Source organism: Actinoallomurus sp. NPDC052308, from assembly GCF_040679195.1.
GTDB classification, from domain to species: Bacteria; Actinomycetota; Actinomycetes; order Streptosporangiales; family Streptosporangiaceae; genus Actinoallomurus; species Actinoallomurus liliacearum.
The window spans coordinates 56,241-111,383 of the sequence record NZ_JBFAUM010000002.1; the positions used below are offsets into that span (position 1 = coordinate 56,241).

General features: G+C 71.5%; 58 protein-coding genes (1 of these 58 cut by a window edge). 24 read left to right on the forward strand and 34 right to left on the reverse strand.

Features of this window, described 5'->3' with window-relative positions:
- The first annotated feature begins 24 nt into the window (after window positions 1-24).
- Window positions 25-429: a MerR family transcriptional regulator gene (locus AB0L00_RS06220; protein WP_364429156.1), complete on the forward strand. Its 405-nt coding sequence runs from the start codon at window positions 25-27 to the stop codon at window positions 427-429.
- Window positions 430-608: 179 nt separating this feature from the next.
- Here the strand turns inward: AB0L00_RS06220 and AB0L00_RS06225 are convergent, their stop codons facing one another.
- Window positions 609-1,565: a zinc-binding alcohol dehydrogenase family protein gene (locus tag AB0L00_RS06225; RefSeq protein ID WP_364429159.1), complete on the reverse strand. Its 957-nt coding sequence runs from the start codon at window positions 1,563-1,565 to the stop codon at window positions 609-611.
- A gap of 236 nt (window positions 1,566-1,801) precedes the next feature.
- On the opposite strand from AB0L00_RS06225, the gene AB0L00_RS06230 reads away from it, so the two are divergent.
- The gene (locus AB0L00_RS06230) at window positions 1,802-2,314 is read left to right on the forward strand and encodes a hypothetical protein (protein WP_364429161.1); all 513 of its coding nucleotides are present in this window, start codon (window positions 1,802-1,804) and stop codon (window positions 2,312-2,314) included.
- 177 nt (window positions 2,315-2,491) lie between these two features.
- Here the strand turns inward: AB0L00_RS06230 and AB0L00_RS06235 are convergent, their stop codons facing one another.
- The 3 genes from AB0L00_RS06235 to AB0L00_RS06245 all read right to left on the reverse strand — a co-directional run bounded on the left by AB0L00_RS06235 (window position 2,492) and on the right by AB0L00_RS06245 (window position 7,229).
- The gene (locus AB0L00_RS06235) at window positions 2,492-3,763 is read right to left on the reverse strand and encodes a family 16 glycosylhydrolase (protein ID WP_364429164.1); all 1,272 of its coding nucleotides are present in this window, start codon (window positions 3,761-3,763) and stop codon (window positions 2,492-2,494) included.
- A gap of 30 nt (window positions 3,764-3,793) precedes the next feature.
- Entirely contained in the window at window positions 3,794-5,683 is a 1,890-nt protein-coding gene (locus AB0L00_RS06240; RefSeq protein ID WP_364429167.1) for a ricin-type beta-trefoil lectin domain protein, read from the reverse strand.
- A gap of 208 nt (window positions 5,684-5,891) precedes the next feature.
- A complete protein-coding gene (locus AB0L00_RS06245) occupies window positions 5,892-7,229 on the reverse strand; it encodes a DUF2079 domain-containing protein (RefSeq protein WP_364429170.1) in 1,338 nt (445 codons plus the stop codon).
- A gap of 94 nt (window positions 7,230-7,323) precedes the next feature.
- Here AB0L00_RS06245 and AB0L00_RS06250 point away from each other — a divergent pair, with 94 nt between their 5' ends.
- From AB0L00_RS06250 to AB0L00_RS06265, 4 genes are all read left to right on the forward strand, one after another.
- Window positions 7,324-7,995, forward strand: a complete 672-nt coding sequence (locus tag AB0L00_RS06250; protein ID WP_364429172.1) for a response regulator transcription factor — start codon at window positions 7,324-7,326, stop codon at window positions 7,993-7,995.
- Window positions 7,988-9,340: a HAMP domain-containing sensor histidine kinase gene (locus AB0L00_RS06255; protein ID WP_364429175.1), complete on the forward strand. Its 1,353-nt coding sequence runs from the start codon at window positions 7,988-7,990 to the stop codon at window positions 9,338-9,340. The genes AB0L00_RS06250 and AB0L00_RS06255 overlap by 8 nt, the downstream gene beginning before the upstream one ends.
- 79 nt (window positions 9,341-9,419) lie before the next feature.
- Window positions 9,420-10,181: a DeoR/GlpR family DNA-binding transcription regulator gene (locus tag AB0L00_RS06260; RefSeq protein WP_345355883.1), complete on the forward strand. Its 762-nt coding sequence runs from the start codon at window positions 9,420-9,422 to the stop codon at window positions 10,179-10,181.
- Between the two features lie 173 nt (window positions 10,182-10,354).
- Window positions 10,355-11,071 carry a hypothetical protein gene (locus AB0L00_RS06265; protein WP_364429177.1) on the forward strand — a complete coding sequence of 239 codons (717 nt, stop codon included), beginning with the start codon at window positions 10,355-10,357 and terminating at the stop codon, window positions 11,069-11,071.
- 121 nt (window positions 11,072-11,192) lie between these two features.
- Here AB0L00_RS06265 and AB0L00_RS06270 read toward each other — a convergent pair whose 3' ends face one another.
- From AB0L00_RS06270 to pfkB, 11 genes are all read right to left on the reverse strand, one after another.
- The gene (locus AB0L00_RS06270) at window positions 11,193-12,557 is read right to left on the reverse strand and encodes a HAMP domain-containing sensor histidine kinase (RefSeq protein WP_364429180.1); all 1,365 of its coding nucleotides are present in this window, start codon (window positions 12,555-12,557) and stop codon (window positions 11,193-11,195) included.
- Window positions 12,554-13,231 carry a response regulator transcription factor gene (locus AB0L00_RS06275; protein WP_364429183.1) on the reverse strand — a complete coding sequence of 226 codons (678 nt, stop codon included), beginning with the start codon at window positions 13,229-13,231 and terminating at the stop codon, window positions 12,554-12,556. The genes AB0L00_RS06270 and AB0L00_RS06275 overlap by 4 nt, the downstream gene beginning before the upstream one ends.
- A 12-nt stretch (window positions 13,232-13,243) precedes the next feature.
- The gene (locus tag AB0L00_RS06280) at window positions 13,244-13,432 is read right to left on the reverse strand and encodes a hypothetical protein (protein WP_364429186.1); all 189 of its coding nucleotides are present in this window, start codon (window positions 13,430-13,432) and stop codon (window positions 13,244-13,246) included.
- Window positions 13,433-13,493: 61 nt separating this feature from the next.
- Window positions 13,494-14,246: a hypothetical protein gene (locus tag AB0L00_RS06285; protein ID WP_364429188.1), complete on the reverse strand. Its 753-nt coding sequence runs from the start codon at window positions 14,244-14,246 to the stop codon at window positions 13,494-13,496.
- 200 nt (window positions 14,247-14,446) lie between these two features.
- Entirely contained in the window at window positions 14,447-16,111 is a 1,665-nt protein-coding gene (ptsP, locus tag AB0L00_RS06290) for a phosphoenolpyruvate--protein phosphotransferase (protein ID WP_364429191.1), read from the reverse strand.
- Entirely contained in the window at window positions 16,104-16,388 is a 285-nt protein-coding gene (locus AB0L00_RS06295; protein ID WP_364403586.1) for an HPr family phosphocarrier protein, read from the reverse strand. Before AB0L00_RS06295 ends, ptsP begins: the two co-directional genes overlap by 8 nt.
- 13 nt (window positions 16,389-16,401) lie before the next feature.
- Window positions 16,402-17,436: a zinc-dependent dehydrogenase gene (locus AB0L00_RS06300; RefSeq protein ID WP_345353969.1), complete on the reverse strand. Its 1,035-nt coding sequence runs from the start codon at window positions 17,434-17,436 to the stop codon at window positions 16,402-16,404.
- Window positions 17,433-17,879: a PTS sugar transporter subunit IIA gene (locus AB0L00_RS06305; protein WP_364429194.1), complete on the reverse strand. Its 447-nt coding sequence runs from the start codon at window positions 17,877-17,879 to the stop codon at window positions 17,433-17,435. The genes AB0L00_RS06300 and AB0L00_RS06305 overlap by 4 nt, the downstream gene beginning before the upstream one ends.
- The gene (locus tag AB0L00_RS06310) at window positions 17,872-18,180 is read right to left on the reverse strand and encodes a PTS lactose transporter subunit IIB (protein ID WP_364429197.1); all 309 of its coding nucleotides are present in this window, start codon (window positions 18,178-18,180) and stop codon (window positions 17,872-17,874) included. Before AB0L00_RS06310 ends, AB0L00_RS06305 begins: the two co-directional genes overlap by 8 nt.
- Complete coding sequence (locus AB0L00_RS06315; protein WP_364429200.1) at window positions 18,177-19,352, reverse strand: PTS mannitol transporter subunit IICB; 1,176 nt, start codon at window positions 19,350-19,352, stop codon at window positions 18,177-18,179. Before AB0L00_RS06315 ends, AB0L00_RS06310 begins: the two co-directional genes overlap by 4 nt.
- 31 nt (window positions 19,353-19,383) lie before the next feature.
- A complete protein-coding gene (gene pfkB, locus AB0L00_RS06320) occupies window positions 19,384-20,334 on the reverse strand; it encodes a 1-phosphofructokinase (RefSeq protein ID WP_364429203.1) in 951 nt (316 codons plus the stop codon).
- 185 nt (window positions 20,335-20,519) lie between these two features.
- On the opposite strand from pfkB, the gene AB0L00_RS06325 reads away from it, so the two are divergent.
- Complete coding sequence (locus tag AB0L00_RS06325; protein WP_364429206.1) at window positions 20,520-20,789, forward strand: GYD domain-containing protein; 270 nt, start codon at window positions 20,520-20,522, stop codon at window positions 20,787-20,789.
- A gap of 75 nt (window positions 20,790-20,864) precedes the next feature.
- Here the strand turns inward: AB0L00_RS06325 and AB0L00_RS06330 are convergent, their stop codons facing one another.
- From AB0L00_RS06330 to AB0L00_RS06340, 3 genes are all read right to left on the reverse strand, one after another.
- Window positions 20,865-21,404 carry a barstar family protein gene (locus AB0L00_RS06330; protein ID WP_364429209.1) on the reverse strand — a complete coding sequence of 180 codons (540 nt, stop codon included), beginning with the start codon at window positions 21,402-21,404 and terminating at the stop codon, window positions 20,865-20,867.
- Between the two features lie 73 nt (window positions 21,405-21,477).
- Window positions 21,478-22,320 carry an NAD(+) diphosphatase gene (nudC, locus tag AB0L00_RS06335; RefSeq protein ID WP_364431552.1) on the reverse strand — a complete coding sequence of 281 codons (843 nt, stop codon included), beginning with the start codon at window positions 22,318-22,320 and terminating at the stop codon, window positions 21,478-21,480.
- Between the two features lie 72 nt (window positions 22,321-22,392).
- A complete protein-coding gene (locus tag AB0L00_RS06340) occupies window positions 22,393-23,772 on the reverse strand; it encodes a dipeptidase (RefSeq protein ID WP_345355889.1) in 1,380 nt (459 codons plus the stop codon).
- A gap of 45 nt (window positions 23,773-23,817) precedes the next feature.
- Between AB0L00_RS06340 and AB0L00_RS06345 the strand changes: the two genes are divergently transcribed.
- Window positions 23,818-24,096: a DUF4031 domain-containing protein gene (locus AB0L00_RS06345; RefSeq protein ID WP_345353976.1), complete on the forward strand. Its 279-nt coding sequence runs from the start codon at window positions 23,818-23,820 to the stop codon at window positions 24,094-24,096.
- A gap of 51 nt (window positions 24,097-24,147) precedes the next feature.
- Here AB0L00_RS06345 and AB0L00_RS06350 read toward each other — a convergent pair whose 3' ends face one another.
- The gene (locus AB0L00_RS06350) at window positions 24,148-24,846 is read right to left on the reverse strand and encodes a permease prefix domain 1-containing protein (RefSeq protein ID WP_364429212.1); all 699 of its coding nucleotides are present in this window, start codon (window positions 24,844-24,846) and stop codon (window positions 24,148-24,150) included.
- Window positions 24,843-25,181 (reverse strand): helix-turn-helix transcriptional regulator, encoded by a 339-nt coding sequence (locus AB0L00_RS06355; protein WP_364429215.1) that lies wholly within the window; start codon window positions 25,179-25,181, stop codon window positions 24,843-24,845. The genes AB0L00_RS06350 and AB0L00_RS06355 overlap by 4 nt, the downstream gene beginning before the upstream one ends.
- Before the next feature lie 176 nt (window positions 25,182-25,357).
- Here AB0L00_RS06355 and AB0L00_RS06360 point away from each other — a divergent pair, with 176 nt between their 5' ends.
- Window positions 25,358-25,765, forward strand: a complete 408-nt coding sequence (locus AB0L00_RS06360; RefSeq protein WP_364429218.1) for a DoxX family protein — start codon at window positions 25,358-25,360, stop codon at window positions 25,763-25,765.
- Between the two features lie 89 nt (window positions 25,766-25,854).
- On the opposite strand, the gene AB0L00_RS06365 is transcribed toward AB0L00_RS06360, so the two are convergent.
- Both AB0L00_RS06365 and AB0L00_RS06370 read right to left on the reverse strand, forming a co-directional pair.
- Window positions 25,855-26,451, reverse strand: coding sequence for a metal-dependent phosphohydrolase (locus AB0L00_RS06365; RefSeq protein ID WP_364429221.1), 597 nt, complete (start codon window positions 26,449-26,451; stop codon window positions 25,855-25,857).
- Complete coding sequence (locus AB0L00_RS06370; RefSeq protein WP_345353980.1) at window positions 26,451-27,230, reverse strand: ATP-binding cassette domain-containing protein; 780 nt, start codon at window positions 27,228-27,230, stop codon at window positions 26,451-26,453. Before AB0L00_RS06370 ends, AB0L00_RS06365 begins: the two co-directional genes overlap by 1 nt.
- 163 nt (window positions 27,231-27,393) lie before the next feature.
- On the opposite strand from AB0L00_RS06370, the gene AB0L00_RS06375 reads away from it, so the two are divergent.
- The 9 genes from AB0L00_RS06375 to AB0L00_RS06415 all read left to right on the forward strand — a co-directional run bounded on the left by AB0L00_RS06375 (window position 27,394) and on the right by AB0L00_RS06415 (window position 37,375).
- Window positions 27,394-28,512, forward strand: coding sequence for a siderophore biosynthesis protein (locus AB0L00_RS06375; RefSeq protein WP_364429224.1), 1,119 nt, complete (start codon window positions 27,394-27,396; stop codon window positions 28,510-28,512).
- Window positions 28,509-30,044, forward strand: coding sequence for an IucA/IucC family protein (locus AB0L00_RS06380; RefSeq protein ID WP_364429227.1), 1,536 nt, complete (start codon window positions 28,509-28,511; stop codon window positions 30,042-30,044). Before AB0L00_RS06375 ends, AB0L00_RS06380 begins: the two co-directional genes overlap by 4 nt.
- Window positions 30,041-31,651 carry an IucA/IucC family protein gene (locus tag AB0L00_RS06385; protein ID WP_364429230.1) on the forward strand — a complete coding sequence of 537 codons (1,611 nt, stop codon included), beginning with the start codon at window positions 30,041-30,043 and terminating at the stop codon, window positions 31,649-31,651. The genes AB0L00_RS06380 and AB0L00_RS06385 overlap by 4 nt, the downstream gene beginning before the upstream one ends.
- A 74-nt stretch (window positions 31,652-31,725) precedes the next feature.
- Entirely contained in the window at window positions 31,726-32,883 is a 1,158-nt protein-coding gene (locus tag AB0L00_RS06390; RefSeq protein WP_364429233.1) for a type III PLP-dependent enzyme, read from the forward strand.
- Window positions 32,884-33,026: 143 nt separating this feature from the next.
- Window positions 33,027-34,085 carry a glycosyltransferase gene (locus AB0L00_RS06395; RefSeq protein ID WP_364429236.1) on the forward strand — a complete coding sequence of 353 codons (1,059 nt, stop codon included), beginning with the start codon at window positions 33,027-33,029 and terminating at the stop codon, window positions 34,083-34,085.
- A gap of 46 nt (window positions 34,086-34,131) precedes the next feature.
- Entirely contained in the window at window positions 34,132-34,500 is a 369-nt protein-coding gene (locus AB0L00_RS06400; RefSeq protein WP_364429238.1) for a metalloregulator ArsR/SmtB family transcription factor, read from the forward strand.
- The gene (locus tag AB0L00_RS06405) at window positions 34,497-35,144 is read left to right on the forward strand and encodes an SRPBCC family protein (RefSeq protein WP_364429241.1); all 648 of its coding nucleotides are present in this window, start codon (window positions 34,497-34,499) and stop codon (window positions 35,142-35,144) included. The genes AB0L00_RS06400 and AB0L00_RS06405 overlap by 4 nt, the downstream gene beginning before the upstream one ends.
- The gene (locus AB0L00_RS06410) at window positions 35,141-35,833 is read left to right on the forward strand and encodes a class I SAM-dependent methyltransferase (RefSeq protein WP_364431555.1); all 693 of its coding nucleotides are present in this window, start codon (window positions 35,141-35,143) and stop codon (window positions 35,831-35,833) included. The genes AB0L00_RS06405 and AB0L00_RS06410 overlap by 4 nt, the downstream gene beginning before the upstream one ends.
- A gap of 192 nt (window positions 35,834-36,025) precedes the next feature.
- Window positions 36,026-37,375 (forward strand): glycoside hydrolase family 6 protein, encoded by a 1,350-nt coding sequence (locus tag AB0L00_RS06415; protein WP_364429244.1) that lies wholly within the window; start codon window positions 36,026-36,028, stop codon window positions 37,373-37,375.
- Window positions 37,376-37,626: 251 nt separating this feature from the next.
- On the opposite strand, the gene AB0L00_RS06420 is transcribed toward AB0L00_RS06415, so the two are convergent.
- The 3 genes from AB0L00_RS06420 to AB0L00_RS06430 form a co-directional block, all read right to left on the reverse strand.
- Window positions 37,627-38,085: a hypothetical protein gene (locus AB0L00_RS06420; protein WP_364429247.1), complete on the reverse strand. Its 459-nt coding sequence runs from the start codon at window positions 38,083-38,085 to the stop codon at window positions 37,627-37,629.
- Entirely contained in the window at window positions 38,066-38,536 is a 471-nt protein-coding gene (locus AB0L00_RS06425) for a type II toxin-antitoxin system antitoxin SocA domain-containing protein (protein WP_364429250.1), read from the reverse strand. Before AB0L00_RS06425 ends, AB0L00_RS06420 begins: the two co-directional genes overlap by 20 nt.
- 310 nt (window positions 38,537-38,846) lie before the next feature.
- On the reverse strand, window positions 38,847-39,344 hold the full coding sequence (locus tag AB0L00_RS06430; protein ID WP_345353992.1) for a MerR family transcriptional regulator: 498 nt from the start codon (window positions 39,342-39,344) through the stop codon (window positions 38,847-38,849).
- Window positions 39,345-39,368: 24 nt separating this feature from the next.
- On the opposite strand from AB0L00_RS06430, the gene AB0L00_RS06435 reads away from it, so the two are divergent.
- The gene (locus tag AB0L00_RS06435) at window positions 39,369-40,085 is read left to right on the forward strand and encodes an SDR family NAD(P)-dependent oxidoreductase (RefSeq protein WP_364429253.1); all 717 of its coding nucleotides are present in this window, start codon (window positions 39,369-39,371) and stop codon (window positions 40,083-40,085) included.
- 131 nt (window positions 40,086-40,216) lie between these two features.
- On the opposite strand, the gene AB0L00_RS06440 is transcribed toward AB0L00_RS06435, so the two are convergent.
- On the reverse strand, window positions 40,217-40,648 hold the full coding sequence (locus tag AB0L00_RS06440) for an ATP-binding protein (RefSeq protein WP_345353994.1): 432 nt from the start codon (window positions 40,646-40,648) through the stop codon (window positions 40,217-40,219).
- Window positions 40,649-40,725: 77 nt separating this feature from the next.
- On the reverse strand, window positions 40,726-40,992 hold the full coding sequence (locus AB0L00_RS06445) for a hypothetical protein (protein WP_345353995.1): 267 nt from the start codon (window positions 40,990-40,992) through the stop codon (window positions 40,726-40,728).
- Window positions 40,993-41,268: 276 nt separating this feature from the next.
- Between AB0L00_RS06445 and AB0L00_RS06450 the strand changes: the two genes are divergently transcribed.
- On the forward strand, window positions 41,269-42,156 hold the full coding sequence (locus AB0L00_RS06450) for a helix-turn-helix transcriptional regulator (protein WP_364429257.1): 888 nt from the start codon (window positions 41,269-41,271) through the stop codon (window positions 42,154-42,156).
- A 27-nt stretch (window positions 42,157-42,183) separates the two neighbouring features.
- On the forward strand, window positions 42,184-42,336 hold the full coding sequence (locus tag AB0L00_RS06455) for a DUF397 domain-containing protein (protein ID WP_364431557.1): 153 nt from the start codon (window positions 42,184-42,186) through the stop codon (window positions 42,334-42,336).
- A 212-nt stretch (window positions 42,337-42,548) separates the two neighbouring features.
- Here the strand turns inward: AB0L00_RS06455 and AB0L00_RS06460 are convergent, their stop codons facing one another.
- The 5 genes from AB0L00_RS06460 to AB0L00_RS06480 all read right to left on the reverse strand — a co-directional run bounded on the left by AB0L00_RS06460 (window position 42,549) and on the right by AB0L00_RS06480 (window position 46,167).
- Entirely contained in the window at window positions 42,549-43,430 is an 882-nt protein-coding gene (locus AB0L00_RS06460) for an SAM-dependent methyltransferase (protein WP_364429260.1), read from the reverse strand.
- Between the two features lie 178 nt (window positions 43,431-43,608).
- Entirely contained in the window at window positions 43,609-44,124 is a 516-nt protein-coding gene (locus AB0L00_RS06465) for an EF-hand domain-containing protein (RefSeq protein WP_364429263.1), read from the reverse strand.
- 148 nt (window positions 44,125-44,272) lie between these two features.
- A complete protein-coding gene (locus AB0L00_RS06470; protein WP_364429265.1) occupies window positions 44,273-45,058 on the reverse strand; it encodes a hypothetical protein in 786 nt (261 codons plus the stop codon).
- Window positions 44,997-45,479 (reverse strand): DUF3761 domain-containing protein, encoded by a 483-nt coding sequence (locus AB0L00_RS06475; protein ID WP_364429268.1) that lies wholly within the window; start codon window positions 45,477-45,479, stop codon window positions 44,997-44,999. Before AB0L00_RS06475 ends, AB0L00_RS06470 begins: the two co-directional genes overlap by 62 nt.
- Before the next feature lie 325 nt (window positions 45,480-45,804).
- Window positions 45,805-46,167, reverse strand: coding sequence for a MerR family transcriptional regulator (locus AB0L00_RS06480; RefSeq protein WP_345354001.1), 363 nt, complete (start codon window positions 46,165-46,167; stop codon window positions 45,805-45,807).
- 127 nt (window positions 46,168-46,294) lie between these two features.
- On the opposite strand from AB0L00_RS06480, the gene AB0L00_RS06485 reads away from it, so the two are divergent.
- The gene (locus AB0L00_RS06485) at window positions 46,295-47,275 is read left to right on the forward strand and encodes an aldo/keto reductase (protein ID WP_364429271.1); all 981 of its coding nucleotides are present in this window, start codon (window positions 46,295-46,297) and stop codon (window positions 47,273-47,275) included.
- A 121-nt stretch (window positions 47,276-47,396) separates the two neighbouring features.
- Window positions 47,397-48,191 carry a hypothetical protein gene (locus AB0L00_RS06490; protein ID WP_364429274.1) on the forward strand — a complete coding sequence of 265 codons (795 nt, stop codon included), beginning with the start codon at window positions 47,397-47,399 and terminating at the stop codon, window positions 48,189-48,191.
- A 208-nt stretch (window positions 48,192-48,399) separates the two neighbouring features.
- Here AB0L00_RS06490 and AB0L00_RS06495 read toward each other — a convergent pair whose 3' ends face one another.
- Window positions 48,400-51,759, reverse strand: a complete 3,360-nt coding sequence (locus AB0L00_RS06495) for an ATP-dependent DNA helicase (RefSeq protein WP_364429277.1) — start codon at window positions 51,757-51,759, stop codon at window positions 48,400-48,402.
- 25 nt (window positions 51,760-51,784) lie between these two features.
- Window positions 51,785-54,964 carry an ATP-dependent DNA helicase gene (locus AB0L00_RS06500; RefSeq protein ID WP_364429279.1) on the reverse strand — a complete coding sequence of 1,060 codons (3,180 nt, stop codon included), beginning with the start codon at window positions 54,962-54,964 and terminating at the stop codon, window positions 51,785-51,787.
- Between the two features lie 142 nt (window positions 54,965-55,106).
- Here AB0L00_RS06500 and AB0L00_RS06505 point away from each other — a divergent pair, with 142 nt between their 5' ends.
- Window positions 55,107-55,143 carry the beginning of a rhomboid-like protein gene (locus AB0L00_RS06505; protein WP_364429282.1) on the forward strand. The gene runs 737 nt beyond the window's last position, so only the first 37 of its 774 coding nucleotides appear in the window; the start codon lies at window positions 55,107-55,109; its stop codon lies off the right edge, out of view.

Below are 55,143 nucleotides of genomic sequence, written 5' to 3' on the forward strand. Positions count from 1 at the left end.
GGTCAAGACGGGAGGGCCCACGGCGTGCTCATCGGGGAGCTGGCCGCCCGGACGGAGACCAGCGAACGCCTGCTCCGCTACTACGAGCGGGTCGGGCTGCTGCGACCGGAGCGCGAGCCGAACGGGTACCGGGTGTACGACGACGGCGCCGTGGAGACGGTCGCGCGGGTGCGGGCGCTCCTGGCGGCGGGGCTGCCGACCCGCGTCATCCGGCAGGTCCTCCCCTGCACGAGCGCCGAGAGCACCGTCGCCCCGTGCCCCGGCGTGCTCGACGCGCTCCGGGCCCAACTGGACGCCCTCGACCGGCGGTCCGCGCAGATCGCCACCGCGCGAGAGCTGCTCCGGCGGACGATCGCGGCAGCCGAGACCTCGCTCGACGACCCGGACGGCGGAAGACTCGGAGAACGCCGGGATCCGGCGGAGACCTGAAGCTTTCGTCCTGCGTCGCCGGCGCGTTACACCGAGCGTTCGGCGCGGAGTGTTCGGCCCCGATCGGTGACCGCGCCGATCGCTCAGCGCGTCGGCCGGGCAGCGCGTCGGCCGGGCAGCGCGTCGGCCGGGCAGCGCGTCGGCCGGGCAGCGCGTCGGCCGGGCAGCGCGTCGAATGGTCAGCGGGCGGAGGACAGGCCGGTGATGACGACCTTTCCGATCGGGCGGTCCTCGACCAGATGGCGCAGCGCCTCGCCCACCGCCTCCAACGGGTAGATCGAGTCGATGACCGGGCTGATCCGTCCCGCCGTCAACAGGCCGGTGATCGTGGACCAGGCCGCCGTCGACTCGGCGGCCGACGCCGCGTGCAGGGAGAAGCCGTGCAGAGTGGTCCGGCGTTCGATGACCTCGTGCAGCGGAAGCCGGGTGCTGTGGCCCGCCGAGCAGCCGACCAGGACGAGGCGCCCGGCCACCGCCATGGCGGCCACGATCTGCGCGGTCACCGGTCCGCCGACACCGTCGACGGCCAGGTCGATGCCGGCCGGGAAGCCGTCGCCGAGCGCGTCCGGCAGCCGGTCGCGTTCGAAGTCGACGACCTCGATGCCCCGCGCCCACGGGGCGGCCCGGATGGCCTCCGCCTTGGCCGTGGTCCCGACCCCGCCCGCGACGGCGGCCGCGCCGAGGGCGCGCGCCAACTGGACGGTGGCGTTGCCCACGCTGCCCCCGATGCCCGGCGCGAACACGCACCGACCCGGCCGGAAGGCGCCCATGCGCAGGGCGAGCAGCCCGGTGAGGTAGGCGATGGGGACGGCGGCCGCGACCTCGTCGGAGACGCTGACCGGGATCTCGGCGAGGTTCCGGGCGGGTACGACGGCGAACTCGGCCATCGTGCCGTCCGCGGTGACGCCGCCGGGGCCGGCGAAGAACATCACCCGCGTGCCGACCCGCCAGTGCGCGGCGGGGTCGGCGACGACCACGCCGGCGCCCTCACCGCCCAGCGTGAGCGGGAGCAGCCCCACCTGGGACGGCCCGCTCGTCGCCAGGGAGTGGTCCAGCGGCGTCACGCCCGCCGCCGTGATCTGGACGAGCACCTCGCCGGGAACGGGGACCGGGACCTCCACCTGTTCGATCCGCACATCTGTCGTGTGCGCGGTGATCGGATAAGCGCGCGCCGCCTTCACGTGTGTCGTCCCCCCGAAGCTCCCCCATACCCGCCCCGGGCGGACGGCACGCCCCATGCCGACGCCGAGCACCTCCGATCCACGAGCCCCGGCAGAACGCAGGATGCGAACAGACGAGGGGTCTGGACGGTCTTGTCTGTGCCGTATGCGGCACGAGCAGACGCCGGAACCAAATCTTCAAGGAGTGCACCATGGAGCGTCACCTCATCTCAGACCTCGACGGCATTCGCCTGTTCCTGGTCCTGGGCCGCGACATCGACGTCATCGTCCACGCCGAAGAGGGCCGCACCACGCTCGACGCCCACATCAAGGCCACCGGCAGCGTCTTCGAGACCGCGGCCCGCAAGGCCGAGCTGGAGCCCGTGGTCGACGAGCTCGAACTGGCGCTGTACCCGACGGTGACCCGCTCCAGCGGGTCCCAGGGAGGCGTTCACGTGGGAGGGAACCTCACCGTCCGGGCCGACCGAGGCAGCATCGCCGCTCCGATCATCAACGGACCGGTTCGCCTCGGCGGTGGTCGAGTCACCGTCGGCGACCCGACCCCGGCTCCGGCCGAGGACCAGGGCCACCTGACGGTCACCATCAGGATCCCCCTCGACTTCCGAATCCATGTCAGCCTCGACAGCGGCGACATCACCACACACGGTGTGCCGGAGGGCAACGCCAAACTGCGCACCAAGGCCGGAACGGTGACCCCCGGCTGAGCGGAGGCTCACCGGAACGGCTCACCGGAGGAGCCCTGCCGGGTTCGGCCGGGCCCCTCCGTCGAACCCACCTGGTCCCGCGGCTCGCCGCGGGACCAGACTCGTTCTCGGGATGACGGCACGCCCCGTGCCGATGCCGGGCGCGCGACCTCGGGCACCGGCGCGGGAGCTCGGGGGTCAGCTCGGGAGCGTCCACTTCTGGTTGGCGCTGCCGGCGCAGTCCCAGATCTGCAGGCGCGTGCCGTTGGCCGAGCTCGGGCCGGTGGCGTCGAGGCAGCGCCCGGAGTTCGGGTTGACCAGCGACCCGTTCGCGCCGGCCTGCCACTTCTGCGCGCCCGTGCCGTTGCAGTCGTACAGCTGCACCTGCGTGCCGTTGGCCGTGCCGGCCGCGGTGACGTCCATGCACTTGCCGAGGGCGCGCAGGGTCCCGTCCGACCCGACCGTCCACTGCTGCGCCGACGTGCCGTTGCAGTCGTACAGCTGGACGGCCGTGCCGTTCGCGCTGTTGGCCCCGGCCACGTCCACGCACTTGCCGCCGTAGCCGGTGATCTGGCCGGTACGCCCGCCGGGCGAACCGGAGGTGGTGACGTGCACGTAGTCGACGACGAGCTGCTGCGGGAAGGTCGTGCTGCCGTCCGGGTCGCCGGGCCAGTAGCCGCCGACCGCGAGGTTGACGATCACGTAGAAGGGATGATCGAAGACCCAGCGGTTGCCGTTCAGGTCGGCCGGCGTGCGGGTCTCGTAGACGTTCCCGTCGACGGACCACTGGATCGAGTTCGGCGACCAGTCCACCGCGAAGGTGTGGAAGTCGTCGTAGAAGTGCGCTCCGCCCGGCAGGGTGTAGCCCGCGCCGATGCCGGCGGAGCCGGAGTAGCCCGGTCCGTGGATCGTGCCGTGCACGGTGCCCGGTTCGAAGCCGACGTTCTCCATGATGTCGATCTCGCCGCTGTTCGGCCAGCCGACGCTGCCGATGTCGTTGCCGAGCATCCAGAAGGCGGGCCACATGCCCTGGCCTCGCGGAATCTTCATCCGGCTCTCGAAGTGCCCGTACGCCTGGGTGAAGGTGGCCGAGGTGGACAGCCGGGCGGAGGTGTACTGGCAGGCCCCGTACCAGCAGTTGTAGTTGCCGGGGTTGTCCTTGCGGGCGGTGATCACCAGGTGTCCCTGGCCGTCGAGCGCGGCGTTGTGCGTGCCGCTGGTGTAGTACTCGCGCTCGTGGTTGTTGACGTTGTCGCCGGTCTCCGGGCGCCATTTGCTCGCGTCGACGGCCGCGCCGGCGGGTCCGTCGAAGTCGTCGGTAAAGGTGGCGGTGGCGGCCGCCGCGGCCGGCAGGATCGTGGCGTGGGTGCCGTTGCCGGCGACGACGGTCGCGGCGCCGCTCAGGCCGGCGAGCGCCAGGGCCGCCAGGAACAACCGGCCGGTCCTACGCCGGCGGGGTGACGTGGACATGGCTCTCCTCTCGAGTTGCGGGAAGGGGGGTCAGCTGGGAAGGGTCCACTGCTGGTTGGCGGCGCCGGTGCAGTCCCAGATCTGCAGCCGGGTGCCGTTGGCCGAGCTCGGGCCGGTGGCGTCCAGGCAGCGGCCCGACGCCGGGTTGACGAGGGACGAGCCCGTTCCCCGCGTCCACTGCTGGGCGCCGGTCCCGTTGCAGTCGTACAGCTGGACCTGGGTGCCGTTCGCGGTGCCCGCGGAGGTGAGGTCCATGCACTTGCCAAGGGCCCGGATCGTGCCGTCCGTTCCGACCGTCCACTGCTGCGCGGTGGTGCCGTTGCAGTCATAGAGCTGGACGGCGGTGCCGTTGGCGCTGCTCGCCCCGGCGACGTCGACGCACTTGCCGCCGTACCCGGTGATCTGGCCGGTGGCGGTGCCGCCGCCGCTCTGGGTGCCGTTCCAGGTGAAGGTCGCAGTGGTGTGGGCGGGCAGCGAGTAGACGAACGACTGACCGCCCCAGACGACCTTGACGGACTGGGTGCTGCCGCTGTCGTTGTAGGCGATCAGCGCCTTGGAACCGTCGGGGTTCTGCCAGGCGACGTTCGGGACGGCGGTGTTCGCGGTGGAGGCGATGCGGTAGGCCCCGGGCCGTACGAACTTGGTCAGGTGGCCCATGTCGTAGTACTCGATGGTGTAGTCGACCTGGCCGCTGCGGGAGTCGCCGTTGTGCACGGTGACCAGCCCGGTGCAGGTGCCGCAGCCGCCGTTGTGCGGGCCCATGTTCTGGTCGACGGCGAGGGACCACTTGACGACGCTCTTCCCCCAGTTGCGGGTGTAGTCGACGATGTTGTGCATGTCCTCCTTCTGCTGGTCGCCGATCCACGTGCCGCCGGAGTGCTCGGTGTCGTAGGCGTCCACGGTGGGGTACTTGCCGTGCACGGTGGTCTGCTCGGTCACGTCGCCGCCGTAGCCGTGCCAGGCGATCCCGCCGAAGAGGGAGTCGTTCCGGATGGTGGCGTCGTCGACGACGGGGGCGCCGTAGCCGTCGTAGGTGTCCCAGTTCCAGTCGAGGGCGAGCACCTTGGTGGTGAGGCCCGCCGCGTGCAGCGCGGGCAGCAGGTTCGTCTTGGTGAAGTAGTCCAGGCCGGAGCCGTTCCAGCTCATCGACGGGTAGCCGTTGCAGCAGGTGGGCTCGTTCTGCGCGGTGACGAGGTCGACGTGAGCGCCCTGCGCCTCGTACGCCTGGAGGTACTTCACGAAGTACTGGGCGTACGCGCCGTAGTACTGGGACTGCAGCCAGCCGGGGTTGTTGAAGTCGCCGTTGTCCTTCATCCAGGCGGGCGCGCTCCACGGGGTGCCCATGACCGTGAGCGCCGGGTTGAGCTGCTTCGCCTGCTTGGTGAGGGGCACGACGTCGGCGAGGTCGTGCGCGATGGAGAAGTGCGCGAGACTCGCGTCGGTCTGGCCGGCGGGCATGTCGTCGTACGAGTAGCTGTAGCGGGCGAGGTCGGACGCGCCCATGGGGTTGCGCAGGAAGCTCAGCCCGATCCCGGCGGACGGGTCGAAGAGCTTCTGCATGACCTGGGTACGGGTGGTGGAGCTGAGCGCGCCGCTGCTGTTCAGGAGCCAGGCGGCCGTGTCGGTGAACGACGCGCCGGCGCCGGTGAAGCGCTGGTACCTGGTGTTCTCGTCGACGGTGATGGTCTGGCCGGCGCCGCCACCGGCGCCCCCGAACGCGAGCGGCGTCTGCTGTTGCAGGCCGCGGGTGACGTGGCGGCCGGCGGAGTCGTCCGTGGTGGTGAGCCAGATGTTCACGGACTCCCCGGCGGCCCGGGCGGGGAGGGGGCCGACCACGAGGGCGGCGGCGAGGGCGATGAGCGCGCAGAGGGATGTGGTGAGGGACCGGTGCAGGCGCGCGGGGTCGACGCGGTGGAGCACGGTGCTTCCCTTCGGTCAGGAGCGGGTACGGCGGCCTCCCCCGAAGGCAGCTGACAGGAAAGCTTCCTTTCAGTCAAGCCGGACACTATCCCCCTTAAAACAAGGTGTCAATGAAGTCGTTTCGCCTGGACAGCCGGGCGAAGAGGGCGACAGGTCCGTTATAGCGGCCGCTCCCGCCTCCGATCCTTATGCGCGCCTTAACAGCTTCCTAAGACCGCCCGGCGGCAGGCGGGTGGCGACCGTAGACGGTCCGGCGGTAGATGGTGATGCCGGTGCCCCGGGCCACGCTCCTGTAGCCCAGTGAGGGCAGGTCCGCGATCATCGACTGCTCGTACGGCGCGCCGGTGGTCACGACCCATTCGGGGCGGAACCGCGGGGTGGGCTCGCTGAGGAAGCGGAACACCCGGCAGCGGCCGGTGAGCTGCGGCGCGACGCGGTTGGCGGCCGCCACGTCCGCTCCGTCGGGGATGGTCCTCAACAGTGCTTCAGCGGTCCTGACCTGCTCCGGCACCCGCCAAGAGGCGGGGTCGAGCAGACTCCAAAGTGGCTGCGGAACGGACATCGCGCCGAGGAGGGCCAGGATCGGTGCGACACGGGCGGCCCGCGGCAGGGCGACGCGGTCGCTCGCGCGCATCCGAGCCAGGCCGTCGGCGAAGGCGATGAACACTATGGGCATCAGCACGGCGTTGTAATGGAACCGGGTTCCCCACAGGTTCGGACTGGATGTCCAGAATCGCGCGAGCAAGGATGGAGCCGCGATCAGCACCAACGGCGAGCGCAGGGCGAAGAACAGAGTAGGCGCGATCAATGCCAGCACGGTCTCCTCCTTGGTCACCGGTACCGGCAAAGAGGAAATGGATCCTGCGGTCTTGCCGTACGGATAGGAATGGTGTGGGTTGAACGCCGGGATGATGATGACGACGGCGAGCGCGCCGACCTCGACCGCGACCGCGGCGACGAGCGCGCCGAGGCCACGGCGACCCCGCCAGAAGATGTACGCGCCGATCGCCGCGACGATGAACGCCTGGTCCTCCTTGACGAGCAAGAGCGGCAGCGCCCAGCCTGCGGCGGCGCGCCAACTGCGCCGGGCGAGCAGTTCCACGCTGCGCGCGAGCAGCGGCACCGCGAAGGCGATCTCGTGAAAGTCGAACACGACGGCCTGCTGAATCCCCCACGACAGGCCGTACGCCAGGCCGAGGCAGACACCCGCGCGGTGACCGCAGAACTCGATCGCGAGGCGCGTCACCGGCACCGCCGACAGCGCGAGCAGCGCCGCCTGGAGGACCAGCAATGTGACCGGGCTCGGAAATATCCGATAGAACGGCGCGGCGAAGACGATGACCGGATGGAAATGGTCGCCCAGCAGATTGAAACCGGGCCCTTTCAGATCGGCGATCGGCGGACGCAGATGGGCGTACGAGCGGACCGCCTGCTCGAAGATTCCGAGGTCATATCCGGTGCTCCGCATCTGACGATGACGGTTCACCGAAAGCGCGGAGTAAGCGGCGAAGAGCAGGCCGGCGAGCAGCCGTGGAGAGGATGACACGGCGGGCAGACTGGCCGACCACCGCTGAATGCCCGCTGAAGCAACCTGAAGCCGATTTCAGGAATGCCCGGCGCCATGTCGCCATAATGGCCCGATGCGGTTGTTGCTGGTGGAAGACGACGAACGACTTTCGACCACGCTGACCCATGGCCTGCGGGCCGAAGGGTATGCGGTCGACGTCGCCCATGACGGCCGGGAGGGGCTGAGCCTCGCGCTCACCCAGCCCTACACCGCGGTCGTCCTGGACATCATGCTGCCCGGACTCAACGGCTTCGCCGTATGCGAGCGGCTGCGCCGGAGCGGCAGCTCGGTGCCGATCCTCATGCTGACCGCGAAGAACGGCGAGTACGACGAGGCGGAGGCGCTCGACACCGGTGCCGATGACTACATCTGCAAGCCGTTCTCCTACGTCGTCCTCGTCGCTCGGCTGCGCGCGCTGCTGCGCCGCGGCGGCGCGACCCGCCCATCGGTCCTGACCGCCGGCGACCTGCGGCTCGACCTCGCCGCCCGCCGATGCCGTCACGGCGCGGCGGAGATACGGCTCACCGCGAAAGAGTTCGCGGTGCTGGAGTGCCTGGCGCGCCGGCCGGACGAAGTGGTCGCCAAAATCGACATCATCGATGAAGTCTGGGACCAGGCGTTCGACGGCGACGTGAACATCGTCGAGGTCTACATCCGCACCCTGCGCCGCAAGCTCCCGTCCGGACCGGCGACGATCCAGACCGTGCGCGGCGCCGGCTATCGGCTGGTGAGCACCCGTGGTTAGGCGGCTCACGTCGGTACGGGCACGCGCCGCACTGAGCGCGGCGCTCGCCGCCGCCGTCGTCTTCGGCGCCGGCGGCTGGGGGGTTCGCGACGTCGTCCGCGACCAGTGGATGACCGCGGCGCGGGAGAAGGCGACACGCGACGCCTTCTCGATGACCTCCACCTTCGACGCGGGGGCCATGCCGCACGGCACCAACTTCTCCTTCGCCGTCGTCCTCACCGATGGGCGGCGCGCCATGGTTTCCGGTCCCGTCTTCAGCGCCGACCTGGACAGGCCTCTGGCCGGGTTCCCGCCGAGGGTCGGGTGGGGCATCCACACGGTCCGGGGGAAGGGCCGGTTCGTCGTCGGCACCACCGACGTGCTGCCCGCCGACCAGATCAAGAGCCTGACCGGCAGCGGCGGCCTGCCGGCCCAGCGCCTGACGGTGTACGTGCTCGTTTCGCCGGCCGACGCCAAGACGGCCGTCGCCACGATCGATCGCCTGCTCGGCTGGGGCCTGCCGGTCGCCGTGCCGTTCGTCGGCCTGATCGCCTGGTACGTCACCGGCCGGGCCCTGCGGCCGGTGGAGGCCATCCGGGCGAAGATGGCCGACATCAGCGCCCACGCGCTCGATCAGCGGGTCCCCGTACCGGCCATCGACGACGAGATCACCCGCCTGGCGCGGACCACCAACGAGACCCTCGACCGGCTCGAACACGCCCACCACCGGCAGCGGCACTTCGTCGCCGACGCCTCTCACGAGCTGCGGACCCCGCTGGCGGGCCTCCGCAACTCGCTGGAGATCGCGCTGGCCTACCCGGAGCGCACGGATTGGCCCAGCACGGTCGCCACGGCGCTGGCCGACGTCGACCGCCTGCAGTGCCTGGCCGAGGATCTCCTCTTGCTCGCCTCACCCGCGCCGGCCGCGTCGACGGCGTCGGACCTCGCCGACATCGTCGAAGAGCAGGTGGCCGAACGTGCCCACACCGGCGACGGGCCCGCGTTCACCGCGCACACGACCCGTCCCGCCCTCGTACGCGAGAGCGAGACCCGGCTTGCCCGGATCGTGCGCAACCTGCTCGACAACGCCGCCCGGCACGCGCGTACGAAGGTGACGGCGACCGTCGCCCGCGCCGACGGCAGCGTCACGCTGACCGTCACCGACGACGGTCCGGGCGTTCTGCCCGAGGATCGCGAGCGGATCTTCGAGCGCTTCGTCCGCCTCGACGACGCCCGTACCCGCGCGGACGGCGGTGCCGGGCTCGGGCTCACCATCGTCCGCGATCTCGTCACCGGCCTGGGGGGCACCGTCCGCGTCACGGGCCGCTCCACCTTCGTCATCACACTCCCCGGCGCCGACACATGATCCGCCGCCGCGCGGCGGCACGGGTCCACTGCTCCTCGCCGCCTTGACGCTTTCCCTCGATGGCGGTACCACCGACCTCATGTACGCCGAGGAACGACAGCAGGAGATCCTCCGTCGCACCCGGGAGGCCGGGCGGGTCGACGTCATGACGCTCGCGGAGGACTTCGGCGTCACGATGGAGACGATCCGCCGGGACCTGACCGTCCTGGAGCGGGCCGGCGCGCTGCGCCGTGTGCACGGCGGGGCGATCCCCGTCGAGCGTCTCGGCTTCGAGCCCGCGCTCGCCGCCCGGGACGCGGTACTGACCGCCGAGAAGGAGCGCATCGCCAAGGCCGCCCTCGCCGAGCTGCCGGCCGACGGATCGATCATCATCGACGCGGGATCGACGACCGGGCGCCTCGTGCAGGTCCTGCCGAGCGACCGGGAGCTGACCGTCATCGTCAACTCCCCGCCCCTGGCGACCGTCCTCGCCACGCGGTCGAACCTCAGCGTGATCATGCTGGGCGGCCGGGTGCGCGGGCGCACCCTCGCCACGGTCGACGACTGGGCGATGCGGCCGCTCGACCGGCTGCGCGTCGACGTGGCGTTCATGGGGACGAACGGCTGTTCCGTGGAGGCCGGGCTGACCACCCCCGACCCGGCCGAGGCGGCGATGAAGGAGTCGATGATGAAGGCCGCGCGGCGCACCGTGGTCCTCGTCGACCACACGAAGGTCGGAAACGACTATCTCGCGCGGTTCGCCGCGCTGTCCGAGGTCAGCGTGCTGATCACGGACACGGGCCTGAACGCCGGGCTGGCCGCGGACCTCGCCGCGGAAGGTCCCGAGGTCGTACGCGTCTGACGCGGATGCCCTCGTGTCGAACCTTTCGGCCGCCGGCCGCGTACTAATCACTGCCTTGCGTCGGACGGCACCCCATTGACACCCCACATAAGAGCGAGTAAACAAAAGTAAGAGAAACTGGAAAGCCATCCAAACGGACTTCCAGGAGCGCCGACGCGGAAGCGGAGGCATCCATGACCCGAACTCGCCACCCCGGTCGTAGACGGCGCGCCAGGCCGCTCGGTGGGAAGCGGAAGTACGCCGCGATCTGGCTTCTCGTCACGACCGGCGCCGTCTTAGTCTCCTACTGCGGCATCCACGAGATCTACGTGGCGGGAGGCGAGAGCCACGAGGCGACCCCGGTCGTCTCCGTACCGTCGGCGCTCCCGGCGCCGTCCGTGACGAACACGGGCCCGGTCGCGGTCCAGGGCGGTTCGACGCCGGACCCGCCCGGAGAGTCGATGCGGGCCCGCCCCGCTCCACCGCCGAGTCCCCGGCCGGATCCCACCCCGACGCCGACACCGACCACGGCGGTCGAGATCACGTCTCCCGCGGATCAGGCCAAGGTCAACGGCCGGGCCGGGCTCCTGGTCCATGGGCGCAGCGGGAACCTGCGAGGGGACGTCCTGCGCATCTTCGTCTACGCCCCGGACGGGCGGTTCTATCTCACCGACGACGGGCCAATCCCGACCCGGAACGGAACCTGGAGCTCGTCGATCCAGCAGATCGGCGACGGCACCCGCGACATCGGCCGCTTCTTCAAGATCACCGCGGTCCGCGCGGACGCGACCTGCCAGGACACGATCCACGGACGGAGCCAGGACGTCAACGGCAACATCGCCTTCCTGGCGGTACCGCCCGGCTGCACGATCGCCGACACCGTCGACGTGCTCAAAACGGCGTGGAACTGACCGGCCGGAACATACGGGCCGCGGCTCACGACGGCAGGGGCTCGGCCGACGGCGGATGCTCGACGGACGGTGGACGTCCGGCCTACGACGACCCGGCCGGCGGCGGATGGTGAACGCCCGCCTACGGTGACCCGGTCGGCGGCGTGCGTTCCGCCGGGCGGCGGCGGGGCACTCTGCCCCGCCTGCGCTGTCTCGGCTGCGCGCCCGTCGTGCGCAGCCAGACGCCGACCCGCGCGCCGCCGAGGGCGGATCGGTCGATGCGCAGTTCGCCGCCGGTGGACGCCGCGAGCCGGCGCACGATGTCCAGGCCGAGCCCCGTGGAGCCGCCCCCGGAGCGGCCTCGTTGCAGCATGAGCCCGGGATCGGCGATCCCCGGTCCCGCGTCGGAGACCAGGACGCCGACCCGGTCGGGAGCGGTCCGCATCGTCACCGCGAACTCCGTGCCCTCGGGCGTGTGGTGGAACAGATTGCCCAGTACGGCGTCGAGGGCCGCCGCCAGCTCTCCCCGGCCGACCGGCACCGCCGCCGGGTGGTCGAGGGCGTCCAGCCGCCAGCGGCGCCGCTGGTCCTCGGCCAGCACCGACCAGAACGCGACCCGGTCGCGTACCACCTCGGTGGCGTCGCACATCGTGGTGGCGCGCTCCCCACCGGGACGCTGCGCGGTCTTGATCACGATGTCGATCTCCTGCTCCATGCGGGTCATCGCCAGGCGCGCCTTGCGCATCTCCGGCCCCTGCCCGAGCCGGTCGATGTGGAGCCGGAGCGCGGTCAGCGGCGTGCGCAGCCGGTGCGACAGGTCGGCCGCGAACTGGCGTTCGGCGGTGAGCCGCTGGGCGATCTGATCCGCCATGGCGTTGAAGGCGTACGCCGCCTCCACCAGCTCGGGCGGTCCTTCGGGAACGAGACGGACGGTCAGGTCGCCGGAGCCGAGCCGCGCCGCGGCGCGCGCGAGCCGCCGCGCGGAGCCGACCACCCTCCGGCCCAGCCGATCGGCCGCGAGGATCGAACACGCCACCAGGAACACCGCGACCAGGAACATGACGAGCCAGGCCGGTACGACCCCCGGCGGCAGCAGGCCGGCGTCGGCGTCCACCTCGACCACGGCCATGCCCGCGTCGCCGGCGGGTACCGGCTGCAGGACGACCGGCCCGCCCCCGGTGCTGGTCTCCAGCGCCCGCCCGCCGTCACGGACGCGCGCGATGACCGCCGGGGCCACCGCCGACGGATCCCCGATCCGGGCTCCCCCGGGCATCGTCACGCCGACGCGGTCCCGGCCCCCGACGGACGCGCTCGCGATCGCCCGGTCCACCGCCGCCGGATCGCCGGAGGCGGCCACGGCCGGGATCACCGCGCCGGCGCGGTGCTGGGCGCGGATGACCGCGCGGTCGGCGGCCGCGTCCCGTACGACCAGGGCAGACGGGATCAGGAAGGCCAGCGCGACCATCGAGGTCACCGCCAGGGCGACGAGCGCGAGGGACCGCCTCACGTCGGGTCCACGAGTTTGAAACCGACCCCCCGGACCGTGTGGAGATACCGCGGCGCGGCCGCGCTCTCGCCCAGCTTCCGCCGCAGCCAGGACAAGTGCACGTCGATGGTCTGGTCGTCGCCGTACGGCTGCTGCCAGACCTCGGATCGCAGGGCGGCGCGCGGGACGACCTCCCCGGCGCGGGAGGCGAGGAAGGCCAGCAGGTCGAACTCCCGCCGGGTCAGCTCGACGGTCCGCGCGTCGAGCCGCACCTCGCGCCGGACCATGTCGATGCGCAGCCCGCCGACCTCGATGACCGTGGCGTCGCCGCCGCCCCGAGCGCGCCGCAGCACGGCGCCGAGACGCGCCTGGAGCTGGTCGATGGTGAACGGCTTGACCACATAGTCGTCCGCCCCGGCGTTGAGCAGGCGCACGACCTCCTGGTCGTCGTCCCGGGCCGTCACCACGATGACCGGGACCTCGGATACCGCCCGCAGCATCTTGAGCAATTCGAAACCGTCGAGATCGGGCAGTCCGAGGTCCAGGAAAACGGCATCGGGGGGCCGGTCGGAGATGTCCCGCAGCGCCTCCCACGCGGCCCCGACGCTGCGCACCGAGTGACGGCGTTCTGTCAGATCGTGCACGAGGGCGGTACGGACGTCCGCGTCGTCTTCCACCACTAAGATCTTCGCCATATCGAGACTGTACTACCGGCCCTCTCGCAGATTTATGGCCGACGAATAATCGGGGATGGTCTGCGAGATCTCACATGCCTTGTTCCCGTGCGCCGCGGTCGTCGGCAAAGCGACGACGGCGGCGGTGAGCGTGGCGACGTTCGCGGCGGCGATGACGAACACCGCGACCAATCGCGACTTCCCGGCCATGCGAATGCTCATTTCCCTCTCCATCCGCGAGCGGAGCCGGGCGGCCGTCCCCGGCCGCCCGGCTCCTCACGGGTCACTGCGGCACGTTGCCCGCCTCGTCCTGCGTGACCACCAACTGCGCGAGGGACTTACGCTGCGGACCGCCCTCGCCCGGGCCCAGGCCGTTGTTGCCGCAGACCCGGTTCTTCTCCTCGTCGGTCATGGGACGCTCGCGGAACGCCACGTTGTGGCTGCCCGCGTCCTTGTCGTCGGTGACCGAGCCGCCGACGTACCACTCGTAGTGGGGGTCGCCGTCGTCGGAGGTCTTCACCCGGTCGCCGTAGTTGATCTGCCAGTGGCCGTTGACCTTCAGCATCTCGGTGGAGAGCTCCAGCCAGCCGACGTTGCCGGGCTGGATGTGGTGGGTGTCGCCGTTCCAGGTCCAGTGGCCCTTGTTCCAGACGTGGCCGTAGCTGGCCTCGACCCCGATCTCGATGGCCTCCCCCAGCTTGAACTTGGGGCCGCCGCTGATCCCGAAGCTGTTGGACTCCTCGACGGTGTCGGTGATCTGGTACTGGTGGTCCTGCGCCGCGTCGGTGCAGTTCCAGGCGTACTCATCGTTCGTCGGAACGTGGAAGTCCGACTGGAACGACTCCTGGCTCTCGGGGACGAAGACGCACCGGTCGGCCTTGTAGGGGACGGTCACGCCGGAGTCGGGGCAGGTGTCGAGCAGATCGCCCGTCACCGTGACCACCTTCGCGTTCGCCGGCCCGGCGGGAAGCAGCAGTCCGGCCCCGACCATCGCGGCTCCCGCGACGGCGGCCATTCCTGCGCGCACTCGGTTCATCGAATTCCTCCTCGACGATTTTCGCTGACACATCCTTTATAACCAGCGCGCGAGGAGATCGCTTTAGCTGCACCTTAAGACGCACATAATGCTATTTGAGGGACACACTTCCGGGCTGGAAATTTAAGCCGCCCTAATAAATGCCGGCCGGACACAAAAAGAATGCCCCCGCCGGCGGCGGGGGCATTCTTCCGGTCGGGTCAGGAGGACAGCACGGCGGCCCTGGCGGCGGCGGCGTCGTCGGCGTCGAGCACGCGACGGGCCAGTTCCTCGCACCGGGCGTGCTCGTACGCGGCGAGGCGGGCGCGCACGGCGGGCACGCTGCGCGCGCTCATCGACAGCTTCGTCACGCCCAGGCCCACCAGAACCGGCGCCAGGGCCGGGTCGGCGGCGGCCTCGCCGCACACCCCGACGGGTCTGCCGCTGCGCCGGCCCGCGTCCGCGCAGGCCGCGATGAGCCGCAGCAGCGCGGGTTGCCACGGGTCGAGCAGGTCGGCCATGGCGCCCGACTGCCGGTCGGCGGCGAGGGTGTACTGGCTGAGGTCGTTCGTCCCGATGCTGAGGAAGTCGGCGACCTGGAGGAGGCGCTCCGCCCGCAGCGCCGCGGCCGGCACCTCGACCATCACGCCCGCCGTGCGCAGGCCGTACGCCCGGGCCCGCTCGACGAACTCGGCCGCCTCCACGGGCGTCGAGACCATGGGCGCCATGACCCAGACGTCCGCGGTCGTCCGCTCGGCGGCCCGCGCGATGGCCTCGAGCTGGGTGTCGAGGATCTCGGGCTGGTCCCGGGCGACCCGCAGGCCGCGCACGCCGAGCGCCGGGTTCGGCTCTTCCGGGAGGCCGAGGAACGGCAGCGGCTTGTCGGCACCGGCGTCGAGCGTCCGTACGACGACGGTGCCCTCGGGGAAGTGGCCGAACGCCTCGGCGTACGCGGCGACCTGCTCGTCCAGGCCGGGCGCGTCCTTGCGGTCCAGGAAGAGGAACTCGGTGCGGAACAGTCCCACTCCGGCGACCCCGTCGAGGTCCACTCCCCGCAGGTCGGCCGCGGACCCGATGTTGACCATGAGGTCGACGGGGTGGCCGTCCGCGGTCCGTCCGGGACCGCGCCCGGCGGCGAGCCGGGTGCGCTCCTCGGCCGCCCGCGCGCGCACGTCCGCGGCCTCGTCCGCGCCGACGCCCGCGCGGACCTGACCGCTCGTGCCGTCGACGGCCACCTCCGTGCCGTCCGGCACGTCGAGGATCCCGGCGCAGCCCACCACGGCGGGCAGGCCCAGCGCACGCGCGAGGATCGCGGTGTGGCTGGTCGGTCCGCCGCGCTCGGTGACCAGGGCGAGGACGGTGCCCGTGTCGAGGCCGACCGTGTCGGCGGGCGCCAGGTCGTCCGCGACCAGGACGAACGGATGCCCGGGAGACGGCAGGCCCGGCATCGGCCGGCCGAGCGCCACGGCGATCGCCCGGTGCGCGATGTCGTCCAGGTCAGCCGCGCGTTCGCCGAGGTACCCGCCGAGGGCGGCGAGCAGCTCGCGATGCCGGTCGAACGTGGACCGCAGGGCGTGCGCGGCGTCCTCCCCGCTCCGTATCCGCTCCGCGACCCCCTCGCGCAGCGTGGGGTCGGCGGCGATCATCGCCTGGGCGGACAGGATGTCCCGCGCCTCACCGTGGGCCGCGTCGGAGCGGGCCTGCAGGTCGGCCTCGGTGGCCTCCAGGGCCCGTACGGCCTCGGCGAGCTCACGCTCCGGATCGGCGACGGGGCGCGGTTCCGGCAGCGCGGGCGGGGGTGCCATCCGCGCCGCCGGCCCGGCGGCCAGGCCGGGGCCGACCCCGATGCCACGCAGGGTGCGCGGCGGGGCGTCGAGGTCAGGCATCGGCGGGTTCCTCGGCGTCCAGGTCGCGGGCGAGCAGGGCGGCCAGGGCGTCGAGGGCGGCCTCGGCTCCCGGTCCGTCGGCCTCGAGGGTGACCTCGGTGCCGTGCCCGGCGCCGAGGGACAACACCGCGAGCATGCTGGCGGCGGGCACGGCCCGGCCGTCACCGACGCGGATGCGCACGGGCACCTCCTGGTCGGCGGCGGCCTTGACGAACAGGGCCGCGGGCCTCGCGTGCAGGCCGGAGCGTGCGGCGACGGCCACGGTACGTGTCGGCATGTCCACTCCCTCGTCAGGGCTCGATGGTGACCTTGATCGCGATGCCGCGGGACACGATGTCGATGCCTTCGAGGACGTCGGCCAGCGGCAGGTGGTGGGTGATCAGATCAGCGACGGGCACCGCGCCCGAGGCGATGAGATCCAGGGCGCGGGCGTTGTGGGCCGGGCTGGACCCGTTGGCGCCCACGATCGTCAGCTCCCGGTAGTGCACGAGGTTCGAGTCGCACGAGATGACCGGGTTGTCCTTGGGCAGCCCGCCGAAGAAGCTGATCCGCCCCTGGCGCGCGGCCATCTGCAGCGCCGCCTCCTGCGCGGCGCCGGACGCGGCGGCGGTGATGATGACGTCGGCGCCCCGGCCGTTCGTCAGCTTCAGCACCTGGTCCACGACGTCCGTGCCGGTGAGCGCGGCGTCGGGGTGCACGCGCTCGGCCGACATGGCCAGCCGTTCGGCGTTGAGGTCGACCAGGAAGACCCGCGCGGCCCCACGGGACCGGGCCAGCCGTACGTGCAGGCAGCCGATCGGCCCCGCGCCGATGACGACCACGTCGTCGCCCTCGCCGACGCGGGCGAGCTCCTGGCCGTTGAGCACGCAGGCCAGCGGCTCGGCGACCGACGCCTCGGCGAAGCCGACGCCGTCGGGGATGCGGTTCAGGCCATCGACGGCGAGCACCTTGGCGGGCACGATCGTGTACTCGGCGAACCCGCCGTCGTAGTGGTAGCCCATCGACTCCTGGTTCGGGCACACGGTGCGGCGGCCCCGGCGGCACTCCTCGCACTGCCCGCACGGGATCGCGGCGATCACCTGCACCCGGTCACCCGGCGCCCAGTCGGTCACGCCGTCGCCGACCTCGACGACCTCACCGGCGATCTCATGCCCCATGACGCGGGGCGGCCGGATGTGGTGGTGGCCGTGCTTGTAGATCTTCACGTCGGTGCCGCAGGTCGAGCAGTTGCGTACCCGGATCTTGACATCTCCAGGGCCCGGCGTCGGCTCGGGCGCCTCTTCCAGGCGGATGTCCCCGGGCGCGTGGAAACGGGCGACCTTCACTGCGTAACCTCCTCTGCGTCCGGCTGCAGCAGCCGGAGCACCTCATCGACATCGGTGGTCTCCCGGAGGGCTCGTGCCTTGTCCGGGTCGAGCAGGATCTGGGCGAGCTCGGACAGCAGCCGGACGTGCCCGTCGCCCTTCGCGGCGATGCCGACGCACAGGACGACGCGGTTGCCGTCCCAGTCGACCCCGCCGGGGAAGCGCAGGACGCACAGCGCGTCGTGGCGTACGGCGTCCTTGCCGGCGAGCGTGCCGTGCGGGATGGCCACGCCCTCGCCGACGTACGTCGAGATCGAACGCTCGCGTTCGACCATGGCCTCGACGTACGTGGCGTCGACGGCGCCCACGTCGAACAGCGTCCGCCCGCACTGGCGGATCGCGTCGTCGCGGTCGGCCGCCACCGCGTCGAGGCGTACGGCCGCGCGGTCGAGCAGGTCAGGCACTGATCTCGCTCCCGTCCTTGATCGCCTTCACCAGGCGGGTCACCGCGGGGTCGCCGATGAACACCTGGAACGTGACGATCGGCTTGTCCGGGGCGCCGGCCTTCGCCCGCGCGCCGAGGCCGGCGTGACAGACCACGACGTCGGCGTCGGCGGGGATGGAGTTGACCGGGGTGTGCTCCACCTCGACCGAGTGCTTCTTCAGCTCGCGGCGGAGCTGGCTCGCGAGCATGACGCTGCTGCCCATGCCCGCGTCGCAGGCCACGATCAGCTTCTTGACGTCCTTGCCGTTCATCTCGGTCATGCTCCCTGGGGTTCGGGGTGGGTGGTGGGCCGCGCCGTCTCCTGCGGCACGTCTTCCGTGGCCGCGGCCTCGGCCCCGGATCCGGCCTCGGCTTCCGCTTCGGCCTCGGCCTCCGCCTCGGCGAAGCGGCCGAAGCCCAGGAGCGCCGAGCCGACGGCGAACGACACTCCCGCGGCGACCAGCACGCCCCCGAAGACGCCGAACCAGGAGCCGGCGCCCTTCGGGGTCTCGGCCGCGTACGCGAAGATGCTGCCCGGCGACGGCGTGGCGACGAGGCCCGCGCCGGTGACCATGAACGTCCCGATGCCCGCGGCGCCGCCGGCGATCGAGGCGAGGATCATCCGCGGCTTCATCAGGATGTACGGGAAGTAGATCTCGTGGATCCCGCCGAGGAACTGGATGATGATCGCGGCGGGCACGCTGGGCCGCAGCGTCTTCGGGCCGAACAGCAGGTAGGCGACGAGCACGCCCAGGCCGGGTCCGGGGTTGGACTCCAGCATGAACAGGATCGACTTGCCGTGTTCGGTCGCCTCCGCGACTCCGAGCGGGCCGAGCACGCCGTGGTTGACGGCGTTGTTGAGGAACAGCACCTTCGCGGGCTCGATCAGCACGGACGCCAAGGGCAGCAGGTGGTGGTGGATCAGCCATTCCACGCCGTGGCCGGCCACGGTGGTGACGTTGCGCACCACGGGGGCGACGCCCCAGACCCCGAACAGGGCCGCGGCGCCACCGACGATCCCGGCGGTGAAGTTGTCCACCAGCATCTCGAAGCCGGCCCTGGTCCGCTCGGCGGTGAACTCGTCGACCTTCTTCAGGACGTACGCCGCGAGCGGGCCGAGGATCATCGCGCCGAGGAACATCGGGATCTTGGCGCCGACGACGACGCCGACGGTCGCGACCGCGCCCACCACGGCGCCGCGCTGGCCGTGCACCATCCGCCCGCCGGTGTAGCCGATGAGCACCGGGAGCAGCAGTGTGATGATCGGGTCGACCAGGGCCGCGAACTGCTTGTCGGGCAGCCAGCCGGTCGGAATGAACAGCGCGGTGATCAGGCCCCAGGCGATGAAGGCCCCGATGTTCGGCATCACCATGCCGGCCAGGTGCCCGCCCAGGCGCTGAATCTGGGCCTTGACGCCGCTTCCGGTGACGGTGGGGGTGTACGCAGTGGCCATCAGGGCCTCCTAGTTATCTGCGTGACGTGGTCTAGGCGATGAGCGACCGGCCGAGGTCCGGTCGCGTGTGAATGCGGACGATGTCGCGCCGGATGTCCTCCGGCCGCGGCATCCGGCTGGCGGGCAGGCCGACCGCGGCGGCCCCCCATGCCAGCCCTTCGGCGAGTGCCGGAGCCCCCCGTGCTCCGCCCGCCAGGAATCCGGCGAGCAGCGCGTCGCCCGCGCCCACGGTGCTCCGCGGCTCGGCGACCGGCGCCTCGCCGATCGTGACTCCCTCCTCTTCGACCAGCACGGCGCCGTCCGCGCCGAGGCTCGCGAGCACGGCCCGGGCGCCGCGGTCCCGCAGCTCCTCCGCCGCCTCGATGACGTCGCCGACGCTGTCGACCGGACGTCCTACGGCCTCGGCCAGCTCCTCGCGGTTGGGTTTCACGAGGTCCGGACCGGCCTCGACGGCGGCCGGGAGCGCCGGACCGCTCGTGTCCACGGCGACCCGGATGCCGGCGGCGGTGAAGAACTCACACAACCGGGCGTAGATGTCGGTCGGCACGCCCGGCGGCAGGCTGCCGCAGGTCACGACCCAGCTCGCGCCCTCGACCTCGGCGAGAACCCGGTCGGCGACCGCGTCGAGTTCCTTACGAGACAGGGGTTCGCCCGGCTCGTTGAACTTCGTGACCAGGCCGTCGGGTTCGACGACCGTGATGTTGGAGCGAGTGCGGCCCGCGACCCGCACGGCACCCAGGCGTATCCCGTCGGCCTCCAACAGGTGGACGAGCTGGTCGCCGTCCGCCCCGCCGACCGTCACCACCGCGGCCGTCGGCACGTCGTTGGCCAGCAGCGCGCGGGAGACGTTCACCCCCTTGCCGCCCGGGTCGAGCCGCGCGGAGGTCGCACGGATCACCGTGCCCTGGGCGAGGCGGTCCACCTCGATCGTGCGGTCCAGGCTCGGGTTGAGCGTCAGCGTGACGATCACGTGTTGGTTCACCGCCGTTTCGTCTGTGTTTCCATTTGTTTACGCCCACATGGGTGGCCGCGTCAAGGGGTCAAACGGGCTTCTCCGGATCGCCGAAAAGACGTCCCGGGAGGGGGACCGGACGCTGAATTGATGGCGTGAGCTGCGGGAATGGGCTCTAAGAGGGCATCGATCGGGGGATCGTCATGGCCACGTACATGTTGCTTTCGAAGTGGACGGACCTCGGGCGGCGGGAGGCGGCGACGCTGCCGGACCGGGTCGCCGAGGTCACCAAGCACCTCGAGGAGATGGGCGGCAAGGTCTTGGGCTTCTACCTCACGATGGGGGAGTACGACCAGGTCGGGCTCATCGAAACACCCGACGAGGAGGTCGCCGCCAGGTTCGCCGTGTTCATCGCCGGCCGGGGCTACGTCGTCTCCGAGACGCTGCGCTGCTTCTCCATGGACGAGATGCGCAGCCTGACCTGAGAGCCGGCCCGGTGGTCGGAGTGCCGTGGCACTCCGGCCACCGGGCGGGTGCGGGACGGCATCCACGCCGTTCGGCTACCACATGTCCAAGGTGACCAGCAGATAAGGATCCGCTACTTCCACCTCTTGCTCGGGGCCCTCGAGTCCGTCCAGGAGGTCACGAGCCCGCGTCGAGGTAAGAGAGAAGACGAAATGCTGGGCGATCGGGGAAATTCCGGTGGGTTCGCCGTCCGCGTCCAATTGCAGGTTGGCACGCTCCGCCGCCTGCCCTAGAACGGACACCAGCGTGGGCAGATGACTCGCGTCCAGCAGCACGTCGGCGTCGTCGACCATCACCGCGACGGCGGTACGCCCGTGTGATGGGCCGTGGAGATCGGCCAGGCAGTCGACGAGGGCGTCCCAGTTGTGGCCGTAGTAACCCGGGAAGCCGAGCCTGTGCGCGAACGCGCGGAACAGCCTTTCCGGCTCCATCAATTCCCGCGCGGGCAGATGGACGACAAGCCCGCCCCGCTCCCGCAGGACGACCAGTTGATCAGTCAGGAACCGGTCGTCTCGCGGGGCGAATATGACCCAGGGCGCCACCCGCTCGGTGAGCGTGAACAAGGGGCTCGTCACGACAAGACCCTACGTGGCAGAGGGCGAATCATTCGCCGACGCACACGCGGCACCGACGCCGGGGCGGCGGGCGTCACCAGTCGCCGGGGAGGCGGCCGCCGTACCAGCGCTCGATGAGCTGACGGGCGATCGAGACCCGGCCCGGGAGGAAGATCTCCTCCGCCTCTGTGGCGGCCTTCAGCTCCTCGCGGGTGTACCAGCGAGCGTTGCGGATCTCCTCACCGTCCACGCGGGGCTCCTGCCCGGGGTCGGCCGTCGCGAAGAAGCCGAGCATGAGGCTGCGCGGCAGCGGCCAGGGCTGGCTGCCGAGGTAACGGCAGTCGCGCACGATGACGCCGACCTCCTCCCACACCTCACGGGCGACCGCCTGCTCCAGGGACTCCCCCGGCTCGACGAAACCGGCGAGGATCGACACGCGGTTCTCCGGCCACCGGAACCCGCTGGCCAGCAGGATCCGCTCGCCGTCGTGCACCAGCATGATCACGGCCGGGTCCGTACGCGGGAAGTGCTCCGAACCGTCCACCGTGCAGATCCGGGTGTGGCCCGCGGACGCGAGGGTCGTCAGGGCCCCGCAGCGCGGGCAGTGGGTGTGGGTCACGTGCCAGTTCTGCAGGCCGACAGCCTGGGTGAGCAGCCCGGCGTCCCGGTCGCTCAGCGCGGCGCCCACCTTCCGCAGGTCGGCCGGCTCCGTGCCCTCGACGGCGGGCAGCGGAGCCGACACCGCGAAGTAGGCGACGCCGTCCTCATCCGCGCCGAGCAGGTAGCGCTCGCCCTCGGGGGCCTCCTCGCGGCCCAGCAGAACGAGGGCGGGGCCGGGCCGCACCAGCGCCTTACCCTGCTCCACCACCAGGACACGGGTCCGCGGGTCGTCCCAGGCGGCGGCCAGCCATGCCTCGTCGCGACGACGCTCCCCCATCCGGTCGAGCGTGCCGCGGGAAAGCGCCAGCCAGTCCAGCGCCTCGTAGGTATCCGTCAAAACAGGCCCTCTCTACAGACCGGCGGCGAACTCGTCCCAGAGGTACGCGGCCGCCTCCGCGCCCTTGAGCAGCAGCGGCATCTCGACCTTCTCGTTCGGCGCGTGGATCTGGTCCTCGTCCAGTCCGACCGCCACGAACACGAGCGGCGCCGCCAGGATGTCGGCGAGGTCCGCCTCCGGGCCGCTGCCGCCCTCCCGGGTGAACAGGATCTCGGTGCCGAACGCCTTCTCCATCGCCCGCTTGGCCGCCAGCACGCCCGGCGAGTCGATCGGCGAGAAGCACGGCCGGACGCCGGGACCGGGGATGCGGACCTCCGCGCGGACGCCCGGCGGCGTGTGCGCGGCGACGTACGAGCGGAACGCCTCCTGCACCTGGACCGGATCCTGCCCGGCGACGAGCCGGAACGACAGCTTCGCGTGCGCCTCGCGCGGCACGATGGTCTTGCCGCCGGGACCGGTGTGGCCGCCCCACATCCCGTTGATCTCCGCGGTCGGCCGGGCCCACACCCGCTCCAGGGTGGTGAAGCCCTCCTCGCCGTACGCGGCGCCGCTCTCGCCCGCCGTCTCGAGCCACTTCCCCTCATCGAACGGCAGCTTGGCGAACAGCGCCCGCTCCTCCTCGGTCAGCTCGACGATCCCGTCGTAGAAGCCGTCGAGGGTGACGCGGCCCCGCTCGTCGTGCAGACCGGCGAGCAGCGCGGACATGGCGTGCAACGGGTTGGGCACCGCGCCGCCGAACGAGCCGGAGTGCAGATCGAGCGCCGGGCCGTACAGCGAGACCTCCGCCTCGGTGAGGCCCCGCATGCCGGTGCACATCGACGGCACGTCGGCGGCCCACATCGTCGTGTCGCTGATGACGATCGCGTCGCAGGCCAGGCGGTCCTTGTTGGCGCGCAACAGGTCGGCGAAGTGCGGCGAGCCGGACTCCTCCTCGCCCTCGATCAGCATCTTGACCGTGACCGGCGGGGCGGTGCGGCCGCTCGCCGCCAGGTTCGCCTTCAGCCCGAGGGTGTGGAAGAACACCTGGCCCTTGTCGTCGGACGCGCCGCGGCCGATGAGCCGCTCGCCCTTCTCGAACGGGACGAACGGCGCCGTCTCCCACTCCTCGAGCGGCTCGACCGGCTGGACGTCATGATGCCCGTACACGACCACCTTCGGCGCGGCCGGGTCCTCGGCCGGCCACTCGGCGAACACCGCGGGGAGACCGTCGGTCTCCCAGATCTCCACGGTCGGGAAGCCGGTGTCGCGCAGGTGCGCGGCGAGCCATTCGGCGGAGCGCCGTACGTCGTCGCGCCGCTCCGGATCGCCGGAGATCGACGGGATCGTCAGCCACTCCTTCAGCGCGTCGAAGAACCCGCTCGCGTTGGCATCGATGTAGTCGCGTACGTCCATGAGCAGCCTTCTCACCGGGAAATGGTCCTCTGGCACTCTAGTCCGGTGACCATCCTCATCGATCGACCCCTGTGGCCCGCGCGTGGTCGGCTCTGGTCGCATCTGGTCAGTGACGCCTCGTACGAGGAGCTGCACGCGTTCGCCGAATCGCTGGGCGCGCCGCGACGGGCGTTCGACCGCGACCACTACGACGTGCCGGAGGAGTTCTACGACGCGGCGATCGCCCACGGCGCGACGCCGGTCGGCTCCCAGGAACTGGTCGCCCGCCTCACCGCCGCGGGCCTGCGCCGCCGCAAGCGTTCCCGTTCCGACCAGGCGGTCTGAGCCGTGCGCTCCCGTGAGATCGGAGGCCAGGGGTAGCCGGGAGATCACGCACTACGGCTTGAGCCGCAGGCAGGTGCGGGCCGCCCGGACGGCGAGGGTGAGCCGGATGAGGCTGGCCGTCGCGGCCGCCGCGGCTGGAAGCGCGGTGAGCAGACCGGGTGCGCCGGCCGCCTGGACGGCGAGCACGATGAGCAGCCCGGTGTCGATCGCGGCGGTGCCGCCGGCGGCGACGGCCGCGGAGGCGTGCGGACCGGCGGGAAGCGGGCGGGCGAGCCGACCGGTGGTGGCCACGGTGAACAGAGCGCCGGCGACGCCGATCGCCAGGGCGATCATGATGAGCTGGATGGCCGGCCGGGCACCGGTGGACACGCCGGCCCACTGCCAGGGCGGGGCGGGCCGGACTCCGATGCCACCGGCCGCGGCGGCGCCCGTCCACAGTGCGCTGATCAGCGGGCCGGTCGTCATCAGCGCGAGCACGGTGCGGCGTGCCTGGGCGGCCGTGAGTTCGGCCCGGAATCCGTCGGCGACCCGGTCCGGGCCGCCGAACTCGGCGATGGCGGCGCGAGCGGCGCGGGCCGGCTCTAACCCCCTGGAATGGTGGGCGTCGGCGGCATCGGCGAGCCCGGCGCCCAGTTCGGCCAGGATGTCGCGGCGCGCCTTCGCCGGGCCGATCAGCCTGGCGGACACCTCGGTCAGGTAGCACCCGATGACCTGATCGGAGGCCCCGGAAAGGCCGCTGGGGCCGGTCACTGTGTCACCGGTCGCTGATGCGGCCCCAGCAGGGCGGTGACGGCGGCGGAGAACTCCCGCCAGGAGTGCCGCTCGGCATCGAGCATCCGGCGGCCGTCCGGGGTGAGCTCGTAAAGGCGCCTACGCCGCCCGCCCTCCTCGGACCACCTCGCGCACACGAGGCCGGCCCGTTCCAACCGGCGCAGCGCCGGATAGATCGTGCCGGTGGGCAGGTCGAACCGGCCGTCACTGCCGGCCCGCAGCGCCTCCATCACCGCATAGCCGTGACGGGGGCCGTCTTCAAGAGCGGCGAGCAGCATGCCATCCAGGTGGCCCTTCAGCGCTTGTGCCCTCATACGTAGCAATGCTACCGTCAGGGAATAGGTAGTAAAGCTACACGTAGGTTACCTACCCCAGAACTCACGAGGGCGGCGTACCGGTCACACCCCCTTCCGGACACCGGCCAGGAGAACAGGACGTCGGTATGGACACTTCGCCGCAACCGCCGACCATCGTCGACCCCCGCGGATCCATGCGTTCGCGATCGGTCGGATACTGGTCGGCCACCGCATTGGTGGCGGCCGAGTTAGGAGTCGGCGGCATCTGGGACATCGCACGCATCCCATCCGTCCGCGACCTCGTCACGCACCTGGGTTATCCGTCCTACTTCCTCGTCCTACTCGGAACCTGGAAGGTCCTGGGCGCGGTCGCCCTGCTCATCCCGCGCCGGGCCGTGCTCAAGGAATGGGCGTACGCCGGCGCCTTCTTCGTCTATACCGGGGCCGCCGTGTCCCACCTGACCACCGGCCATGACCTCGGCGAGCTGGCACCGCTCGCCGTCTTCACCGTGCTGATCGTCCTGTCGTGGGCGCTTCGACCCCCCGGCCGCCGCACCCACACCGCGCCCCGCCCCGGGGTCAACGACAGAGCGGGCGCTTAGGCGCGACCGAGGAGCCGCACCCGTGCGCCGACCGACCGCGCGCCCTGCGGCGGGCGTTCGACCGCGACCACAGCGACGTTCCGGAGCGGTCAGGGGCGGCGCAGGAGCATGAGTTCGGTTTCGAGGTTGTGGCGGGCGGCGGTCTCCCACCGCTCGCGGCCCGGGGGCGTGCGGAACAGCGCCGGGGCGTCGAGCAGGGCCCGCAGCACGTCGGCGCGGCCGTGCCGGAACGCCTCGTCCGGGACCGCGGCGTACTCCTCGCGGACGGCGGCGGCGTACGCGGCGTAGCGCTCCGGGTCGGCGGCGAGGATCGCCAGGTCTGCGTCGTTCAGGACGGCGGCGTCGCGGTCCCCCGGGGCCGGGTCGTGCGCCGCGGTCATCCGGACCAGCCGGGCGACCTCCGCGACCGTCTCGGGCGGCAGGTCGGTGTCGGCGAGCATCCGCTCGGCGAGGACGGCGCTGCGTTCCTCGTTGTCGGTGCGCAGCGGCTGGTACACCGCGTCGTGGAACCACGCCGCCAGGCGCACCGCGGCCACGTCGTCGGCCTCACCGGCCAGCTCGTCGATCCGGTCGAGGACGTCGGCGAGGTGCCCGGCGTCGTGGTAGCGGCGGTGCGGCTCCTCGTAGCGGCGGATCAGCTCGGCGCCGAGGACCTCCGGGCCGGGCCACCGGGACAGCAGATCCATCACACGGCCCTCGCGGTCCAGCGCCCGCCGGTCTTCTCGATGGTGATGGGGTGGTCGAAGCACCCGCTGATCAGGTCGGTGGTCAGCACGTCGTCCGCGGCGCCGGAGGCCAGGACCTTGCCCTGGCGGAGCAGGATCGCGTGGGTGGTGCTGGCGGGCAGCTCCTCCAGGTGGTGCGTGACGAGCACGCTGGTCAGCGACGGCTGCGCGCGGCGGAGCTGGTCGATGGCGCTCAGCAGTTGCTCGCGGGCCGCGACGTCCAGGCCGGTGGCCGGCTCGTCGAGCAGGAGCAGGCGCGGCCGGGGCATCAGGGCACGGGCGATCAGCGTGCGCCCGCGCTCGCCGTGGGAGAGGGTGGGCCACCGGCTGTCGCGGCGGTGGTTCAGCCCGAGCAGGTCGATCAGCTCCTCGGCGTGGTCGAGCTCCTCCGGCGTGGGCTTCCAGTGCGGGACCAGCTCGATGGAGCCGGTCGCGCCGGTGAGCACGACCTCGTGCACCGTGCGGCCGGACCGCAGCGGGTGGTGCGGGTTGACGTGGCCGATCCAGGCGCGCAGCTCGCGGACGTCCACCCGGCCGAGCCTGTGGCCGAGGATCTCCACCTGTCCGCTCGTCGGGTGCTGGTACGCGCCGACGAGGCTGAGCAGCGTGGACTTCCCGGCGCCGTTCGCGCCGAGCAGCGCCCAGTGCTCGCCCTCGTGGACGGTGAGCGACACGTCGTCGAGCAACGCCCGGCGATCCCGGACGAAGCGCACATCTTCTACACGCAGCACAGGAGTCATCGACAGCCGAGCGTACGGCACGCGTCCAACGAGAGGGGGCGAGGCCGCCGCTGACCACGAAGCCGACACACGTCGACACAAGTGGTTGCGTACGGCGGCCGTCCACGCCACTATGGTCACCCCGGCAACTTAGGTAAGCCTAACCTAGCCCTCTGGGAGACTCGTGCGGCTCTACATCGTCGCGGGCAAGCGGACCGACTCCGTGGCCCACGGCTTCCTGCCCGCGGCCGCCTCGCTCGGCCTCGACGTCACCCTGCTCACCGACCGGGCGTGGCCGGAGGAGACGGTCCAGTGCGACGTCACCGACTTCCGGGCGATCATCGACGAGGTCTCCCGGCGTGAGGCGCCCGCGGCGATCTTCTCCAACAGCGACCACCTGCAGACGCCCACCGCCCTGGCCGCGGAGTACTTCGGGCTGCCGGGCAAGGACTGGCGGGCCGCGCTGCGGGCCAAGAACAAGGCGCTGATGCGCCGCGCGCTGGGCGGGGTCTTCGCGGTCGAGCTGCGGCCCGGCCAGGAGTCGCCCGCGCTCGCGGACGCCCCGTACCCGCTGGTCGTCAAGCCGCGCGAGGGCGTCGCCAGCGAGGACGTCTTCCTCGTACGGGACGCGGCCGAGCTCACCGCGCGCTGCCGCGGGATCTGGCTCCGGCGCCCGGGTGCCCTCGTCATCGAGGAGTACCTCCCCGGCGACCTGCACACCCTCGAGACGCTGAACGGCCACGTCGTCGGCTCGTTCCGCACCACACTGTCGCCGCCGCCGCACTTCATCGAGGAGCGCCTCGACTGGGCGCCGCCGCCCTGCGCCGACCAGGTCCTGGACGCGCTGCGGCGGCTCGGCGTCGGGTTCGGCGCCTGCCACACCGAGTACGTCGTGCACGAGGGCCGGGCGCGGATCGTCGAGGTGAACTACCGGATCATCGGCGACCACTGCGACTTTCTCCTCGCCGAACTGCTCGGCGTCCCGCTCTTCGCGTGGGTGCTCCGCGCGCACCTGGGCGAGAAGGTGCCCGAGCCGCCGCCCGTCACGGGACACGCGGCGGTCGACTCGGTGATCGCGGACCGGTCCGGCACGCTGACCGCCGCGCCGGAGCGCCGGGAGGAGACGGACGACGGCGTCCGGGTCGCCTACTGGCCGGTGCGCTCTTCCGGGGACGTCATCGCGCTGACCCGGACGAACCGCGACTACCTCGGCACGATCCGCGCGGTCGGACCGGACGCGGCCCGCGTCGACGCCGCGATCCGGCGGTTCCGCGCGCGGCACCGCTGGGAGATCGCCCCGTGACCGGCGCGCCTGCGCTCGCCGTCCCGCGGCTGGAGGAGGGGTACCTCGCCGCGCGGGTGCTGGACGCCCTGCTGCGCGAGGACTACGGCGGGCTGTCCCGCCGGGTCGACGGCGACCGGCTGACCCTGCCCGGCGGCCGGGTCGTCACCCTCACCGCGCACGACGGCGGATGGGGGCGCTATCCGGGGTTCCTCGCCGAGCGCGTCGTGGCCGACGCCGTCGGGCTGGACGAGGTGCTGGGCGTCGTACGGGCGCTGGCCGACCCGCGCGACGACGTCGCGGCGTTCGACCGCGAGTGCCGGGAGACGCTGCGGGCGCTGCGCCTGTTCGAGGCGGTCCGCCCGCGGCCGGCCGGAACGACCCGGTACGACGCCCTCGCCGCCGCCGTGGACCACCCGGTGTACCCGACCGCGCGGTGCCGCCTCGGCCTGGACGAACGCGACCTGCTGGCGTACGCGCCGGAGTTCGGGCCGTCGTTCCGGTTGGCGTGGACCGCCGTTCCCGGCGCCCACCGCCACGGTCACCGTCCCGGCTGGTGGCCCGAGCCCCGCGACCTCGGGCTGCCCGCGGGGCACGACGTGTTCCCGGTGCACCCGCTGACCGCCCGGCTGGTCCCCACCGTGCCGGGCCCGGCCGTGACCGTACGGCCGACGCTGTCGATGCGCACGGTCGCGATCGACGCCCGCGAGCACCTGAAGCTCCCGCTGCCGACCAGCACGCTCGGCCTGCGCAACCGCCGGGTGATCATGCCCGGCACGCTCTCCGACGGCGCGCTCGTCGAACGCGTGCTGCGCGCGGTCGTCGAGCGGGAGCGTGCACCGGTGCTGCTCGCCGACGAGCAGACGTACGGCCACGCGGACGACCCGCTGCGCGGATACCTCGTGCGGCGGCTGCCCGCCGACGGCATCCCGGTCGCGGCGCTCCTCGCCCGGACGCCGGACGGGCCGTACGTCATCGAGGAGCTGACCGACGACGTCGCGGAGTTCTTCGGGGCGTACCTCGCCGTCCTGTTCGACTGGAACGTCCTGCTCGCGGCGCGGTACGGCATCGCGCTGGAGGCCCACCAGCAGAACGTCTCGATCGTGCCCGGCGACCCGCCGCACCTGATGATCAAGGACAACGACGGGGCGCTCATCGACCTCGGCCGGCTCGCCCGCGCGCTGGGCCGGGCGCCGGATCCGGCGGAGTTCGCCGACCAGCGACTCCTCACGGCCGACCCGGAGGCGCTCGCCCGCGTGTTCGTCACGATCACGGTGCACCTGTGCGCGGGAGCGCTCGCCTTCGGACTCGCCGAGCGCGGGCTCCTCGCCCTGGACACGGGGCTGGGCCTCGTCCGCGACCGGCTCGCCGCCGCGCTCGACGCGTACGACGACGGGTTCCTGCGGGCGCGCACCCTCGACGCGGACCGGCTGCCCGTGAAGGCCATGGTCACCGCCGGGACGCTCGTCGGCAAGGACCGTACCGGCGCCCAGGACATCAACAAGCACTACGGCCCGCCCGGGCCCAACTACCTCAAGAGGTCGACCACGTGACATCCCTCGCCCCGGCCGCGCCCTCCGTCGGAGGGCGCGTCGACCCGGACGCGGCCACGGCCCTCGCCCTGCTGAACTGCGCGGTGCGCGAGCTGTGCGCCCCGGAGCACCAGGTGCGGGTCGGCGACGGACACCTCATGGTCCGGTTGCCGCGGGTCGGCGTCACGCTGCGCGCCGTCCTGCGCCGCCCGCCGCTGATGAGCCCCCGGCTGGCCGGGCCGGTCGAGGAACGCCGCGACGGCTGGGTGGCCGTCGACTGGCGGCGGATCACCGACCTGATCGCCGGCGAGCTGGAGCTGACGACGGGAACACCGAACCCGGAGTTCACCGCGCAGGTGACGGCCAGCCGCGACGCCATGGAGCTGTTCGGCCGGCGACGCGCGCCGCGCGAGGCCGACCCGTTCCTGTCGTCCGAGCAGTCGCTGCTCGCCGGGCACCGGTTCCACCCCTCCCCCAAGGCCCGGCAGGGCGCCGACTGGCCCGCGTACGCCCCGGAGCTCGGAGCCCGCTTCCCGCTGCGCTGGCTGGCCGTCCGCACGGACGCGGTCGTCGAGGAGGGCGACGCATCCCTCCTGGACCGGCTCGGCCCGCCGGTCCGCGCCGGGTACCGTGTCCTGCCCGCGCATCCGTGGCAGCTCGCCCTGCTCCGGCCGGAGTCCGACGCGATCGTCGACCTGGGACCGTACGGCCCGGAGGCGGTGCCGACCTCCTCGGTCCGCACCGTGTACGTGCCGGACGCCTTCCTGAAGTTCAGCCTCGACGTCCGCATCACCAACTGCGTGCGCAAGAACGCCTGGTACGAACTGTCCGGCGCGGTGGCGTTGACGCGGGCGCTGCGGCCCGTGTTCGACGGCCTGGCCTGCGAGCTGCTCACCGAACCCGGCTACCGGACGGTGTCCGTCGGCGGCACGCGGCTGCGGGAGGGGCTCGGTGTGATCGTCCGGGACGGCGTCCGGGGCCTGCCGGGCACTCCCCTGCTGGCCGCCGCCATCGCCGATCCGGACGGCGACAGCCCGGCGGCCGTGTCCCGGCTCCTCGGCGACGACCCCGCGCCGGACCGGGTGCTGGCCTGGTGGGACGCCTACGTGGGACACGTGGTGCCGCCGGTCCTGCACGCCTACCTGCGGCACGGCGTCGTCCTCGAACCGCACCTGCAGAACGTCCTCGTCGCGGTCGACGGCGACGGCACGCCGGTCCGCGCGGTGTTCCGCGATCTGGAGGGCACCAAGCTGCTGCCCGGGCCGTGGAAATCTTTCCTGGCGGAGCTGCCCGAGCCGGTCGCGCGGGCCCTCACCTACGAGCCCGAGCACGGGTGGAACCGCGTCGTCTACTGCCTGTTCGTCAACCACCTCGCCGAGGTCGCCGCCGCCCTCGCCGACCGGCAGCCGTCGCTGGAACCCGCGCTGTGGCGGGTCGTCCGGCGGCACGTGACCCGCTGCGCCGACGACACACCGGCGGACACGGACGGCGCCGCGCGGCTGCGCGCGCTGCTGGCCGGGGTACCGCTGCCGGCGAAGGCGAACCTGCGCACCCGGTGGGCCCGTGACGCCGACCGGCAGGCGACCTACGTCCCGGTGCCCAACCCGCTCGCCGAGGGCCTCGCGTGACCGGCCGGCCTCCCGAGGGGGAACGGAAGCCCGCCCTGCCGACACCGCCACCCGAGATGGAGCGGGAACCCGCCGTGTCGGCACCGTTGCCCGAGACGGTGCGGGAACCCGCCGTGTCGGCGGCGTTGCCCGAGACGGTGCGGGAACGCGCGCTGTCGACGCGGCTGCCCGCCTACGTCTACGACCTGAACGGACTCCGCGCCCACGCCGCGACGGTCCGGGCCGTGACCCCCGTAGAGGTCTTCTACGCGGCGAAGGCCAACCCCGACCCGCACCTGCTCGCCGCGCTGGGCCCGTACGTCGACGGCGTCGAGGTGTCCTCCGGCGGCGAGCTCGCCCACGTGCGCACGGCCCTGCCCGGAGCCCGGCTGGCGTTCGGCGGGCCGGGCAAGACGGACGAGGAACTCGCGTCGGCCACCGGTGGCCGCCCGCCGGTCGACCGGCTGCACGTGGAGAGCCCGCACGAGCTTCGCCGCCTCGCCGCGCTGCGCCGCGAGACGGACGTGCTGCTGCGCGTCAACCTGCCGGTCTCGATCAGCGGGGCCGCCCTGCGGATGAGCGGCCCGTTCGGCATGGACCCCGAGGCCCTGGGCGTCTGCCTGGACCTCCTCGAGCGGACGCCCTGGCTGCGACTGCGCGGCCTGCACGCCCACCTGGCCTCCGGGCTGGCGGCCGAGCCGCTGCTGCAGGTCGCCGCCCAGGTCCTCGGCTGGGCGCGGACCTGGATGGACGGGCCGAAGGAGATCAACCTCGGCGGCGGCATGGCCGTCGACTACCGCGACCCGGGCGCCCGCTTCGACTGGGCGGCGTACGGCGCGGGACTGGAGTCCCTGCGGCACCCCGATGAGACGCTGCGGATCGAACCCGGCCGCGCGCTGACCGCCTACTGCGGGTGGTACGTCACGGACGTGCTCGACCTGAAGCGGTCGCACGGCGAGTGGTACGCCGTGCTGCGCGGCGGCACCCATCACCTGCGCACCCCGGTGACGAAGGGCCATGACCAGCCGTTCACGGTCCTGCCGGCGGGCGGCGGTCCGGTGGCGAGCGGTCCGGTGACGCTGGTCGGGCAGTTGTGCACGCCGAAGGACGTGTTCGCCCGGCAGGTGCCGGTCGACCGCCTCGCCATCGGCGACGTCGTGGCATTCTCCCTCGCCGGCGCGTACGCCTGGAACATCTCCCACCACGACTTTCTCATGCACCCGAAACCTGGCTTCGGCTACATCGATTGTTGATCGCGACGGGAGATATCCTCGGAGCATGGTGAGCCCCCCGATATCCGACGGAGATTGTCGCGTTAGGGGGCAGAATGCACCAGGCCACGGCGTCGAACGGCCAAAGGACGACAAGCCACAAGAAGCAGTCGATATGCCTGTGCATGATCGTGAAAGACGAGGCGAAGGTCATCGAGCGCTGCCTTCGCTCCGTACACGACCTCATCGACTACTGGGTCATCTCCGACACCGGGTCGACCGACGGGACGCAGGAGCTCATCCGGAAGACACTCGAAGGGGTGCCCGGCGAACTGCTCCAGGAGGACTGGGTCGACTTCGGGCACAATCGCACGCTGAACATCCAGCACGCGTTCGGTAAGGCCGACTACATCCTCCTCATCGACGCCGACATGGTCGTAGAGCGAGACGGCGACCTTCCGGAACTGACCGCCGATTCCTATATGTTGCGCCATTCCGGCGACCTGGAGTACCGCATCAAGCGACTCGTCAAGGGCGACATCAAGTGGCGCTATGTGGGCTCGACCCATGAATATCTGACCACCGACGATCGGGACCGCGCCGTCAACCTCGACGCCCTCATCATCGACCATTTCGCCGACGGCGGTTCGCGCGGCGACAAGTTCGAGCGCGACGCGCGCCTGCTCCGCGCGGAGCTCGACCGCGATCCCGGCAATTCCCGCGCGGTCTTCTATCTCGCGCAGACCATGCGCGACATGGGCGACGCGCGAGAGGCGCTCGCCCTCTACGAGCGGCGGGCGGGGATGGGCGACTGGCCGGAGGAGGTCTACTACTCCCTGCTCCAGGCCGGGATCCTCCGGGCCGAGAGCGGCGACTGGCCCGGAGCCATGGACACCCTGACGCGGGCGTGGGAGTACCGGCCGCAACGACTGGAGGCGTGTTACGAGCTGGCCTCGCGCCTCCGGGAGATGGGCCGCCACCAGGCCGCGTACGCGTTCGCCCGCGCCGGCCTGAACCGCCGCGAGCCGGACGACTGGCTGTTCGTCCAGCCGTGGGTCTACACCTGGGGACTGCTGTTCGAGTACTCCATCGCCGCGTACTGGGCCGGCGACCTCCGGGGCTCGCTGGAGGCCTGCGACCGGCTGCTGGCCATGCCCGACCTTCCCGACCCCTTCCGGAAGCAGACACGGGCCAATCGCGAGTTCGCCGTCCGCGCCGTCGCGGAGGCGCGCGGCCGAGCCTAGCTATCGGTCTGGACTTATATAAGCCGACACTGATATCTTCGCCGGCGTGCACGCGTTCGATGTGCTCGGGGATCCCGTTCGCCGCAGGATCCTCGAGCTGCTCGCCGAAGGGGAGATGGCGTCCGGCGCGGTCTGCGCCGTGGTCCGCGAGGAGTTCGGCATCTCCCAGCCGGCGGTCTCCCAGCACCTCAAGGTGCTGCGTGACTCCGGCTTCGCCACGGTGCGCCCGGACGGCGCCCGGCGCCTCTACGCGGTCAACTCCGACCCCCTCCAGGAGGTCGACGCCTGGCTCGACCGGTTCCGGCGCTTCTGGACACCGCCCCTCGACGCACTGGCGACGGAACTCGCCCGCGGCAGGCGCGAGCGCCGCCGCCGGACCGAGGCCGAGCCCGACCCGGAAGAAGGGAACCCATGATCGACGTCACTCACCAGATCAACTCGGTCCGCCGGAAGGTCGGCAGCCGGATGATGGAGGCGGGCGAGGCGCGCACCGTCACCATCAGCCAGACCTACGCCGCCCCGATCGAAGACGTGTGGGACGCCTGTACCGACCCCGAGCGCATCCCCCGGTGGTTCCTCCCCGTCTCGGGCGATCTTCGCCTCGGCGGCCGGTACCAGCTCGAAGGAAACGCCGGCGGCACGATCGAGCACTGCGACCCGCCGAAGGCCTTCGCGGCGACGTGGGAGTTCGCGGGGCAGGTCAGCTGGATCGAGGTCCGGCTGACCGCCGAGTCCAAGGACAGCACCCGCTTCGAACTCGAGCACATCGCGCACGTCAGCGACCACTGGGACCAGTTCGGACCGGGGGCGGTGGGAGTCGGCTGGGACGGGGCCCTGCTGGGCCTGGCCGGACATCTCGCCGCCGATCCCGAGGCCATCGCTCCGGAGCAGGCCATGGCCTGGGCCGGGTCCGAGGAGGGCCGGCGGTTCATGACGCTCAGCAGCGAGAGCTGGTACGAGGCGAACATCGCCGCGGGCGCCGACGAGACCTGGGCCCGCGCCGCGGCCGACCGGACGACGGCCGCCTACACCGTCCCACCGCAGCCCGCCGATTCCTGAGCGCCCGTCCCGGCCGCCGACGCCGTCATCGCGTCGGCGGCGGCCCGGGGACGCACGCACGCTGGCTGGCCGCCGACGGTTACGAGGTTCACCTCGTGGACCCGGTGGAGCGGCATCTGCGCGAGGCCGGAACCGCGTGCGACTGCACCACCGAACTCGGCGACGCCCGCGCCCTCAGCGCCGAAGACGAGTCCTACGACGCCCTTCTCCTGCTCGGCCCGCTCTATCACCTGCAGGAGCGTACGGACCGGGTCCAGGCTCTTCGTGAGGCGCGGCGGGTCCTACGCCCCGGCGCGCCCCTGGCGGTGGCGGCGATCAGCAGGCACGCGGAGCTCATCGACCTGGCGGCGGCCGGCCGCCTCACCCCGGCCGCGACCCCGGTCATGCGGAAGGTCCTCGCCTCCGGCCGGCACAGCAGGGAGCACGGATTCACCACCGCCTACTTCCACAGCGTGCCCGAGTTGCAGACGGAGGTGGCCGAGGCCGGTTTCACGGACATTCGCATCTACGGAGTCGAGGGGCCGGCCTGGGCCGCGCTCAAAGGGATCGCGGTGCACACGGGCACCTCGCTGACCGGCTCACCCCTCGTGGCATCCGCCCTCGTGGCGGCGCGGATCGCCGAGTCCGACCCGGCTCTCATCCCCGCCAGCTCACACCTCATGGCCTTCGCCCGGGCACCAGGCGCATGAGGCCCGTCAGTCGTGAAAGCTTCACGAACCTCGTACGCGCTGACCTGCGCGAACTCCGGCCCGTCAGCCGACTCGATTGACCCTCGGGGCCGCCGTCACCACGATGACCGGGACATGCACCTCGGGGATCCTCCGCCCCTCCGGTTCATCGACGCGGTAGCACACCGAAGTCCGCTGCGGAAAGGACGGGTCATGCGCGTTCACCCTTGGCGTGGCGGCCGCTGGAGAACGGCCGTCGCCACGACGGCCGTCGCCTGCGCGGCCGTCACGGCCGGTCTGGTCACCGGCGACGCCCGGGCCGGCACGCTGTCCGGCACCCTCTATCGCGACCCGAGCACGCAGGTCGTCCGCTGGGTCGCGGCCAACCCCAACGACGCGCGCACCCCTGTCATCCGTGACAAGATCGCTAGCCAGCCGCAAGCCCACTGGCTGTCGGCGTTCAATCCGGGCACGGTCACCTCCGAGGTCTCCGGTGTGGTCAACGCCGCGAACTCCGCGAACCAGATCCCCGTGCTCTCGGTGTACGAGATCCCCAACCGCGACTGCGGGGGCGCGAGCGCCGGCGGTGCCCCCGACTACACCCAGTACCAGCAGTGGATCTCGAACTTCGCTCAGGGAGTGGGCGGCCGGACGGTCATCGTGATCCTGGAGACCGACGCGCTCGCCCTGCAGAGCTGCCTGAGCGGCTCCGACATCACGGCCCGCGACCAGGCGATCGCCCAGGCCGTACAGACGATCAAAAGGGCCGACTCGAACGCCAAGGTGTATCTCGACGGCGGCCACTCGGCCTGGAACTCCGCCACCGAGCAGGGAAGCCGCCTCAAGGCCGCGGGCGTCCAGTACGCCGATGGCTTCTTCACCAACGTGTCGAATTTCCAGCCGCTGTCGAACGAGGCGGCGTACGGCCGGTCGATCATCTCCTACCTGCAGTCCCAAGGAATATCCGGCAAACACCAGATCATCGACACCAGCCGTAACGGCGGTGCCGTCGGCGGGCAAGGCGACTGGTGCGGCGATGACAACACCGACCACCGCATCGGCGCCTACCCGACCCTCGACACCGGCGACCAGAACGTCGACGGCTACCTGTGGGTGAAACCGCCGGGCGAAGCCGACGGATGCCTCTACACGGCCGGAAGCTTCGTCCCCGACCTCGCCTACAACCTCGCCAGTACGGCCCCCAACCCGCCGGGCCCGCCCGGTCCGACGCCGACGCCCACGCCCACCCCCACGCCGCCACCGGGTGGCCGCACCTGCACGGCGACCTACCAGACGATGAGCTCCTGGCAGGGCGGCTTCCAAGGTCAGATCTCCGTCACCGCCGGAACCTCGGCGATCAACGGGTGGAAACTGACCTTCTCGCTGCCGGGCGGCGTCTCGATCGGCCAGCTCTGGAACGGCACGCTCACCACCAGCGGATCCGCCGTCACCGTCACCAACCTGTCCTGGAACGGCACGCTCGCACCAGGAGCCTCCGCCCAGGTCGGCTTCACCGCCACCGGCGCCGCCTCCTCCCTCACCCCCACCTGCACCGCATCCTGAACGATTCGCGGGCCCGACCCTCCCGTACCGCAGGTCGGTGACGGTCGGGCCCGCATCGCGCGCTCAAGAACCCAGGACCACGTCCAGCCGGGTCGGAACGGGTCCGCCTCTGATGCTCTCCCCGCGGGTCCGGCCCGCCGGGAGAAGGCGCTGGTCAGCGGCATGCGGTTAGGGTGGGTAGAAAGAAGGCACGGATCCAGCCGCTGACCGGGCGCCCGGGGTGGCGGCCGTCGGTATCGGCCTCGCCCTGGCTAGGTGTGCTTGAGCTTGCTCGGCCACACCTCATGGTTCGGATCCCACCAGACGACATGGAACACATGGTCGATGAGGAAGCCGTACAGGCGCGCCGTGCCAGTGAACCGTAACCGATGGATCTTCGTCATGTCCGGCAGGCCGATCTCCTCCAGACGGCCGAGCGCCACGGCGTTCGGAATACTCGCCACGTCATAGTCGGCACCGGGGTAGCCGCCGGAGTGGAACAGTTGGTTGATCGTCATCGACTCCACCGACGAGAGCCGTTCCATCAACCAACGCAGCGTCTGCGGGTCGACCTTCTCGAACCCCCAGGGCCCGTCATGGTCGACATGACAGAACCTCCAGCAGATCCGGCTGTCCGAGGTCTCCGCCCCAGGAAGCACCGATCGCGTCGGGACTTCCTTCGTCTTGATGTCCGGAGCGAAGACCTGCTTCTTAGGCTTCCGCTTGGCCATCGTCGCCGGCCACGGTCAGCGCGTCGAAGAACTCGAGGATCTCGTCGTCGCGCAGTTCCTCGGTGCTGCGCTGCAGTGGCTGCGCGCCGGCGCGGACACGCGCCTCCACCCAGGGCGCTTCGTGGTGCGTCATCGTCGACAACTGGTGCGCGGTGTAGTCGCCGAGACCTTGCAGGACCAGGTCGATCGACTCGCGCTCTCCATCGTCGAGAGCGTCCGGATCGCCGGCGATGTCGCCGTCGTCAAGTTGGAACCGACCGCGATGACACTTGTACAGGTCCGGGGAGACGGGCCCGTTCGCCCACGCCTGGAACCGCTCGGGAAACAAAGGGCGTTCTTCCCACGCCAGGTGGTAGCCGTACGCGTAATAGCAGAGCTTCTGCAGCTTCATCGCGGTCATGGGACCACGCTTCTGCAGGATGTACGCCGCTACGTCCCGGACTGTCGCCACGGGGCCGCCACCTCCGATCTTCGCCCTTACGGTACCTACCCGTCTTGAGAGGGGGAGAGGCATGGCGATACATCCTTGCTGAGTGATGGCCGAGCTTTCTCCGCTGGGATGCTGCTCATCAACGCTTAGTTACTATATGTGATTGCCTGGTCACGTAAAGACCTTGGCCGACATCGGCCCAGCGGTGAACCACCTGCCGACCTACGGGTTCTCATCCCCCACCCGCACATACCGGGAGCACTCCCCCACGGCCTTCCGGACTCCGGCCTCTACGACCCGATCGGTGCCAGGCGGGGCTGCCCCTACGCCGTTATTTCGGGGGTGTCGGCGAGGCTTCCGAGGTGGCCGTGCCGACAGGCGCCCAGAGGCGATCGGCATCACCGGCGGCGAGGCTTCCCCGATAGGTGTCGATCTTGTGGTCGATGAGCTTCAGGTTCTCCTGGATCTCCACCAGCTTGGCGAGCACGTCGGCGCGATGGGCCTCCAGGAGGGCCAGCCGTTCCGCCTCGTTGCCCGGACCGGCCGCGACCAGTTCGGCGTACCGGCGGATGCCCCTGATCGGCATGCCGGTGGCACGCAGCTTCGTGCAGATCACAATCCACTTCAGGTCGAGCTCCCGGTACCGGCGACGGCCGCCGCTCGTGCGGTCGACGGGACTGACGACCAGGCCGGCGCGCTCGTAATACCGGAGGGTGTGCACGCTGACCCCGGTGCGACGGGCGGCCTCGGCTATGGTCACGCCGCCGGCGGGCACGGCACCGAGACCCCGGCCTGGCGCGGACGCCGGCTTCCTCTTGACTTCGAGCACGCTCTAAATCCTAACGTCGCGGCCATGTCTACTCCTGATTCGTCCCGAGCCGCCCCCACGATCTTGATCGTGGGGGCCGGACGCGGGCTGGGGCACGCCATGGCGGACGAATTCCTCAAGAGGGGCTGGAACGTCATCGGCACGGTCCGGCCCGGTACGCGAACCAAGCTCCATGATCTGGCCGAGACCGCCACCGGCCGGGTGGAGATCGAAACCCTGGATGTCAACGAGCCTGCGCAGATCGCGGCCCTGCGCGACCGCCTGGCGGGCAGGGCGCTCGACATCCTGTTCGTCAACGCCGGAATCACCACGGCCGACGAGCACATCAGGATCGGGGACGTGACGACCGAAGAGTTCATGAGCGTCATGCTCACGAACGCGCTCAGCCCGATGCGCGTCATCGAGTCACTCCAGGACCTGGTCCCGGCCACCGGCGTCATCGGTGCGATGTCGTCCGGGCAGGGCAGCATCAGCAACAACGAGACCGGAATGCGGGAGGTCTACCGCGGCAGCAAGGCGGCGCTGAACATGTTCATGCGAAGCTTCGCGGCCCGGCAGCCCGAGCCATCGCGCACGATGCTGGTCATGGCGCCCGGATGGGTCCGCACGGACCTCGGCGGACCCGACGCCCCCTTCACCATCGAGGAGACCATCCCCGCCCTGGTCGACGTCATGCTCTCCCAGAAAGGAACTCCCGGCCTGCGGTACCTCGACCGCTTCGGCCGAACCGTCCCCTGGTGATCCCGGCCGCCGGTCCGGCCGCATGAGCGCCGATCCGCTGCGCGGCGACCTATCTGAGCTGTGCGCGTTCGCCGCCCGCGCGGGCTGGGTTACAACAGGCTCAAGCTCCAGCGTCCACGTACGAGACGGCGTTACTGAAGGGAAGACGGGCGGAGACTCGTGTCGAGGACGTCGAAGGTGGCGCGTACGGTCTTGCCGGGTGGGGCGGGGTGGACGGTGACGCGAGCGAGTTCTTCGGCGATCCACAGGCCGAAGTGGCCGACTTCTCCAGGCAGGTCCTGTACGGGCAGGTCCGCCGATGCGTCGGTGACTTCGACGACGATGGCCGGCTCCTCCCCCTTCCGTACGGTGAGGGCGTAGACGACGGGGGCGGCGCCGTGGGCGATGGCGTTGGTGACCAGTTCGCTGGTGACCAGGACGACGTCCTCGACCAGGTCGGCGTCCCAGCCGAGCAGGACGGCGGTTGCCAGGGAGCGGGCGGTGACAACGGCGTAGGGGTCGCCGTCGAGGCGGCAGGACCATTGCTGTTCGCGCGATGGGCCGGCGGTGCATTCGGGGGACATTTCTAGGGCCTCCAGGAGTGTCGGTGACCGCGGCGGCCGGGCAACGGGAGAAATTCCGGCCGCGGGCGGTGGCTTGATCAGGGTTCGGGGCAGCCGAGGACCTGGGTGATGCGGGCGGCGGCGATGTCGAGGTTGTCGATGTGGGCGATCCGGTCACCGAACGACCAGCAGAACCACCACAGCCCCGCCTGATCCTGCCGCAGCGAAAGGTCATCGTTCAGCGGCGGCGCGAGGGGATTCACGACCCGCAGTAAAGCCGCCTGCTCCTCGGAGGCGATGACCCGCGCGTACCACCCCTCCGCCCGCAGCAAATCCGCGAGCGCTTCCAGTGCATTGCCGCCCATGTTGGGCGTCTCCCTACCACTAAGTGGGGCCGATGCCATGAATATCCTTTCTGTCGATTCCGTGCAGAGTATTAAGGGCTCCGGTAACCGGCCGAGCCATGCGGGGGCGGTGCACCTCCCCCACAGCGATGTCGATCACGGAGCGCATCGATGCGATGACTGCTAGACAGCATGACCTGGACAGGGGGCACTCTGTCAAGCTGCCTCAGACAAGTTGCCTAGCCGTGTTTCGGTTGCTCCTGTACGGCCGTCACCACCAGACTGTTCAGCCTGACCGTGAAGGAGGCGCTCGTGGGCAACCCAAGTGCGTACGTTCAGCGACTCATATTGGGCGTTGAGCTGGCGAAACTTCGGGAGCAGACGGGGCTCAGCCTGAAGGACATCGAGAGAGAACTCGAGTTCGATCAGTCGTGGATGTCAAGGGTCGAGCACGGCGAACGCGGAATGAAGGCTAGGGACGTTCGAAGCCTTCTTGATCTTTTCGGCCAACACACCTCGATTGAAGAAGGGCAGCGGGAGGAGCTTCTGTCGCTCGCGCGCGCCGGTTTCTCCGGCAAGCCCGACTGGTGGAGGAAACTCTCCGGCAAGGGACTGAAGCCGAAGTTCGACCTGCTGATCGCGGCGGAGGCCGGGGCTCGTACGATCAGCCACTGGCGCAGCCAAATCCTCCCCGGCATTCTCCAGACCGATGCGTATGCGCAGGCGGTGATCGAAGCAACCGACGTCGAGGGCGTTGTGGATGTCGGCGGAAGGATCGACATCCGACGGGCACGACAAGAGATCATCACTCGGAAAGAAAATCCCGTCACGCTTCAAGTGATCCTCGACGAAGCCGTCCTCCACCGCCAGGTCGGCGGACCAGAGGTGATGAAGGAACAGCTTCAACGGCTCGCCGAGCTGAGCGGCCTCCCCAACGTCAAGATCCAAGTACTTCCGTTCGCAGCAGGTGCGCATCCAGCCGTCAACGGCGACTTCGTGCTGCTGGTCTTCAAGGCGAACGACGACCTCGGAATGGTCTACCTGGAGACGGCGACGAGTGGGCTCGTACTCCAGAGCCAACACGAGGTCCGCCGGTACAGTCGGACATATGGGATGTTGCAGGCGACGGCGCTGAGCCCAGCCAAATCCGCATCCCTGATCGCTTCTACGGCCAAGGAGCTATAGGTGCAGCTCGAAAGAGTAGGACGCAACATGGGCCTGCGAGTGGAGCCCCACATCTGGCGGAAGAGCTCCTACAGCGATGCAAATGGTGAATGCGTCGAGCTGTGTGTCGATCGGCCCAGCGACACCAATGGTGACCTGTTCGCAGCGACGAGAACGCCAGGCAAGCCTATGACGCGGTGAGCGTCCACTCGACCTGTGAGAGACCCGCGGAGATCTGCCTGCGGATCACCAGGTGGTGGCGGCCTGACGTGAGTCCGGGGAGCAGACCCCAGTAGCCGCGGTCGGTGATGTCTTCTCTATCGGTCGCTCCTGCGAGGGCGCTGCCGTGCGCGAATTGCAGCGTGTAGGGCTGATCGTTCGGCCTGGTGCGGGGGTCTGGCGAAGGTGAGCGATCAAGGCCTGGTCGCGAAGACCCAGCGGTTGGCGGCCAGTGCGTCGGGGCGCCCAGGCTCAGGGAGGGGGCCGCGCCCATAGCGGTGGGTGAAGTCGAACGCGGTGTGGACCGACGTACGCCAGCCCCGGGTTGCCAGGTCTGTGGCGGAGTCGGGCCGCGGCTCCCGGTCGAACAGGGCGATGAGGTCGATGCCGGTCCGTTTGGCCACCGAGTAGATCGGGCTCTCGCGGACGGCCGTCGACTCGGGGCTGAGTTTGATCTCGTAGGCCAGCGCGCTCCCGGCCGCGCTCAGCGCGTCCACCGCCGCGATGAGGGCACGCTCGGCGGCAGGGGGCAGGTAGAGCAGCAGCCCCTCGGCGAACCAGACGGTCGGAGCGGCCGGGTCGAAGCCCGCGTCGGTCAGCGCCCTGGTCCAATCGTGGCGTAGGTCGGCCGCGATCGTCGTGCGCTGGGTCTTCGGCACGGCGCCCAGCCCGTCGAGCACGCGGTCCTTGAACGCGAGAACGCCCTTCTGGTCGATCTCGAAGATCCTGCAGCCGGGCGGCCAGTCGAGTCGGTACGCCCGCGTGTCGAGGCCGGCCCCGAGCAGCACCACCTGCCGGGCTCCCTCGCCCGTCCGCCGCAGGACGAAGTCGTCGAAGACCCGCGTCCGCAGGCCGAAGTAGCGCCCCAGCCGGCCCCACAACGGATCGACCTCGCCGTCCGGAACCTGCTGCGGACGCACGGGCCAGCCCGCGGACGCTCGGGCCGCGCGCACGAAGTGCTCGGCGTAGACGTCCTGCGCCAGCGTGTCATGACGGTGGGTCTCGATCGCCCGCGCCGCGGCGACCATGAGGGCGGTCAGCCCGACGCCTTCTTCCACACCGGTGATGTCGGCCATGGGTTTTTCCTCTCGGGCCCGTCATGTGGTCGGCGAACTCGCCATCAAGCCGCGAGGCGGCGGTCGGTGCGGGCGTCGAGCCGATGCCCGCCGCAGGCGTCGAGCCGATGCCCGGTGCGGGCGTCGAGCCGATGCCCGGTGCGGGCATCGGCTCGGCATCGACCGCGTGCGACGCGCGTCAGACCAACGTGTCACCGACGGCGTGGCTGCCTCTGGCGAGGAAGAACTCCTCGATGGCGGTCCGCCACTCGCTCGTGGCGACCCGGCCGGTCCCGTGGGGGTCGAACGCCTGGAAGAGCGCCTCGATGTTCTCCGCCGGGAATCCGACGGCCTGCATTCCCCGCACGAAGTCGGGGTGCTGGACGAAGCCGTCATCGTCCCGATCGCAGATCGCGGTCAGGGCGTCGGCGTACGGCCGGACGTTCGCCTCGTAGTCGGCGGGTTCGTGGAACTCGGCGTACTCCTCGTAGCTCAGCTTTCCGTCGTTGTTCTGGTCGAGGGTGCCGACCAGGCCCTGCCAGTAGCGCCGGCAGCCCGTGTGGAGCGCCTGCGCCTTGGCCGAGTTCTCCGGCACGTCCAAGGCCCTGGTGATCCGGTGTGCGAGCCTGTCGAAGTCGTCCGCCTCCAGGTAGCCGTTGGCGTCCGTGTCGAGCGCGTTGAACGCGGCCTTGATCCGATCGAGACGTGCATCCATCGGGAACCTCCCAGGAGGGTGTGATGCCTTGACGCGGACAGCGAGACTGTAGCTACATAACGTGATCAATCACACGTCTTCCGATTTGGTCGGCCGACATCGGCCACGCGAGGCCGTGCGGCCTAAAAATGGGTAACGTGCACGGCCCTCAGCCGACGGCGGATTCACCACCGGCCCAGCCGGTCGCGGCCACGACCTCACGTGCGATGTCCGGCACCGACCGGTCGTCGGTCGCGACCCGCACGGTGTCCGGGGGCGCTTCGGCGTCGAGCAGCCGCGCCTTGCGGAGGCTCGCCGCCAGCTCGTCCTGCAGTTCGGAGCCGAGTTCCCGGCCTGTCAGGCGCCGGCCGGCCGTGGCATCGGAGGCGGTGAGCAGGACGCGGATCACGCGCGCGTCCGCGCCCATGGCGCGCCGGAACATGCCCGCCGCCTCCGGCAGCACGCAGAGGGTGTTGACGTAGACGAGGCGGCGATGGCCGAGAGCGGCGAAATTGCCCCAGACCGCGGTCAGATTGCGCTCCGTTATCCGCGACCGGTCGGGGTCGTCCTCGGGCGCCGGATGCACCTGCCCCATGAAGTCGCCGTCGATGACCGCGTGGGAGGCCCCCGCGGCACGCAGCCGCGCCGAGACCTCCCAGCCCACCGTGGTCTTGCCAACGCCCGCGCGTCCTCCGATGAGCAGTACCTCCGCGTGATCCATGCCCGCAGGATGACGGCCGCCGATCGCGTCGGCCAACTCGTTTATGAGCTGTGGCGCGCAAGTCTCGGGGAAGCCGGGCCATAGCTGGAATCGCGCGGGAAATGTCCGGTTGGACGACTCGTTCACCGAGCCTTCCGGCCACCGCCGCTCTCGCCCCTCGCGCCGGTCGCGGTCAGCGATAAAAGACCAGCACTCCACCGTGGTGTGAGCACGCGCCTTGGTGGTGGGCGGCATACGAGTAGGTGCCGTCGTTGCAGCGAGCCGTCGCACCGGCCGGATGGTCGGGTGCCTTCGGCGCCGAATGGGTGCGCTTCGGACGGCTCGTCGCACGGTGGGTCTTCGGCACGTGCGGTTTCGGCACGTGCGGCTTCGGCGTAGGCGTTCCGCCCAGATCGGCCCGGTTCGTCGGCTCCGGCGACTCCATCGGAGCCGACGACTCCGGAGCCGCGGTGGGCGAGTCGGCCGTTGTCGTACGCTCGCCGGGCGAGGTGGACGGCGCGGCTCCTGCGCCGGTCGCGGTCGTGCGGCAGCCGCCCAGCGCCAGCGCGGTGGCGAGGATCAAGGCCGATGTCCGATGACGCATTCCCGTCTCCCGTCGTAGGGGGTGCGTGTTGGACGGACGGATACCAGCCCTGGTTTGCCAGAAGTGGCGCATCTGGCGGCAAATGGCCAATCAGGGGAAATGCGTAACGTGCGCGGGCCGTCGCCGATGGCAACGGCGGTCGGAACGCTCGGCGAAGCAGGTCCGCGCGTCGAATCTCGCGTCAGATGCCCGATTCGGCGGCTCGGTCACCGAGCATTTCGTACGCTCGCCCGGCCCGCCCACCGCCGAGGCGTGAAGGGCGGCCCGGAGGCCGGGGGGCCGAAGGCCGGGCGCCCCGGAGGCCGAGCGGTCCGGAGACCCGGCGGTCCGGAGACCCGGAGGCCGGGCGGGTCGGCAGCCGGGCGGGGCGACCGTCGTCGGTGGGGACGCGGAGCGGTCAGCGGGAGGCTTCGCGGTAGTAGCGGATCTTGTCTCGGAGGTGCTCCCGCTGGGCGAGGAGCGTCTCTATCTGACGGTCGATGCGCTCGTCATGGGCCTCGAGGATGGCGATGCGCTCCTCGAACGTCTCCTCGCCGCACCTGCTCACCTCGGCGTAGCGCCGCATCTCCGCGATCGGCATCCCGGTGTCGCGAAGGCAGCGCAGGATGCCGAGAAAGCCCAGGTCGTCCGCGCTGAACCGGCGCCGGCCGGCGGCCGTGCGGTCGATCCGGTCGAGCAGACCGATCTTCTCGTAGTAGCGGAGCGTGTCGATGCTGAAGCCGGTCTTCTCCGCCGTCTGGGCCGGTGAATAGAACGTCACACCACTGATGATCACACCTGGAGCGCACTCCAGGTCAAGCTCCAGGATGCGCCTCCGGCTTGACCTGGAGCGCGCTCCAGATCGCAGAGTGTGTCGCGTTCCCGATCACTTCTCGAGAGGACGCGATATGCGGCAACGGACTCTGGCCGACGGAACGACCGTCAGCGCGCTGTGCCTCGGTGCCATGTGGTTCGGCACCCGGACCGACGAGGCGACGGCGTTCGCCATCCTCGACCGCTTCGTCGAGGCCGGCGGTTCCGTCATCGACACCGCCGACAATTACGCCTTCTGGGCGGAGAACGGCGCGGGCGGGGAGAGCGAGGCGGTGCTCGGCCGCTGGCTGGCCGACCGTGGCGCCCGCGACCGGGTGGTGATCAGCAGCAAGGTCGGGGCGCAGCCGACCGTCCCCGGCACGAGCTGGCGGGAGAGCGGTGAAGGGCTGTCCGCCGGGGCGATCCAGTCGGCGGTGGAGGGCAGTCTGCGCCGGCTGGGCACCGACCGCATCGACGTGTACTGGGCGCACATCGAGGATCGGACCGTACCGATCGAGGAGACCGTGGACGCCTTCGCGTCGCTCGTCGAGCAGGGCACGGTCGGGGTCGTCGGCGCCAGCAACTACGCCCTGTGGAAGGTCGAGCGGGCCCGGGCCGTCGCCCGGGGCCAGGGGCGTCCCGGTTACACCTGCCTTCAGCTCCGCCACTCCTACCTGCGGCCTCGCCTGGACGTCACCGCTCCGGACGACCACGTGTTCGGGAACGTGGACGCCCAGACCCTGGACTACGTCCGGAGCGAGCCGGACATGAGCCTGTGGGCCTACAGCCCGTTGCTGAGCGGCGCCTACGCGCGGTCGGACCGGCCGCTGCTCCCGGCGTACGACCATCCGGGCACGCCGGCGCGGCTGGCCGCGCTGCGCGAGGTGGCGGACAAGATCGGCGCCACGGTCAACCAGGTGGTGCTGGCCTGGCTGATGGACGGCGACCCGCCGGTCATCCCGATCATCGGCGTCAGCTCCATCGAGCAGCTCGACGAGGCCCTGGCGGCGGCCGACCTCGAACTCGACGAGGAACTCCGCCGCCACCTCGACATCGCGGGCGAGCTCGACGGATGACCCCGATGGCGACGCGATCTTGACCACGAGAAGCCTCCCTGTTACAAACTCTGTTAATTAATCAGTCGAGAGCGTTATATATCTCTCGTTGATATCAGAGGTAGGCGACGGCAGGAGAAGCATGCGACCCGAACCACCCATCACCCGACGGAGGTTGCTCGCGTACGCCGGAGGCGCCGGGCTGGCCGGCGCCACGGCGCTCGTCGCCGGAGCGGCCCCGGCGTCCGCCCGCGCGTACGAGTTCGACCTCGTCTTCAACGTGCCCGACACCGACAACATGCAGGGGCTCGCCTATCGGCGCGGCCGCTTCTACGTCGGGTTCGACGTCGGCAACGGCATGGGGGTGATCCGGGAGTACGACCGCTCCGGGACCAAACTGAAGGAGAGCCGGCCGCTGGCCGTCGGCCACGCGGCCGAGCTCAGTTTCCGCGACGCCGACGGGATGCTGTACGTCGCCACCGGCGGCGGCACCAACCCCACGAAGGTCCACGTCGTCGACATCGCGGCGGACGACCCGTCGATCGTCCGGACGATCGACTTCGCGTCGCTGGGCAACTCCGGGCTCGTCGCCGTCGACAACCGGCGCGACGGTCTTCTCGTCCACGCGGGACCGGGCGACCAGGGACCCTTCGTCTTCGGCTTCGCCGACCTGAACGGCCGGGTCCGGTCGACCTTCCCCCTGCCGTACCAGGGCGTGCCGCAGGGCCTGGAGATGGCCGGTGACAAGATCCTCTACTACACGAACAACAGGATCACCGTGCTGAACCGGCAGGGCCGGATCCTCGACGCGATCGACATTCCGCTGACCGGCGAGAGCGAGGGACTCGCCGTCGCGCCCGCCGGCCGGGGCACCCGGGTCTTCTTCGGCTACAACAAGCCGAACCGGGTCTACGCCATGAAGCCCGTCTTCCACTGACCGGTCGACGCGCTCCGGCCGGCGCGGCGACGCGATCGCCGCGCCGGCCGGAGCGCCCGCCCAAGCCGCCGGAACGCCCGCCCGAACCGCCGAAGCATCCGCCCCAACCGCCGGAACGTCCGCACGAACCGCCGAGACGTCCGCACGAAGCGCCGAAGCGTCGGGCCGGGCCGGCCGTGACCGGACGATCGGGTGCTCGGCCCGCCGCTCAGCCGGTGGGGATCCGATCCAGGAGGGCGGCGAGGCCGTCGGCGTCGAGGAGGTCGGCGGGGCGGATCGTCGCGTTGGCCGCGACGTAGTGGAAGGCGGCGCTGACCTTCTCGACCGGGACGTCGGCGAGCTGGGCCCAGGCGATCCGGTAGGCGGCCAGCTGCACCGACACCACCCGTGCCTCGTCGCCGGTCGGCGGGCGGCCGGTCTTCCAGTCGACGACCTCGTAGCCGCCGTCGCCGGTACGGAAGACCGCGTCCATCCGGCCCCGGACCAGCCGGTCACCGATCATGGTCTCGAAGGGCACCTCGACCTCGTGGGGTTCGCGGTCGGCCCAGGCGCTGCGCTCGAACGCGGCCCGCAGCGTCTCCAGCTCGTCGTCGCCCCCGGCTCCCTCGTCGGAGGCGCCGGGCAGGTCGTCGAGGTCGAGCAGCCGCTGCTGGCCCCAGCGGGACTCCAGCCAGCGGTGGAAGGCGGTGCCGCGCCGGGCGTACGGGGCCGGGGGCCGGGGCAGCGGCCGGCGGATCTGCCGGGCCAGCGCCGCCGGGTCACGGGCCAGGGCGACCAGCGACGACACCGACAGGTGGGCGGGCAGGTCGACCGCCAGGCCGTCGGCGCCTCGGGACCGGTCGCGTTCGGCCAGCAGCAGTTCCACGTCGCGGGCCCAGGCGGAGGCCCGGCGGCGGTCGCGCGGCGACAGCGGAACGTACCCGAGGCGGAGCCTGCCCTGCATGGCGTCGTGCACCATCCGGGCGCCCTCGGCGACCGCGTCGTAGCGTTCGCCCTCCGGAAGCGCGGGCCAGGACGCGGTCTCCTGCTCGGCGAGCAGGGGGTTCTCCTCGTCCAGCGGCTCCTCGGCCCAGTAGCCGACCTGGCCGGCGCCGGCCTCGCACGCCTCCCGGATCTCCGCCAGGAACGGCGACGGCTCCAGCGGACGGCTCGCGGTGCCCCAGCGGTACCCCGTCGCGATGAGCAGGTGCCGCGCGCGCGTCACGGCGACGTACGCCAGGCGGCGCTCCTCACGCAGGTCGCGGTCGGCGGTCGCGGCGTTGAACCCCTCGACGTCGTCCTTCTGCAGGCCGGTCAGCGGCGGCAGGTCGGCGTGGTCGCCCCGCAGCGGGTACGGCAGGATGCGGGCGTTCTCCGTCCAGCGGGAGGAGCTCTGCGGCTTGGCGGGGAAGACCGAGCCGGCGCCGGGGGTCTCGGCCCTCGTCGGGTTCCAGACCAGGCCGGGAACGGCGACGACGTCCCACTCCAGGCCCTTGGCGGCGTGCACGGTGAGGAGCTTGACGCTGTTGGTCTCGCCGACCCGGCCCGCCTCCAGGCCGAACTCCTCCGTCTCGGCGGCCTTGAGGTAGGCGAGGAACGCGCCCAGCGTCGGGTCCTCCGCGTCGCCCGCGAAGGACGCCGCCGCGTCGACGAACGCGTCCAGGTCGGCGCGGGCGGTCACCGGGTCCAGGCCGGACCGGGACGCGACCTCGATGTCCAGGCCGAGGGTGCGCTCCACCTCCGTCACCAGGTCGGGCAGCGGCAGCCCGACGTGGCGGCGCAGGACGCGCAGCTCGTCGCGGAGGCGTTCGAGCCGGGCGTACCCCTCCGGGCTGAAGTGCTCCGCCGGGCCCAGGTCGTCGAGGGCGTCGACGAGGCTGCCGTTCTCGTCGTTCAGCTCCTGCACGACCTGCCGGAGCGGGTCGGCGGCGCCCAACGCGCCGTCCTCCCTCGTCGCTTCGCTCCCCGCGCTCCCCGGTCCGGACGACGCGCGCCCGCTCGCGGACGGCTCCGCGTCCGTCCGGGGCCCGGCCCCGGGGTCGAGGTCGCGGGCCGCCTCGCGGGCGAGTTCGCGGGCGCGGCGGCCGAGGGCGACCAGGTCGCGGGGGCCCAGGCGCCAGCGCGGCCCGGTGAGCAGCCGGGCCAGTGAGGCGCCCGCCGTCGGGTCGTGCACGACCCGGAGGGTCGCGACGACGTCCTGCACCTCCGGCACGGTGAGCAGGCCGCCGAGGCCGACCACCTCGACCGGGACGCTGCGCGCCTCCAGCGCCGCCCGGATCAGCGGGAACTGCGCCCGCTTCCGGGCCAGGACGGCGATGTCGGACGGCTGCAGCCCCGGGCCGTGGCGGCTCGTCTTCTCCCATGGCTCGCCGTCGGGCGCGAGGTCCTTCGGCTGCCGCAGCAGGCGGACGATGCGGTCGGCGAGCCGCTCGGCCTCGTCCTCGACGGTCTCCAGCAGCGCGCACTCGACCCGCCCCCGGCCCTGCTGCGCGGCGCCGGGCCACAGCCGGGGGACGTCCTTGGCCTCCTCGCGCAGCTCGACCTGGATGCGGGCGGCCGCGTCGAGGACGCGTTCGCCGTTGCGGAAGCTGGTCGACAGCTGCCGCATCGGCGCGGGCCGCTCGCCGTTCGGGAAGTCACGGACGAAGCCGAGGAGGTTCCCGGCGCTCGCGCCCCGCCAGCCGTAGATCGACTGGCACGGGTCGCCGACGGCCGTGACCGCGTGGCCGCCGCCGAACAGCGACTTGAGCAGCACGAGCTGGGCGTGGCTGGTGTCCTGGTACTCGTCCAGGAGCACGGCGGCGTAGCGCGAGCGCTCGATCTGGCCGACCTCCGGGTGCTCGGCGGCGATCCGCGCGGCGAGGGCCATCTGGTCGCCGTGGTCGAGGACCTCCCGCCTGGCCTTGGCCCGCTGGTACGCCTCGACCAGCGGCATGAGCTGCTCGCGGGTCGCCTGGGCGTCGGTGATCCGGCCCTGGTGTTTCTTGGTGGGCTTCTTGACCTCGGCGACCCGCTCGTTCAGCCAGGCGCCGATCCTCCGCACGTCCTCGGGGGTGCGCAGGTGCTCCGACAGCTCCCCCGACAGCCCGATCACCGCCTTCGTGACGGCGTCGGGCCCCCACTCGACGGCGCCCATCGGCCCGTCGTACGCGTCGACGACGCGCGCCGCGATCTGCCAGGCCACGGCCGGGGTGACGAGCCGCATCGTCGGCTCCAGGGCGGCCCGCAGCGCGTGGTCGCCGAACAGCCGCGCGGCGTACGCGTGGTACGTCGACACCGTCGGCTCACCGTCGAGGATCTCCGGGTCGATCAGGTCGTCGTGCTCGCGGAGCTGGTCGAGCCGCCGGCGTACGCGGTCGGCCAGCTCGGCCGCCGCCTTGCGGGTGAACGTCAGGCCGAGCACTCGCTCGGGCCGGATGAGCCCGTTGGCGACCAGCCACACGACGCGGGCCGCCATCGTCTCGCTCTTGCCGGAACCCGCGCCGGCGATGACCGCCATCGGGGCGAGCGGCGCCTCGATGACGGCGGCCTGGTCCGGCGTCGGTTCGGGCACGCCGAGCCGCTGTGCGAGCTCCTGCGGACTGATCACGGCGTTCCCCGGTCGTACGGGACGGTCACGGCGCCACCTGGCCGCCGTCGTCGTGCGCCGGGCAGGACCCGCGTACGGGGCAGGTGCGGCAGTGGTCGTCGCGGCGGGCCTCGAAGACCGGGCTGGCCATGCCCTCCGCGACGCGGTCGACGAGTTTACGCGGCCACTGCGGGTCCTCGTCGGCCGACGGCGGCTGCTGCGTCTGGACGCGTACCCGGGCGGCGTAGGAGCCCTTGCCGACCTGGACCAGCTCGGCCCCGCCCGGTTCGATCAGGCCCTTGTCGGCGAACGCGCCCAGCATCACGGCGAGCTGGTAGACGCCGAGCTGCGGGTGGCGGGCGAGGTCGTCCTCGCGTACGGGCGAGTTGGAGGTCTTGATGTCGACGATCCAGGCCCGGCCGTCGCCGTCCCGCTCGGCGCGGTCGATCCGGCCGCGGATCACGACGCGGCCCAGGTCGATGCTGAACGGCTCCTCGATCGAGACGACCTCGCGGGCGTCGGCGCGGTCGTGCCAGGCCAGGAACTTGTCGATCATCTTCTCGGCCTGTTCGCGCTGTTTCTCGGAGTACCAGGCGCTGCGGAAGTCCAGGTCGTCCCAGATCTCGTCGAGCCGCTTGGCGATGTCGGTGTCGTTCACCGCCTCGTCGGTGGCGACGAGCTCGGCGACCGCGTGGATGACCCGCCCCATCGTCGCGAACTCCCCCGCGCCGCCGTCCTCCGCGCCCACGCAGGAGGCGAGCAGCCAGCGCAGGCCGCACTTCTCGAACGTCTCGACCTGCGACGGCGACAGCACCAGCGTCTCGTCCTCACGGAACGCCGGCCCGGGATCGGACAGCTCCGTCAGGGGGTACCAGTCGCGCGGGTCGGCGCCCTGGACGCCGGCGCGGGCGAGCCGGGCCAGGTGCCCGGCCGCGGCCTGGCGCAGCGGCGCGGGCGTCTTCGGATCGGCGATCGCGGCCCGCAGGTCCGCGACGAGGGCGCGCAGGGACAGCCACCGGGTGCGCTCGTCGAGCTGGGCGTGCTCGGCGGGGTCGGGGACCAGCTCACGGAGGAACCGCGACGGCCGGTCCTCGGCGTCCTCCCCGCCGACGGCGGTCACGACGAGCCGCCGCTTGGCCCGCGTCACCGCGACGTAGAACAGCCGCCGCTCCTCCTCCAGCATCTTCGCCGCGAGTGAAGCACCCGTACTGTCCGGTTCCGCGACACCGGTGGCGGCCTCGATCAGCTCCTCGCTGCCCAGCAGCGAGCCGCGCAGCCGCAGGTCGGGCCACAGGCCCTCCTGCACGCCCGCGACGACGACCAGGTCCCATTCGAGGCCCTTGGACCGGTGCGCCGTGAGGATCCGCACCGCCTCGCCCTGCGGGGCCTGCTCGGCCAGGGTGTCGCCGGGGATCTCCTGCGAGGCCAGGTCGTCGAGGAACACCTCCGGGCCGGCCTGCGGCAGCCGGTCGGTGAACCGCGCCGCCATGTCGAACAGCGCGACCACCGCGTCGAGGTCCCGGTCGGCCGCCGCGCCGCGGGCCCCGCCGCGCATGCTCTGCTCCAGGAGCCGGTCGGCCAGGCCGCTCTCCTGCCACACCGCCCACAGGACGTCCTCGGCCCCGCCACCGCCACGTACGGTCTCCCGGGCGAGGGCGATGAGCCCGGCGACGCGCTCGGCCGGTTCGCGGACCTTCGGGTGGATGAGCAGGAGCTCACGCGGGTCGTTCAGCGCGCGGACGAGCAGCGCGTCGGCCTTCTCGTCCCCGGACAGCATGCTCAGGTCGCGCAGGGCGCGGCGGAGCCGCCGCAGGCCGAGGGCGTCCGCGCCGCCCAGCGGGCCCAGCACGAGCTCCTCGGCGGCCTCCTCGTCGAGCAGCGCGGGCCGCAACGCCGCGCGCAGCAGCACGATGAACGGCCGGGCGCCGGGCTCGTTGACCAGCGGCACCTCGTCGCCGGCCACGACCACGGGCACGCCCGCGGCGGCCAGCGCGCGGCGCAGCGGTGGTACCTGCCGCACGGCGGACCGGACGAGCACGGCCATCCGCGACCAGGGGACGTTCTCCAAAAGGTGGGCGCGGCGCAGTTCGTCGGCGACCAGCGCGGCCTCCTGGTTGGCGCTGTCCGCCTCGACGACTCGCACCGCCCGCGCGTCCGTGCCGTCGTCGTCGGCCGCCTCCACCGGCAGCAGTTCGCGGTGCTCCCCCGCCAGCGCGCCGAGCGGCAGCCGCGCGGCGACCCGGCGGGAGGCCTCCAGGATCACCGGGCCCATGCGGCGGCACGTCCGCAGGGAGACGATGGGCGCCTCCTCCCCCGTCACCGTACGGAACCGGTGGGGGAACTCCAGGATCCCGCGCACGTCCGCGCCCCGGAACCCGTAGATCGACTGGTCGGGGTCGCCCACGACGATGAGGTCCCGCCCGCCCCCGGCGAGCTGCTGGAGGAGGTACTCCTGCGCCGGGTCGGTGTCCTGGTACTCGTCGACCAGGACGACGTCGTACGCCGCGCGCTCCCGCCGTCGTACGTCCTCGTCGGTGAGCAGCCCGGCGGCGGCCCGGACCAGCTCCGCGTAGTCGTACGCGATGATCGGGTCGACGTCGAAGCGCTGCTCGTACCGGTCCAGGAAGCGACCGGCGGCGTACCAGTCGTCGCGGTGATGGCCGCGGCCCAGCGTGACCAGATCGGCGGGTCCGAGGCCGCGCTCGGCGGCCCGCAGGATGAAGTCCCGCAGCTCCTCGGCGAACCCCCGTGTCTTCAGCGTCTCGTGCAGCCGCGCCGGCCAGTCCCGCGCGCCGTCCGCGACCTCGCCGTGGACCAGCCGGCGGACCTCGAGGAGGTGCTCGGGACCGGACAGCAGCCGGGGCGGTTCCTCCCCGTCCAGGACCGCCTCCCGGCGCAGCAGCGCGTACGCGTACGAGTGGAATGTCAGGGCCAGCGGCGTGCGCGTGGTGCGCCGCAGCCGGCCGGTGATGCGCTCCCGCAACTCACCGGCGGCCTTCCGGCCGAACGTCAGGACCAGCACCCGCTCCGGGTCGACGCCGCGGTTCTCGATCCGGTCGACGACCGTCTCGACGATCGTGGTGGTCTTGCCGGTGCCCGGCCCGGCCAGGACGAGCAGCGGCCCGCCCGCGTGCGCGACGACCCGCCGCTGGTGCTCGTCGAGCGCCGGCGGCGGCGACTGCGCGGGTCCGGCGCGGCGGACGAGGCGGTAGGACGCTGCTGACACATATGTGATTGCAGCAGATCATCGGGGGTGATCGTGACAGGGTTGCGGTGATGTCGTCGATGTGGCCGCGGTGGACGCGCTCCGCAGGACCGGCACCGGCGGCCACGGGCCCCGGTGGGGCCACCGATGTCGGGGGGCGCCGATGATCCTGTTGGCCGTGTCGATCCTCGCGCTGGCCT

Excerpts from the sequence above, each read along its gene's own strand:
- AB0L00_RS06230 (WP_364429161.1), top strand. The coding sequence starts at position 1,802 with ATGGAGCGTCACCTCATCTCAGACCTCGACGGCATTCGCCTGTTCCTG.
- AB0L00_RS06235 (WP_364429164.1), bottom strand. The coding sequence starts at position 3,763 with ATGTCCACGTCACCCCGCCGGCGTAGGACCGGCCGGTTGTTCCTGGCG.
- AB0L00_RS06250 (WP_364429172.1), top strand. The coding sequence starts at position 7,324 with ATGCGGTTGTTGCTGGTGGAAGACGACGAACGACTTTCGACCACGCTG.
- AB0L00_RS06260 (WP_345355883.1), top strand. The coding sequence starts at position 9,420 with ATGTACGCCGAGGAACGACAGCAGGAGATCCTCCGTCGCACCCGGGAG.
- AB0L00_RS06265 (WP_364429177.1), top strand. The coding sequence starts at position 10,355 with ATGACCCGAACTCGCCACCCCGGTCGTAGACGGCGCGCCAGGCCGCTC.
- AB0L00_RS06275 (WP_364429183.1), bottom strand. The coding sequence starts at position 13,231 with ATGGCGAAGATCTTAGTGGTGGAAGACGACGCGGACGTCCGTACCGCC.
- AB0L00_RS06280 (WP_364429186.1), bottom strand. The coding sequence starts at position 13,432 with ATGAGCATTCGCATGGCCGGGAAGTCGCGATTGGTCGCGGTGTTCGTC.
- AB0L00_RS06285 (WP_364429188.1), bottom strand. The coding sequence starts at position 14,246 with ATGAACCGAGTGCGCGCAGGAATGGCCGCCGTCGCGGGAGCCGCGATG.
- ptsP (WP_364429191.1), bottom strand. The coding sequence starts at position 16,111 with ATGCCTGACCTCGACGCCCCGCCGCGCACCCTGCGTGGCATCGGGGTC.
- AB0L00_RS06295 (WP_364403586.1), bottom strand. The coding sequence starts at position 16,388 with ATGCCGACACGTACCGTGGCCGTCGCCGCACGCTCCGGCCTGCACGCG.
- AB0L00_RS06310 (WP_364429197.1), bottom strand. The coding sequence starts at position 18,180 with ATGACCGAGATGAACGGCAAGGACGTCAAGAAGCTGATCGTGGCCTGC.
- AB0L00_RS06315 (WP_364429200.1), bottom strand. The coding sequence starts at position 19,352 with ATGGCCACTGCGTACACCCCCACCGTCACCGGAAGCGGCGTCAAGGCC.
- AB0L00_RS06325 (WP_364429206.1), top strand. The coding sequence starts at position 20,520 with ATGTTGCTTTCGAAGTGGACGGACCTCGGGCGGCGGGAGGCGGCGACG.
- nudC (WP_364431552.1), bottom strand. The coding sequence starts at position 22,320 with ATGGGGGAGCGTCGTCGCGACGAGGCATGGCTGGCCGCCGCCTGGGAC.
- AB0L00_RS06340 (WP_345355889.1), bottom strand. The coding sequence starts at position 23,772 with ATGGACGTACGCGACTACATCGATGCCAACGCGAGCGGGTTCTTCGAC.
- AB0L00_RS06355 (WP_364429215.1), bottom strand. The coding sequence starts at position 25,181 with ATGAGGGCACAAGCGCTGAAGGGCCACCTGGATGGCATGCTGCTCGCC.
- AB0L00_RS06360 (WP_364429218.1), top strand. The coding sequence starts at position 25,358 with ATGCGTTCGCGATCGGTCGGATACTGGTCGGCCACCGCATTGGTGGCG.
- AB0L00_RS06365 (WP_364429221.1), bottom strand. The coding sequence starts at position 26,451 with ATGGATCTGCTGTCCCGGTGGCCCGGCCCGGAGGTCCTCGGCGCCGAG.
- AB0L00_RS06370 (WP_345353980.1), bottom strand. The coding sequence starts at position 27,230 with ATGACTCCTGTGCTGCGTGTAGAAGATGTGCGCTTCGTCCGGGATCGC.
- AB0L00_RS06395 (WP_364429236.1), top strand. The coding sequence starts at position 33,027 with ATGATCGTGAAAGACGAGGCGAAGGTCATCGAGCGCTGCCTTCGCTCC.
- AB0L00_RS06405 (WP_364429241.1), top strand. The coding sequence starts at position 34,497 with ATGATCGACGTCACTCACCAGATCAACTCGGTCCGCCGGAAGGTCGGC.
- AB0L00_RS06415 (WP_364429244.1), top strand. The coding sequence starts at position 36,026 with ATGCGCGTTCACCCTTGGCGTGGCGGCCGCTGGAGAACGGCCGTCGCC.
- AB0L00_RS06420 (WP_364429247.1), bottom strand. The coding sequence starts at position 38,085 with ATGGCCAAGCGGAAGCCTAAGAAGCAGGTCTTCGCTCCGGACATCAAG.
- AB0L00_RS06435 (WP_364429253.1), top strand. The coding sequence starts at position 39,369 with ATGTCTACTCCTGATTCGTCCCGAGCCGCCCCCACGATCTTGATCGTG.
- AB0L00_RS06440 (WP_345353994.1), bottom strand. The coding sequence starts at position 40,648 with ATGTCCCCCGAATGCACCGCCGGCCCATCGCGCGAACAGCAATGGTCC.
- AB0L00_RS06445 (WP_345353995.1), bottom strand. The coding sequence starts at position 40,992 with ATGGGCGGCAATGCACTGGAAGCGCTCGCGGATTTGCTGCGGGCGGAG.
- AB0L00_RS06455 (WP_364431557.1), top strand. The coding sequence starts at position 42,184 with ATGGGCCTGCGAGTGGAGCCCCACATCTGGCGGAAGAGCTCCTACAGC.
- AB0L00_RS06460 (WP_364429260.1), bottom strand. The coding sequence starts at position 43,430 with ATGGCCGACATCACCGGTGTGGAAGAAGGCGTCGGGCTGACCGCCCTC.
- AB0L00_RS06465 (WP_364429263.1), bottom strand. The coding sequence starts at position 44,124 with ATGGATGCACGTCTCGATCGGATCAAGGCCGCGTTCAACGCGCTCGAC.
- AB0L00_RS06470 (WP_364429265.1), bottom strand. The coding sequence starts at position 45,058 with ATGCCGCCCACCACCAAGGCGCGTGCTCACACCACGGTGGAGTGCTGG.
- AB0L00_RS06475 (WP_364429268.1), bottom strand. The coding sequence starts at position 45,479 with ATGCGCCACTTCTGGCAAACCAGGGCTGGTATCCGTCCGTCCAACACG.
- AB0L00_RS06485 (WP_364429271.1), top strand. The coding sequence starts at position 46,295 with ATGCGGCAACGGACTCTGGCCGACGGAACGACCGTCAGCGCGCTGTGC.
- AB0L00_RS06490 (WP_364429274.1), top strand. The coding sequence starts at position 47,397 with ATGCGACCCGAACCACCCATCACCCGACGGAGGTTGCTCGCGTACGCC.